Here is a 56,930-nt window from a genome sequence, read left to right as displayed (position 1 = left end):
CGTCGGGACACTTGGCGCCAGCTTCGTGTGGTCGATCGGCCACACGGACCAGACCTCGGCCGACATGGAAGTGCCGATGTGGCTGGTCTACCTGGCCGTGCCGCTCGGTTCCTATCTGATGTGCTTCCGCTTCCTGCAGGTGATGGTGCATTTCATCAAGACGGGCGCCTTGCCAAAACACGACCACTCGCACGTCGAGGGCCTGGAAGATGAACTGACGGCAGAAGAAAAAGGAGCCAAGGCATGAACGCGCTGATTATTTTTGTGCTGCTGCTGGCGCTGATGCTGACCGGCATGCCGATCTCCATCTCGCTGGGCCTGACGGTATTGACGTTCCTGTTCACCATGACCAGCGTGCCCATCGAATCGGTGGCCCTGAAGATCTTCACGGGTATCGAGAAGTTCGAAATCATGGCCATCCCGTTCTTCATTTTGGCGGGAAACTTCCTCACGCATGGCGGGGTGGCGCGGCGCATGATCAATTTCGCCAGCTCCATGGTCGGCCACTGGCATGGCGGCCTGGCGCTGGCCGGCGTGATGGCGTGCGCGCTGTTTGCGGCCGTCTCCGGCTCGAGCCCCGCCACCGTCGTGGCGATCGGCTCCATCATCCTGCCGGCCATGGTCAAGCAGGGCTATCCGCGCGGTTTCGGCGCCGGCGTCATCACGACTTCGGGCGCGCTGGGCATTCTGATCCCGCCCTCTATCGTGATGGTGATGTATTCCGTCAGCACGAACACGTCCGTGGGCAAGCTGTTCATGGCGGGCGTGATTCCCGGCATGATGCTGGCCATGCTGCTGGGCCTGACCACGTGGTTTTTGGCGCGCAAGCACAACTATCCGCGCATGCAGAAGGCCAGCTGGGGCGAGCGCTTCGTCACGTTCAAGAAGAGCGCCTGGGGCCTGCTGCTGATCGTCATCGTCATGGGCGGCATCTATTCGGGCGCCTTCACGCCCACGGAAGCGGCCGCCATGGCTGCCGTGTACGCCTTCATCATCGCCGTCTTCGTCTACAAGGACTTGAAGATCAAGCAAGTGGGCAAGGTCTTGCTCGATTCGGCCGCCATGTCGGCGATGCTGTTGTACATCATCACGAATGCCGTGCTGTTCTCGTTCCTGATGACCAGCGAGAACATCCCGCAAGCGATGGCCGAATGGATCACGGGCAAGGGCCTGGGCGTGATCAGCTTCTTGCTGGTGGTCAACGTACTGTTGTTGTTGGCTGGTAACGTCATGGAGCCGTCGTCCATCGTGCTAATCATGGCGCCGATCTTGTTCCCCGTCGCCATGAAGCTGGGCATCGATCCCGTGCACTTCGGCATCCTGATCGTGGTCAACATGGAAGTGGGCATGTGCCATCCGCCCGTGGGCTTGAACCTGTACGTGGCGTCCGGCATCACCAAGATGGGCATCTCGGAGCTGACCGTGGCCGTGATGCCATGGCTGCTGACGATGCTGGCCTTCCTGGGCTTGATTACCTACGTACCACAAATCTCGCTGTGGTTGCCAAATTTAATTTACAACTAAAACAGTTGTCCCCTTCATGGTGCAAAAAAAGTCGATCCTGCCGAACAAATGCGCTATGATGGGCAGCCTTAAGGGGAAACACGTATATGCATATGCGCCCCGGTAGCAAGGCTGAAATACAGAATTGGCAACAAGGTTAGTGGGGGAGTGGTCTATAAAAACGGTATTGATACCGGGGATATATTGAGGAGACACACGTTTCACAGAAGTTGTTGAGTCATAGCTGTCTGCGGCCACAAGCCGGCACCGGCGGACCCAAACGACCGGGAACGTGAAGCAATATTTGAAGCGCACCGACTGGTGCGCTTTTTTTTCGTGCGCAGGAAACGTCCGCCGGCACGCCCAAAGTCGGTGCATAATTCCCGTGGCGCGGTTTCCGGCGCCGGTAAGTTGCATATATGCCACACTTGAATAATGATCAGCAGATGAAAAAACAACAGGGCAGTGAACTGTTCAGCGCCATCGTGGCCGCGCCGTTCGGCGCCATGGGCGTGCGCGCGCAGGACGGCCAGGTATGCGAACTGGTCTACCTGCCGCCGCACTTTGCCGAGAAAGATCCGCAGGATGCCGTCTCCGAGCGGGCGTGCGAACAACTGGCGCGCTATTTCCGCGACCCCGATGCGCCGTTCGACCTGCCGCTGGCAGGTCTGGGCAGCGCTTACCAGCAACGGGTATGGGCGGCGATCGCCGGTATCCCGCGCGGCCAGGTGCGCACGTATGGCGACGTGGCGCGCCTGATCGGCTCGGCCCCGCGCGCCGTGGGCCAGGCCTGCGGCGCCAGCTGGTTTCCCGTGGTGATCCCCTGCCACCGCGTCACGGCCGCCGGCGGTCTGGGCGGCTTTGCCCACCACGACGACGCGACCGGCTTCCACCTGGGCGTGAAGCGCTGGCTGCTGGCGCATGAAGGCGTGGCGGGCATGGGGTGGTCAACACGATGATGAACAGCCTGCTGGCGCCGGACAACGCCACCCTGATCGACGAATTCTGCGACAGCCTGTGGCTGGAAGACGGCCTGTCGAAAAACTCGCTCGATGCCTACCGGCGCGACATGCGGCTGTTCGCCCGCTGGCTGGAAGTGGCGCGGCCCGGGCGCGAGGGCCTGTACGAGGTATCCACGGCCGACATCGAGGCGTATTTCGCCGCCCGCCACGACGAGAGCAAGGCGACGTCGTCGAACCGGCGCCTCTCCGTGCTCAAGCGGTTTTACCAACTGGCCTTGCGGCACAAGCATATCGCGGCCGACCCATGCCTGAAGATGGTGTCGGCCAAGCAGCCGGCGCGCTTCGTGCATACCTTGAGCGAAGCGCAGGTGGAAGCGTTGCTGGCGGCGCCCGACGTGAGCACGCCGCTGGGCTTGCGCGAGCGCACGATGCTCGAACTCATGTACGCGAGCGGCTTGCGCGTGTCGGAACTGGTGGACTTGCAATCGGTGGAACTGAGCCTGAATGATGGCGTGCTGCGCATCACGGGCAAGGGCAGCAAGACGCGCCTGGTGCCGTTCGGCGAACAGGCGCGGCTGTGGATCGAGCGCTACCTGAAGGAGGCGCGCGGCGTCATCCTCGACGGGCAGATGGACGACGCGCTGTTCGTCACGCGGCGCGGCGGCGCCATGACGCGGCAAATGTTCTGGGTCATCATCAAGAAACACGCGCTGAACGCGGGCATCACGGCGCCGCTGTCGCCGCATACCTTGCGCCACGCATTTGCCACGCATTTGCTCAACCATGGTGCGGACTTGCGTGTTGTGCAATTGTTACTGGGACACTCCGATATTTCCACCACGCAGATTTACACGCATGTGGCCCGTGAACGGCTGAAACTGCTGCACGCGCAGCATCATCCGCGAGGCTAAACATTTGGAGTTTGCTCCAACTACGTCATAATGTGCCTTATATGCTTATCTGTAACATCTAAAAACTAAAGAGGTAGTAAATGGCCAAGACAAATTTCCAATACGAAAAACGGCAAAAAGAGCTGGAAAAGAAGAAGAAAGCCGAGGAAAAAGCCAGGCGCAAGCTGGAAGCGAAAAACAATCCGAAGCCGGCCGATGGCAGCGAGGGCGATGAGCAGGAAGCGGACGACGCAGATGTCGACGCTGATCCAGCCGCCGCTGGCGACGCACCTGCCCAGCCGCAGTAATTCCCCTGTTTCTGACGACCGGTGCGGCATGGCCGCGCCGGTCTCCCCGCGTTTTCCCTTCCCCCGCTACAAGCGCGGCCGCTGGCCGATCGCCAATTGCAGCTGCGTGCTGGCGATGGCCGCATCGGCGCGCGCCTGCACATAACCCTGATACGCCTCATCGGCCGAACGCTGCGCCGCCAGCCATTCCAGCAGCGAGGCATTGCCACTGAAGTAGGACAGGCGCATGCCATCGACCACCTTTTGCGCATCGACCAGCACGCCGTCGCAGTAGCGCGCCAGCCTGTCCTGCGCCGCACGCAGCTGCCGCTGCGCCGTGCGCACCTGCGTTTCCGCCGTCAGTTCCGCCTGGCGCAGGGCCAGCATGGCCTGCGTGACGCCCGCTTCCGCCTGCACCACGTCGCCCTTGTCGCGCCGCGACAGGGGGATGGGGATGGCCAACGATACGCTCAAGGCGCGCGAGCGCGGTGACCCGTCGACGGGATTGCCGCTGGCGTCAAAGCCGTCATGATAGCCGCGCGCGGCGGCCAGGCCCACGGTGACGGTCGGGTCGACCGAGCGGTTGGCGCGCACGAGCGCCGCGCCGTCGCGCAGATTGTCCACGGTGGCGCGGGCGATGCGCACGTCGCTGCGCTCGCGCAGCGCCTGCGGCACCAGGGTGCTGGCATCCTGGTCGGCATACGCGGCGAAGTCGCAGGCCAGCTGCGCGTCCGGAAACAGGCTGTCGAACTGGCGGCCCAAGGGGGGCGACAAATTCAACATGGCGCTGTCCGCCTCGCTGCGCGCCTGCGCCAGCTCGGCCTGGAACTGGTCGCGTTCCACGCGCGACTGCAGCAGCTCGATGCCGCCCACGTCGCCCGCCTTGCGCCGCACGGCATTCGCGTCGACGACTTTCGACAGGGCCGCCATGGTCTGCTCCTTGCGCGCGAGGACCTCGCGCGTGCGGCACGCTTCCGTGAACGCGGCGGCGGCCGTGCCATACAGTTCGCTTTTGAAGCCGGCCACCGCTTCCTCGGCCAGCGCGACATGGCTGTGCGCCGCCTTCAAGCGCGCGGCGCGCTTGCCGCCCGTCTCGATGGCCATGCTGATGGCCGGATTCCATGTAATTGGGCGGTGTTCGATGCTGCGCACGGTCTCGCGCGTGGCGCCCAGGGTGAATTCGGGATCGGGACGCAGGCCGGCGATGCCGATGCCGGCCTTGGCCGAGACGATGTCTTCCTGCTGCGCCTGCAATTCCAGGCTGTGGCTCTCCACGGCGGACAAATAGGTCTCGAAGGTCAACGGGGCGGCGCTGGCGCAGGGGGCGATCAGACAGGCCGCCAGCAATACATTAAAACGTGTCATGGTTCACTCCTTCGGTATCGGTCCGGCGTTGTTGTACATACGCCTCGATCAGGTAATACAGGGCCGGCAACAGCAGCAGGGTCAGCGCCGTCGCCGTCACCAGGCCGCCCACCACGACGGTGGCCAGCGGGCGCTGCACGTCGCTGCCCAGGCCCGTGGCCAGCATGGCCGGCGTCAGGCCCAGGGCGGCCACGGTGGCCGTCATCAGCACGGGGCGCATGCGGTCGCGCGCGCCACCCAGCACGGCGTCGCGCAAGCTCATGCCTTCGTCCGCGCGCAAGCGGTTGATCTGCGCCAGCATCAGCACGGCATTGAGCACGGCCACGCCGAACAGGGCGATGAAGCCGACGGCGCTCGACACGTTCAGGGTCATGCCGCGCAGGTGCAGCGCGGCCAGGCCACCGAGCATGGCCAGCGGCACGGCCAGCAAGACCAGCGCGGGCTGGCGCAGGTTGCGGAACTGGCCAAACAGCAGCAGGAACATGGCGCCCAGGGTCATCGGCAGGATCAGGGCCAGGCGGCTTTGCGCGCGCTGCAGGTTTTCAAACTGGCCGCCCCACTCGACGCTGATGCGCTGGTGCTCGTTGGCCACGGCTTGCGCCACCAGCGGGCGCGCTTCGGCCAGGAAGCCGGCCAGGTCGCGTCCGCGGGCATTGAGGCGCACGATGATGTGGCGCCGCCCCATTTCGCGCACGATCACGCTTTCGCCCGAGGTGGTGCTGATGGTGGCCACCTGCGCCAGTGGCACCCTGGCACCGTTGGCGGCCGTGAGCTTCAGGCTGGCGATGGCGTCCGGGCTGGAACGCGTGGCGGGCGGGAAGCGCACGGCGATGTCATAGCTTTTCTCGCCCACGTAGACCTGGCCGATGGGCGCGCCGCCGATGCCGGTGGCAATCAGGTCGGCCACGTCGGCCGCATTGATGCCGTAGCGGGCCGCCTTCGCGCGGTCCAGTTCCACCTTCAGGTTGGGCAGCGGCGGCTCCACGTCCACGGCCACGTCGGAGGCGCCGTGGACAGTCTTCAGCACATTGGCCACTTTGCCGGCGATGGCGCGCACTTCATCGAGGTCGTTGCCGAAGATTTTCACCGTCAGGTCGCTGTGCGCGCCCGACAATTTATCCTGCACGCCATCGATCATCGGCTGCATGAAGGCGACTGTGACTCCGGGCAGGCGCGCGAAGCGCGCGTTCATTTTCGCGATCAGCTGCTGCTTGCTCATGCCCGACTTCCAGCTTTTGTAGGGATGCAGTCCCACGCTCGCTTCGATGTGCGACGGCGTCCAGTAATCGGTGCCATCGTCGTTGCGTCCCGTCTGCGTGACGATGGTCGACACTTCCGGGAATTCCAGCGCGGCGCGCCGCAGTTCGCTGGCCATCTCCGACGCCTTGTCCAGGGTGATCCCGGGCGGCATCTGCACCTGCAGCCACAGCGAACCCTCATCGAGGTAGGGTAAAAAATCGCGGCCGATGCTGCCGCCCAGGATGGCAAGCGCTGCGAGCGATCCTGCGCACACCATCGCCACCCAGCGCTTCTTGCCCACCATGCGTTCGAGGAAGCGCCCGTACGCGGACGCCAGCTTGTCCAGCGCGCGGTTATGGAAGGTGCGGCGCGGCTTGCGCAGGGCCAGCCAGGCCAGGCCAGGGATCAGCACCAGCGCCACCACCAGCGCGCCCGCCAGCGCCGCACCCACCGCATACGCCATCGGTGAGAACAGCTTGTACTCGATGCGCTGGAAGGCGAACAGGGGCAGGTAGGCGGCGATGATGACGGCCATGCCGAACATGATGGGCCGCGCCACCTGCAGGGTCGCCTCGATGGCGTCCTGCAGGGTCAGGGGACGGTCCTGCTCCCGTTCGCGGCGGCGCAGCATGTTTTCCAGCACCACCACAGAGCCGTCGACGAGGATGCCGAAGTCGATCGCTCCCAAGGACAGCAAATTGGCGGGAATCTTAAAGTGGTGCATGAAGATGAAAGCGATCAGCAGGGCCAGCGGGATCGTCAGCGCGACGATGGCGGCCGCGCGCGGGCTGCCCAGATACAGCAGCAGCACGAGGGCGACGAGCAGCATGCCTTCGCCCAAGGTAAATCCCACCGTGTGCAGGGTGGCGTCGATCAGCGAGCTGCGGTCCAGGTAGGGCACGACCTTGACGTCCTTCGGCAGCACGTTGGCGTTCAGGTCATCGACGGCCGCATGGATGCCGGCCAGCGCCTCGGACGGGTTGAAATCCTTCAGCAACAGGGTGATGCCTTCGATGGTGTCGGGGTTGTCGTCCTTGCCCAGGATGCCGCGCCGCTCCACGTTGCCGTAAGCGAGCTTGCCCAGGTCCTTCACCAGCACGGGCACGCCGTCCTTGCTGCTGACGACGACGTTGCCCATGTCATCGAGCGAATGCAGCAGGCCCACGCCGCGCACCACGTACGATTGCTGGCCGCGGTCGATCACGCTGCCGCCGCCGCTGACGTTGTTGGCATTGATGGCGTCCTTCACCTGCGCCAGCGAGAAGCCGTAGCTGTCCAGTTTTGCGGGATCGAGTTCCAGCATGAACTGCGTCGTCAGGCCGCCGAAATTGCTGACGTCGGCCACACCGCGCACCTGCTGCAGGCGCGGGATCACGGTCCAGAACTGCAGCTCGGACAGTTCGCGTAAAGACCGTGTTTTCGACTCCAGCGTGTAGCGGTAGATTTCGCCCGTGGGCGAGGTGTAGGGATCGAGTCCCGGCTTGGCGTCGTACGGCAGGTTCACGCTGGCCAGGCGCTCCTGCAGCCGTTCGCGCGTGAAGTAGCCGTCGCTGCCATCCTCGAACACCACGGTGATCAGCGACAGCGCGAACAGGCTGCGCGTGCGCAGCACGTGCATGCCGGGCGTGCCCAGCAGGGCGCGCTCGAGCGGTATGGTGATCTGCTGCTCGATCTCCTCGGCGCCCAGGCCCGGCACCTGCGTGACGATCTGCGAGGTCACGTCGGCGATGTCGGGATAGGCTTCGATGGGCAGCTGCTTCCAGCAGTAGACGCCGTAGGCGGCGACGAACAGCAGCACCAGCCAGACGATGCCGCGCCGCTGGCAGCAGGTGGCGATGAAACGGTCAATCATTGAGCAGCACTCCTTCCTTGACGACGATGCGTTCGCCCGCTTTCAGGCCGGCGAGGATTTCCACCTGATCTCCATGGCTGGCGCCCACTTCCACCGTGCGCGGCGTGAATGCCAGCGGGCTGCGCTCGACCATCACGCGCGTCGATGGCCCGCTTTGCAGCACGGCGGCCGCGGGCACGAGGAGGGCGCGGCGGCTGGCGCCGGCGAACCCCGCGTGGGCAAACATGCCGGGCTTGAAGGTGCCGGCGCGGTTGTCGATGGCCACGCGCACTTTCACCGTGCGTGTCTCGGGATCGAGCACGGCGCCCACATACGCGACCTTGCCCTCGAAAGCCTTGCCGGGCCAGGCGTCGACGGTGATGCGCGCCGTCTGGCCCACGGCCACTTGCGCCAGGTCCCTTTCGGCCACGTTGGCCGACAGCCACACGGTGGAGAGATCCGCCACCGTCATGACGGGCGCGTTGATATCGTTCCAGTAGCCGCCCTGGGCGCCTTCCATGGCGATCACGGTGCCGGCGATGGGTGAGCGCAGCACGTAGTCGCGGCGGGTGCCGCGTGTGCCGCGCGCGCCGGCGCCGTACTGGGCCAGCTTGTCGGCGCTGGCCTGCGCGTCGCTGCCGGCCTGCGCAAAGGCCGCCTGGGCCGCTTCATATTCCTTGCGCGCGGCGATTTCCGCCTCGAACAGCGTTTTCTGGCGCTCCAGTTCCTGGCGCGCCTGCAGCAGGGCGGACTTCGCCTTGCTGTCGTCCGCGTAGGCGGCGCTCAGTTCCGCCGAGTCGAGCGTGAACAGCGGGTCGCCCGCCTTCACGCTGTCGCCCAGGGCGCGCTGCAAGCGCGTGATGCGCCCGGCCAGGGGCGGCGTGATCTTCACCAGTTTTTCCGGCATCGCTTCGATGCTGCCCGGCGCCTCCGTCTGCGTGGCGATCTCCTGTTCCTGCACGGCGGCGATCTGCAGGCGCTGGCGCAGCGGCGACATCCTGTCGACGGCGATGCTGCCGTCGTCCAGATGCATCGATTGGACGGGCGGCGTGGCTGCCGCCGTCGGTTTGGCGCAGCCGGCCAGGGCCGAGCAGGCGAGAGCGAGGGCGCAGCTGGCGCCCAGGGCGTTGCGGGTGGTCGTGTTCATCCCGTGTTTCCTTGTTATTGATGGTGATGGGGCGTGCGTGGATGCCGTGCCCAGGCGGGCGGTCAGAGGGGAGCGCGGGCAGCGGTATGACAGCGCCGGAAAAGCATAGCAATGTGCTCCTGAAGAAGCGCCCAAGAACGCCTGAATCATTCTTCAGGTTGCGTGCGCGCGCGGTGTGGCGCGGTAAAATGCAAGGATGGAAAATGCGGGAAAACACAGCACAATGGGAAAGGCAGGCATGAGAATCCTCCTGGTGGAAGACGACCGCAAGGCGGCGCGCCTGCTGGCCCGTGGCTTGCAGGAAGAAGGCTTTGTCGTCGACGTGGCGCACAGCGCGGAAGAGGGCGAGGACGAAAGCTACGCCGTCGACTACGACGCGATCGTGCTGGACTGGATGTTGCCGGGCAAGCAGGGCATCGATTTTTGCCGCGATTTGCGCGCGCGTGGCATCCAGACGCCCGTGCTGATGCTCACGGCGCGCGATGCCACGGCCGACCGCGTGGCGGGCCTGAACACGGGCGCCGACGATTACCTGACCAAGCCGTTCGAATTCGAGGAGCTGCTGGCGCGCATCCGCGCCTTGCTGCGCCGCTCGGACATCAGCCGCCCGCTGGTGCTGGCGCTGGCCGACCTGACGCTCGATCCCGTCAGCCACCAGGCGACGCGGGCCGGCGCGCCGCTGGTGCTCACGCCCAAGGAATACGCGATTCTGCTGATCCTGCTGCGCCAGGCGGGCGAGGTGGTGAGCCGCGCGCGCCTGGCCGAGCAGATCTGGCAGGCGGACCTGATCGGCATCGACAACCTGATCGATGTCCACGTGCGCAACCTGCGGAGCAAGGTCGATGCGCCGGGCTTGCCGCCCTTGATCCACACGGTGCGCGGACGCGGTTTCCGCCTGGCGGAAAACCATGGTGGCTAGCTTTCGCAAGCGCCTGCTGCTGGTGCACCTGGCCGTCATCCTCGCCATCGTCGCCTGCACGGCGCTGGCCGGCTACTGGGGCCTGTCGCGCGCCGTGCATGGCCAGCTCGATGCGGCCCTGCTGGCGCTGGCCGAGACGGAAATGGCCATGCTGCCGGCCGCGCCGCGCCAGCCCGTGCAGGTGCATGAGGTGGCGCCGGGCCTGGCGCCACCGTCGTTGACGCGGCTGGACCGCCTGGTGCAGATCATCGATGGCGAAGGCCGCGTGCTGGCGCGCAGCCGCAACCTGGAGGCGGCGCAGTTGCCGGCGCCGCCCGCCCTGCTGGCGCGCCTGGCGGCCGGCGAGACCGTCTTCGAAACCCTGCCCAAGTTCGGCGAGGAACCGCTGCGCATGGTCTCGATTCCCGTGCCCTCGTCCGGCGCGCGCCTGGCGGTGCAGGTGGCCGGTTCGCTCGACGACACCAATCACGTACTGGCCGCGGCCACCGTGCTGTTTGGCGCCATGGCGCTGGCCTTGCTGGCGGCCGTGGGGCTGGCCGGCGAAATGCTCACGCGCCGCGTGCTGGGCGCCATCGACGACGTGGTGGATCAGGCGCATTCGATCGGCGAAGCCAGCCTGCACCAGCGCCTGCCCCATCCCGGCACGCAGGACGAGATCGGCCGCCTGGTCGATACCCTGAACGCCATGCTGGACCGCCTGGAACACGGCTACGATGCGCAGCGCCGCTTCACGGCCGACGCTTCGCACGAATTGCGCTCGCCCCTGTCGCGCCTGCGCACGGAAATCGAAATCACGCTGCGCCGTCCGCGCGAAACGCCCGAGTATGTCGATGCGCTGGCGTCCTGCCTCGATGAAGTGCAGCGCCTGACGACCCTGGTGGAAGAACTGCTGATGCTCACGCGCCTGGACGTGGGGCAGGAGCGCAATGCCGTGGAAACCATCGCGCTCAATCCGCTCGTGCGGGCGGCCGCGCAGCGGCTGGAAAAGCCGGCAGCGCAGCGCGGCATCCGCATCGTCTTCGATGACAGTGTGGCCGTGCACGCACGCGTGGCGGCCGGCCCCGTGGACCTGGTGCTGGCCAATCTGCTCGATAACGCCGTGAAGTTTTCGCCGCCAGGAAGCAGCATCACCGTGCACGTGGCGCGCGAGGGCGAACATGCACTCGTCGGCGTGGCGGACGCGGGCCCGGGCATCGGCGTGGAAGACTTGCCGCATCTGTTCGAGCGCTTTTACCGGGGCGCCCAGGCGCGCGCGGGCGAGGCGCCCGGCTTCGGCCTGGGCCTGGCCCTGTCGCAAGCCATCGTGCACGCGTACGGCGGCAGTATCGAGGCGCAGAACCGCCCGCAAGGCGGCGCCCTGTTCCTGCTGCGCCTGCCCGCCTCAAGCTGAAGGCGCCACGCCTTCCCAGCGCACTTGCCGCACTTGCGGCCAGGCGCCTGCGCGGTTGACGAAGCGCACCAGCACGGCGCGCTGCACGGCCTGGCACAGCACCGTGGCGATCAGGCGCACCACCTGCTTTCCTTCGTCCCAGCTGCGCAGCATCTGCGACGGCGCCAGGCCCGCGCCCTTGAGTTCGGCCAGCAGCAGGCGCGCGACGTGGTCCGCTTGCGCCGCAGGGCAGGTGACGGTCAGGCGGTAGGTGGCCACGACAGGGCCGCGCCGGGCAAACCAATGAAAGAATTTTTTCATCATCACACTCCCCGCTCGGCGACAAATTCCGCGTTGTTCACCAGCGCCCAGCGCACGGCCGAGACGCTGCCTTCCAGGCTGACCTGGCTGACGATCTGCTCCAGCAATCCCAGGCTGGACAGGGGCGTGAGCAGGTCGGCGCGCACTTCGATGCGCCCGGCCTGCGCCGCATCCTCGCTGTGCAAGGATTGCAGCATCAGCGCCGGCATGCCGCTGATCAAGCGCAGCATCAGCTTGCGCACCTGCACTTCCTGCTCCGCCTCGCACACGGCCGTCACGCGGTAGATGCTTTCCGTCTCGATGCCCGCTTCGCTGCCATGCGCGTTGATCCGTTGCGCCAGGTGGCGCAGCACCAGGTTGGCGATGAGCACGAAGCCCGTGCCGATGGCCGCTTCGAGGGCAAACCCGAGACCGCACAGGATGCCGATGGCGGCCGAGCACCACAGGGTGGCGGCCGTATTCAAGCCGCGCACCGTCATGCCTTCGCGCATGATAACGCCGGCGCCCAGAAAGCCGATGCCCGACACCACCTGCGCGGCGATGCGCATATGGCCGGAGGCATCGCCTTCGAGCACGGAAACCATCACGAACAGCGAGGCGCCGACGGACACCAGCGCATTCGTGCGCAGGCCCGCCATGCGCTGGCGCAGCTGGCGTTCGGCGCCGATCATGGCGCCCAGGGTCAATGCCGCGGCAACGCGCAGCGCAAAATCAAATACCACCATCAGTTTCTCCCGGCTGGGGAGGAACAGGCGAGTGCAAGGGCGAAGACAATCCGCCCGCAAGGGGGCAGCAGACGATCACGGTGGAACGATGAGGGGGAAGTGGCGGCGAGAGAGTACTGCCGCTGGTAAAACCGCACCTTGCCGAGGGCAGGGCGGGCGGAATGCGCGCGTCTTGCCTAAGGCCGATCGCCGATGGTCAATCGACTACTGTCACTGGAACAAGCACCCACGAGTCACTCCATATCATTGATAACGGGGACAGTCTAGCCAGTGGGGCTGCTTTGGTCAACTGAAGCTCTCTTCAGGAAGCCGCCGCGTCGTCCCCGCCAATGCGGGGACGGTGAAGGCGACCGGTCGATCAGTGGGCGTGCGCCTTGCCGCCGTCGGCGGATTCGGCGTGCGCATGCTCGCCGCCGCCGAAAAAGCGCGCGGCGCGCTTGCCCAGGCTATCCAGATAGGTGTAGGCGACGGGCACCACCACCAAGGTCAACAGGGTCGAGGTGATGACGCCGCCGATGACGGCGCGGCCCATCGGCGCCTGCGATTCGCCGCCGTCGCCCATGCCGATGGCCATCGGCAGCATGCCGAACACCATCGCCAGGGTCGTCATCAGGATGGGGCGCAGCCGCACTTGCCCCGCTTCCATCAGCGCCTCGAACTGCCCCAGGCCTTCGCGCTGGCGCTGGTTGGTGAAGTCGACCAGCAAGATCGCATTCTTGGTGACCAGGCCCATCAGCATGATGAAGCCGATCACGGAGAAGATGTTCAGGGTGCTGCCCGTGATCAGCAGCGCGGCCAGCACGCCGATCAGCGACAGCGGCAAGGACACCATGATGGCGATCGGCTGCAAAAAGCTGCCGAACTGCGAGGCGAGCACCAGGTAGATGAAGATCACGGCGATCCCCAGCGCCATCATCGCGCCGCCCATGGTCTCGGCCATCTGCTGCGCATTGCCGGCCACGTCGAAGCGCACTCCGGGCGGCAGGTCGATGGACTTGATGGCTTTCTGCACATCGGCGTCGACGTCGCCGGCGGGCCGGCCCTGCACGCCCGCATAGATGGCGACGCGGCGCTGCAAGGCCTGGCGTTTCAGCACTTGCGGGCTGGAAGACGGCACGAAGTCGACCACCTGGCGCAGCGGAATCATGATCGGCTTGCCATTCGCATCGAGCTTGCTCGACGCCAGCGACAGGTCGGCCAGGTCGGCCACCTTCTGGCGGCCCGATTTGGGCAGCTGCACGTTGACGTCGTAGTTCTGCCCGTCGGACGCCAGCCAGTGGCTGACCGTGTCGCCCGCCACGAACGGACGCAGGGCATTGCCGATCTGCTGCACCGACAAGCCCAGGTCGCTGGCCAGTTCGTTGTTGATCTTCACGGTGGTCGACGGATTGGCGCCTTCCTGGCTGTATTCCATGTCGGCCAGGCCCTTGATGTTGCGCATCTTGTCCATCAGGGTGTGCGCCACCGCATCGAGCTTGCCTTCGTCCGTGCCGAGGATGGCGATGAAGATGGGGCGCTGGCCGACGGACAGGGTGATGCCAGCAATCGGCGCCAGGCGTTCGCGGATCAGTTTTTCCAGTTCCTGCTGCGAGCGGCGCTTGTGTGTCTTGATGTCCGTCAGCTTGAGGTTCACCTCGGCCGTGTTGCGCCCATCGGGCGTGCCGATATTGGCCACCAGGCTGTCGATCTCGGGAAATTCCTTCAGCGCCGTTTCGATCTGGCGCACCTTGGAATCCGTGTATTCGAGGCTGGAGCCGACGGGCGTCTTGAAGCGCAGGTTGACCCAGCCCTGGTCCGTTTCCGGGAACATCTCGCCGCCGATCATGGGCACGAGCATCAGGCTGGCCGCGAACAGCGCCACGGCCGTGGCCAGCGTGGTCTTGCGCCAGCGCAGGGCCACAGCCAGCACCTTGCCGTACCAGACGTGCAGGCGGTCGATGCCCGTTTCGATCCAGGCCATGAAGCGGCCCAGCCACGGCGCGTACTTGAAGCGGTCCTTGACGGGGTCGCGCCAGACGGACGACAGCATGGGGTCGAGCGTGAAGCTGACGAACAGGGAAACGAGCACGGCGACGGCCACGGTGATGCCGAACTGCAGGAAAAAGCGGCCGATGATGCCGTCCATGAAGGCGACGGGCACGAACACGGCGACGATGGCGAACGTGGTGGCCATCACGGCCAGGCCGATTTCATTGGTGCCGTCGTTGGCCGCCTTGTAGTGGTTCTTGCCCATGCCAAGGTGGCGCACGATGTTTTCGCGCACCACGATGGCGTCGTCGATCAGCAGGCCGATGCACAGGGACAGCGCCATCAGGGTCAAAAAGTTCAGGGTGAAGCCGAAGGCCTTCATGGCGATGAAGCTGGCCAGCACGGAGATCGGCAGGGTCAAGCCCGTGATGATGGTCGAGCGCCACGAGTGCAGGAACAGGAAGACGATCACCATGGTCAGCACGGCGCCTTCGATGATGGTGCGCTTGACGTTATTGAGCTGGCTTTGCACGCGTTCCGATTCGTCATCGAGCACGCGCAGGGTGATATCGGGCGGCAGGGTCTTTTGCAGGTCGGCCGCCACTTTCAGGATGCCGGTGCCCACTTCGACCACGTTGGCGTCCTGCACCTTGGTGATTTCCATGGTCACGGCTTGCTGGCCGTTCATGCGCGAAATCGACAGTTCTTCCTGCTCGCCGTCGACGACGGTGGCCACCTGGTCCAGGTACACGGGACCGACGGCGCGGCGCGCGACGATGATCTTGCCGAATTCGCGCGCATCCTTGATCTTGCCTTCCACGCGCACCAGCTGCTCTGCCGCGCCATGGCTGATGGAGCCGGCCGGCAGGTTGGTATTCGTCGCCTGGATGGCGCGGATCACTTCATCGACGCCGATGCCCTGGGCATTGAGTTCGATCGGCTTCATGCTGATGAGGATCTGGCGCGCGCGCAGGCCGCGCAGCTTGACTTGTCCCACGCCGGCCACGCCCTGGAAGCGCTTGCTGATGATCTGCTCCGTCATGGTCGACAGCGCGCGCAGGTCATGCCCGCTGGAGGTCAGCACGATGGTGGCGATGGGGCGCTCGTTGTCGCCTTCGGCGCGGGCGATGAACGGGGCCTTGGCTTCTTTCGGGAAGCGCGGGCGCACCAGGGCCACCTTGTCGCGCAAGTCCTGCATGGCCTTGTCCATGTTCGTCGACAGCTCGAATTCCAGGTAGACGCCGGCGCGTCCTTCCCACGAGTTGGCGCGGATGGTCTTGATGCCGCTGACGGTGTTGACGGCGTCCTCGATGGGGCGCGTGATGTCGTTTTCCACGGCTTCGGGCGAGGCGCCCGGATAGTTCACTTCAATGGCGGCGAACGGGAACTGCACGCTGGGCATGCTCTCCACGCCCAGTCCACGGTAGGAGAAGATGCCCAGCACCACCAGCGCCACCATGACCATGGTGGCGAAGACAGGGTTTTGAATGCTGACTTTGGTCATCCACATGGCTTAATCCTTCCGTGCCAGCACGGCCGCCGGCGCAGCGGGGGCGGGGCCGGTGGCGGGCGCGGCGAAGGTCACGCCGTGGCCCGGTTTCACGCCATCGAGCTTGGCGACGATGACTTTCGCGCCCGGCACCAGGCCCGACTTGACCTCGGCATAGCCTTCATCCTCGTTGCGCAGTCCCAGTGTGACGGGCTGCGCGACCACCTTGTTATTCACCAGCGCATACACGACGGGGCCCTGCTTTTCGTTGCGCACGGCCGTCAAGGGCACCAGCGGCGCCACGGCCGAGCGTTCGGTGACGATGCTGCCCTTGGCGAACATGCCGCCGCGCAGCGCGCCATCGCCATTGTCGACGGCGATGTAGACGAGCATGGCGCGTGAGCCGCTCTCGGTGGTGGGGTTGATGCGCGTGACCTTGCCGGCGAAGTCGCGCGCGCCGAAGCCGTCGACCTTGAAGCGCACGTCCTGGCCCAGCTTGATGCGGGGAATCTCTGCGCTGGGCACGGGCGCTTCCAGGGTCAGCTGGGCCAGGTTGACGATGGTGTAGACGGGCATGTCGGGCGAGACTTTTTCGCCGGCCTGCAGATGGCGCTTGCTGACGATGCCGGCCATCGGCGCGCGGATCACCGTGTCGGCCAGCGCGATGCGGGCGATGTCGACCATGGCGGCGGCGGACTTGACGTTGGCGCGCGCCAGGTCGACGGAATTCTGCGTCGTGTCGTAGGCCGTCTGCGAAATGTATTTTTGCTTGAGCAGCGCCTGGCTGTTCGCCTCATTCTTGGCCGCCATGGACAGGCGCGCCTGCGCTTCGTCCAGCATGGCTTGCTGCTGCGTCAGGCGGGCGCGCAGGTCGGCCGCGTCCAGGCGCACGAGGACTTGCCCGTTGGCTACTTGCTGGCCTTCCTGCAAGGTCGTTTCCTGGATCACGCCGGAAACCTTGGCCTTGATGGTGGCCTGGGTCACGGGGGCCAGCGAACCGGACAGGGGCAGGCTGATACTGAGGGCGCGCGCATCGATGGCGGCCACGTCGCCCTGCGCCAGTTCATGCACGGGCGTCTTTTCCTGTTCCTTCTTCTTGCTCGCTTGCTGTTCGGCAACTTTGGCTGCCTGCTGCTTCGATTGCATCACCGTCCAGCCGCCGCCGGCCAGGCCCAGCACGACGAGGATCAAGAGGGGCGTGCGCCAGCGTCGGCGGCGCGTGGCGGCAAGGGGAGAGGCGGGGGGCAGGGTCTCGTTTTTCATAGGTTTTTTTTCAGGAGCGGCGCAGGGCTTCGGCGCCAGGTCTCGGTGCGGCCGGCCTGCGGCAGGCCGGGGGAATTCGGGTAGCGCATCACCGTGGCGGCCGCAGACGACACGCCTGCCGCTGCGGCCGTTCACGGCGATGCGCATGTTGCCACTTTAGGAAGATTCAAGTCCGGCCGCCATCGCCGTGCGACAGATTGCACAAAATCGGGGCTGGAATGCAAAAAACGGCGACCAAAGACCACGGCCAGCATGCGCGCCGTCCACGTCACGATGCTTGCGCCTTCTCAAGAAGCCGATTCGCCGGCGCGCAAGAATGGTCGGGATGGTTGCGCCACCGGACAGGCCATTTGCCCGCCGGTTGCCGCGCGGCCACGTCACGGGGGGCCTGATGTCTGATCGGATTGTCGGAGCCGCCCCGTCGCCGGGCCGTTTGCTGGCTGCGGCCGAACCGCAGGCGGGGCCGGCCGGCAAGGCGCTCGACTTGCTGTCCATCATCGTTGCCGCCGTCGAGCAGGCGCCCGGCCTGGCCGTGCGCGGCATCGACCGCGACGGCATCGTGCGCTACTGGAGCGCGGGTGCGGCGCGCCTGTATGGCGTGGCGGCCGAGCTGGCGCTGGGCCAGCCGTGGGCCAGGGTGGCCGCTTCGCTGCCCGGTGCCGCCACCCTGGCCGAGGAGGTTAGCGGCGAACTGGCGGCCGTGTGGGAGAGCGGCAAGGCGCGCGGCATGCGCCTGTGGAAACTGGACGCCGACGGGGCCGCGCCGCGCTGCATCTGTTCCACCGTGTTTCCGGTCATGCAGTCCGGAAGGGTGCGGCAAGTGGTCTGCATCGATGCCGACATCACGCCCAGCGGCCAGGATGGCGCGGCGCAGGGCACCCTGCTGCTGATGGGAGACAATTTCCGCCAGCTGTACGAGAAGTCGGCTGACGCCATCGTGCTGCTGCGCGACGAGCACATCGCCGAAGCGAATCCGGCCGCCATCGCCCTGTTTCAATGCGAAGACCGGACACGCCTGCTGGGGCGCCGCCTCAGCGACTTTTCGCCCTTGCGCCAGCCCGATGGCGCATTGTCCTCGTTGCGCGGCACGCAGCTGGCGGCGCAGGCCCATGCCGACGGCAACTGCCGCTACGACTGGCGTTACCAGACGTGCACGGGCCAGCTGTTCTGGGGCGAAGTGCTGCTTACGTCCGTCACGCTCGACCATAGCTATCTGTTTTACGCCGTGATCCGCGATATTTCCTCACGCAAACTGGCCGAGCGGGCCCTGTACCTGTCGGCGCAGGTGGTCGAGCATGCGCGCGAGGCCATCGTCGTGATGGACCCGCAGCAGCACGTCGTCAGCATGAATCCCGCGTACAGCGAGATCAGCGGCTACAGCCTCGACGACATGCTGGGCAAGCCCTTCGTCCCGCACGGCGTCGAGCCGGACGTGCCCGCATTTTTCGACCACGTGTGGGACGAAGTCGATGCCAACGGTTACTGGCAAGGCGACATCGTCGGCCAGCGCAAGGCGGGCGGGCGCTATCCGGCCTGGCTGTCGCTGACGGCCATCCGCGACCCGCAGGGGCAATTGAGCAATTATCTGGCCATCCTCAGCGATATCAGCGAGCGCAAGAAAAGCGAGGAGCACACGCGCCATCTGGCCGAGCACGATTTCCTCACCGACTTGCCGAACCGTGTGCTGCTGCTCGACCGGCTGTCGCTGGCCCTGGCGGCCGCGCGGCGCAAGCTGAGCATGCTGGCCATCCTGTACCTGGACCTCGACCATTTCAAGCACATCAACGACAGCATGGGCCACCACGTGGGCGACCTGCTGCTCAAGGAAGTGGCGCGGCGCCTCGTGCGCTGCGTGCGCGGCGTCGATACGGTCAGCCGGCATGGCGGCGACGAGTTCGTCATCATCCTGGCCGAGGTGGGCGGCATCGACCAGGTGGCCCACGTGGCGGCCAGCCTGCTGCATGCCGTCACGCAACCCTATCAGCTGGGCGAGTACGAATTGCATGTGTCGACCTCGATCGGCGTGGCCATCTTTCCCAGCGACGGCGACAGCATCGATAGCCTCGTGCACAACGCCGACATCGCCATGTACCACGCCAAGGAAAGCGGGCGTAACAATTTTCAGTTTTTCAATGCCGAGATGAATGCGCAAATCGTCGAGCGGGCCAGCCTGGAGCAGGGCTTGCGCGAAGCGCTGGGCCGCGACGAGTTCGTGCTCGAATTCCAGCCCGCGCTCGATGTCGCCAGCGGGCAAATCCTCGGTGCCGAAGCGCTGTTGCGCTGGCGCCACCCGCAACTGGGCCTGCTGCCGCCCGAGCGCTTCATTGCCGTGGCCGAGGAGTGCGGCTTGATGGTGTCGATCGGCAACTGGGTGCTGCAGCAAGCCTGCCGCCGCGCGCGCGCCTGGCACGATGCGGGCCATGCCTGGCGCGTGGCCGTGAATCTGTCGCCGGCGCAGTGCCTGCACAATGACTTATTGCTCAGCGTGCAAGAGGCGCTGGCCGTGTCGGGCTTGCCCGCCGCCTGCCTGGAGCTGGAAGTGACGGAATCCTTGCTGATGAAGGGCGGCGCGCGCCTGGCCGGCGTGCTGGCCCAGCTGCGCGCGCTGGGCGCCAGGCTGGCCATCGACGATTTCGGCACCGGCTATTCGCGCCTGGCCAATCTGCGCCATTACCCGGTGGATCAACTCAAGATCGACCCGTCGTTCCTGCCGGCCGCGGCGGACGGCGCGGCCAGCGAGTCCGACACGGCCATCGCCGCCACCATCATCGCCATGGCGCGCGAGCTGCAATTGACGGTGATCGCCGAAGGCGTGGAAACGGCGCAGCAGCTGGCGTATCTGCGGGGGCAGGGCTGCCAGCAATACCAGGGGCGCTTTGCCAGCGCGCAAGTCGCGGGCAGCACGCTGGCGAAGTTATTGAATTAGTCAATGTTGCCCAGCAGCTTGATGCGTGCCAGCACCTGGCCATGGTCGGAGGCATGCGGCAAGCCCAGCAGCAAATGGTCGTTGAGATACGTCACTTCCTGCAGCACGCCGATGGCGCGCGGCGAGGCGGGATGAAAATGTTCGGACACGAGGATATGGTCGATCGTCATGTAGGCGCTGTCGTGGATATTCGTGTAGCCCGCGTGGCGCAGGGCATCCTGGCGCAGGGCGATGGCGTTGGCGTCGTACAGGCGCGCGCGCATTTCGGCACCCGGTTCGCACGGCGCGCCGGCGCCCATGACGATGGCCGTCGTGACGGCATTGGCGATGTCGTTGAAGTCGCCCAGCACGATGCGGGGACGGCCAGTGTGGCCCAGTTCGCTTGCCAGCACGCGCAGCGCCACGGCTTCCGCGCCGCGCCGCTGCAGCGAGCGCAGGTTGGCCAGCGCGTAGGCGATGGCATCGTTGCCGTCGCCATGGCGGTAGTCGGGCCGGCGCGATTTCAAATGCACGACGACCACGTCCGTGAGTTGTCCGCCCGGCAAGATGACCTGGACATGCAGTGGAGCGCGGGCGAAGCGGCAGGCGTTGTCGTCGGCGGGCTGCCTGTCGGCGGACACGGTCACGCCGGCGGGAAAATTCGCCCAGGCAACACCGGCACCGGCCAGCGGCAGGCGCGATACGAGCGCCACCGTGGGCAGCATGCGTCCGGCAATATCCATCGCATCGTAGCCGGCCAGCGTGGCTTCGCGGTAATGGCGCGTGCGCGACAGCACGTCGCGCAGGGCTGCCTGCGAGAAAATTTCCTGGAATCCGATCACGTCGGCGTCGAGCAGGTCGATCTGCCGCGCCGTCCATTCCGCCTTGGCCTCGTATTGCGCCGGGCTCAACGGTTCCAGGTTGTCATACAATTTCGCCCCGGCGGGGGCGAGGTTGCAGACATTGAATGTGGCAAAGCGGATTTCTTCCTGCATAATTAGCACTCCTCACTGAACGATCAGCGTATCACGCATGGCTAAAAAAGAGCATATTTCCGAAACCCAGGCGACGCAGCTGCTGCGCAAGCATCAAGTTTCCTTCGAAGAACACCCGTATCCTTACGAGGAGCACGGCGGCACCAGCGTCTCGGCGCGCGAATTGGGCGTGCCGGAACACGCGGTGATCAAGACCCTGGTGATGCAGGACGAGGCGGCCAAGCCGATGATCGTGCTCATGCATGGCGACTGCAAGGTGTCGACCAAGAACCTGGCGCGCGGCATCGGCTGCAAGTCCGTCGAGCCGTGCAAACCCGAGGTGGCGCAGCGCCATTCCGGCTACATGATCGGCGGCACCTCGCCGTTCGGCACGAAGAAAGCCATGCCCGTCTACGTGGAAGCGTCGATCCTGGAATTGCCGCGCATCTACATCAATGGCGGGCGGCGTGGTTTCCTCGTCTCGCTGGCGCCGCAGGTCTTGCTCGACTTGCTCAAGGCCAAGCCGGTGCAGTGCGCGCTGCAAGATTAAGAAAACCAGACGCCACCCTGTCCCTGGACTGGACGCTGGTGTATATTCTGCTGCGCCAGCCTCGATGCTGGTGCAATAAACACAATAAAGGGAAGAAATGAATCCAGTAATCACAACCGTGGCAATGACAGTGGCCGCTTACTTGCTCGGCTCGATATCGTTTGCCGTGGTGATGAGCAAGGTCTACGGCATTGCCGATCCGCGCACCTATGGCTCGAAAAACCCGGGCGCCACCAACGTGCTGCGCAGCGGCAACAAGGGCGCGGCCATCATGACCCTGCTGGGCGATGGCGCCAAGGGCTGGCTGGCCGTGTTCCTGGCCGACCATTTTGCCAGCGCGCTGGGCGTGGGCGACACGGCTGTGGCCCTGGTAGCCATCGCCGTCTTCCTCGGCCATTTGTGGCCTGTGTTTTTCCGCTTCGTCGGCGGCAAGGGCGTGGCCACGGCCCTCGGCGTGTTGCTGGGCATTAATCCCTGGCTGGGCCTGGCGACCCTGGCCACCTGGCTGATCATCGCCTACGCCTTCCGCTATTCCTCGCTGGCGGCGCTGGTGGCGGCCCTGTTCGCGCCGTTTTACTATGGCTTGCTGTTCGGCGTCGATCCCATCTTGCTGGCCGTCATCGTCATGAGCGTGCTGCTGGCCTACCGCCACAGCCAGAACATCGCGAACTTGCTCTCTGGTAAAGAAAGCAAGATCGGCGGCAAGAAGGATGGGGCCAAGGCGCCCGTGCAGAAAAAGTAAGCGCTTGATTTCCCGCGGCCCGCACGCATATGCTGTGCTTGCGGCGCCGCGCGGTGCGGCCGCCACCGACTCGCGCAAAGGCTGCCCACCATGACCGTTTCCACCTCCTCCGCCACACCCACCCCGATCCGTATCGATTTCGTTTCCGACGTTTCCTGCCCCTGGTGCGTGGTGGGCCTGAAGTCGCTGGAGCAGGCGCTGGCCAAGCTGGACGGCACCGTCCAGGCCGACATCCACTTCCAGCCTTTCGAACTGAACGCCAACATGCCGCCCGAGGGCGAGGATATCGGCGAGCACATCGCCCGCAAATACGGCTCCACCCCGGAACAGATGGCGCAGTCGCGTGAAGCGATCCGCGCGCGCGGCGAGCAGCTGGGCTTTACCTTTGCCATGGACAAGCGCGGGCGCATCTACAACACCTTCGATGCGCACCGTCTGCTGCACTGGGCCGGACTGGAAGGGCGCCAGAAGGAACTCAAGATGGCGCTGTTCGATGCCTACTTCACGCAAGGCCAGGATCCGTCCTCGCACGAGGTGCTGCTGGCTGTGGCGGGCAAGGTGGGCCTCGATACCGCGAAAGCAGCCGAAGTGCTGGCGTCCGATGCCTATGCGGACGAGGTGCGCGCGCAGGAGCGCTTCTACCAGCAGAACGGCATCAATTCCGTGCCCGCCGTCATCATCAACGAGCGCCACCTGATTTCCGGCGGCCAGCCGCCCGAAGTGTTTGAGCAAGCCTTGCGCCAGATCATCAGCGGCGCCTGAACGGGGCGCCAATGGCGCGCGCCATGGCAGACTTTTTGCGCTACACTCGGCGCAGAAGGAGGATAGTCAAATGCCAACAGCCAGATGGAATGGCGCCGTCATCGCGCAAGCCACCGATGCGCAGGTGCAAGTCGTTGAAAACAATGTGTATTTTCCTTTGTCCAAGGTGACGCAGGAGTATCTGCGTCCCAGCAGCCACACGAGCGTCTGCCCGTGGAAGGGCACGGCCAGCTATTACGACCTCGTCGTCGATGGCCAGACGAACGCCAACGCCGCCTGGTACTATCCCCAGCCCAAGGATGCCGCCAAGCAAATTGCCGGCCACGTCGCCTTCTGGCACGGCGTGAGCGTCGAGCGCTGACCTGACGCCCCCTATTTCCTGACAAAGAAAGCAGACGATGGATTTACGCCTCGCCGTGTACCAACTCGCCTCGGCCCATGCGCTCGATGCCCAACAAACCCGGCAGTTGCAGGAAGCGGCCGGCTTCCAGCGCGAACCGGCGCGCCTGGCCTACTGGCTGCCGCGCGGCGTGGCCGTGCTGGGCGCCGCGCTGCTGGGCATGGGTCTGATCTGCTGGGTCGCCGCCAACTGGGAAGACCTGGGCCGCATGGGCCGCTTTGCCCTGCTGCAAGGCGTGCTGGCCGCCGCCTGCGTGGGCGCCTTCGCCGTGCCCAAGGCGCGCATACCGCTGCTGCTGATGGCCTTGCTGGCCATCGGCGGCCTGTTCGCGTATTTCGGCCAGACCTACCAGACGGGCGCTGATCCGTGGCAGCTGTTCGCCCTGTGGGCTGTGCTGGCCTTGCCCCTGTGTTTAGTCGCGCGCAGCGACGTGTTGTGGACGCCTTGGATGCTGGTGCTGGCCACGGCCGCCGCCCTGTGGATGCAGGCGCATGCGCGCCACAGCTGGCGCATCGATTCGGCCGATCTGAGCATTTTCGTCAGCGGCTGGCTGGCCGTGCTGCTGGCCTGTGCGTTTGTCTCGCCCCTGCTGGCGCGCTGGACGGGCGCCGGTGTCTGGGCCTTGCGCCTGGGTCTGGTACTCGCCACCATCCTTATCACGGGCACGGCCGTCAGTGCCCTGTTCGGCAATGAGATCGAATCGCCGTACTGGGCCGGTCTCGGCTTGCTGGCCGTCGCCGCTGTCCTGCTGGCCACGCGTCGCTACTTTGACGTGTTCGGCCTGAGCGCCGTCGCGCTCGGTATCAATACCTTGCTGGTGGGAGGGCTGACGCACGTGCTGTTCAACGGCCATGGCGATGGCGTCGGCGCGCTGGCCATGCTGGGCTTGCTGGCTGCCGTGCTGCTGGCGCTGACCGTGCAAGGCATTCTGTGGCGCACGCGCCAGGAGGCGGCATGAGCAAGATGAACACTCAGCGCGACGATGCGCTCGCCGTCCTGATTGACGACGCCACGCGCGCCGGCCTGTTGCCGCCCAACGCCAGCCGCCCCGTGCAGGATGTACGGCCGTGGCCGCTGGTGCTGATGACGGCTTTCGGTGCCTGGCTTGCCGCCATCCCGCTGATGATCGCGCTGGGCGTGGGCCTGGAAAGCGTCGTGCGCCACGGTCCCGGCGCGTATGTCGTGGCCGCCATCGTGCTGGTGGTGTCCGTGCTGCTGATCCGCACGCGCGGCGTGGCGCTGTTTGTCGAGCAGCTGGCCGTGCCCTGTCTGCTGGTGGGCGGCGGCTTGCTCGGCTACGCCTTGTACCGCGACTATTCCACGCAGACGGCGTCGCTGCTGTTGTGCCTGGCAACCCTGGTGGTGGCCGCCGCCTTGCCGCGCGACTGGCTGCGCGTGCTGCTGGGGCTGGTCGCCTGCGGCTTGCTGGGGCTGGGCATCGTCGACAGCACGCGCGACTGGATATTCGACAATGATCCGACGCAACTGTATCTGGCCTGGATGCTGGCCCTGGCACTCTGGCTGGCCGCCCACTGGCTGCAGAAGCAGGCCTTCAACGATGGCCGCGGCGCCCCCGTCGCCGCCTTCCTGGAATCGCTGTCGACGGGGTGGGTCCTGGCCATTTTGCTGGGGCTGGTCTTCTGGTCCGGCATGACCTTCATGCTGGGCAGTGCCTTGGGCGGCGGCTTCACGGGCGAAGTGGCGCGCGAAGTGAGCCGGCACCATGCCGGCGCATGGTATACGCAGGCCTTGAACGGCGTCTCGCTCGTGCTGGCCACGGCGGCGGCCGCCTGGACGGGCTGGCGCTGGCCGGCGCTGCGCCAGTTGCCCGCCATCGGCGTGGCGCTGGTGCTGATCGTGCTGGCGTGGTTCATGCCGGCGCTGGGACCCGTGCTGCTGATTCTCGCCTACTGCGTGACGAGCGGGCGTACACGCGTGGCCGTCGCGGCCGCGCTGGCGGCGGCGTGGATCATCGGCAGCTTTTATTACCAGCTGGCCTGGCCGCTGGCCAGCAAGGCGGCGCTGCTGGCCGTGGCCGGCGCCGTGCTGTGCGCGCTGTCGTGGCTGGCCACGCGCGGCGCCGTGCTGCACCTGGTGGAAAGCAAACCGGCGGACGTGGCGGTCGAGCGCCGCTTCTTGCGCCTGGGTGCGCTGGGCGGCTTGCTGCTGGTGCTGCTGGTGGCCAATATCGGCATCTGGCAGAAGGAGCAGCTGATCGCCAAGGGCGAGGCCATCTTCGTGGCGCTGGAACCCGTCGATCCCCGCTCGCTGATGCAGGGCGACTACATGCGCCTCAATTTCGTCAACCTGGGTGTCCTCTCCACGTTGGCCAGCGTGGACAGGGCGCCGGGCCGGCCCCTCGTGGTGGCCCGGCGCGATGCGCGCGGCGTGGCCGAACTGCTGCGCCCGTACACCAGGGAGGCGCTGGCGCCCGGGGAATTCCTGCTCGAGCTGACGCCGAAGGATGGCAACTGGGTACTGGTCAGCGATGCCTGGTTCTTCAAGGAAGGCGAGGCGGCGCGCTGGGAAAAGGCCCGTTACGGCGAGTTCCGCGTGCTGCCCGATGGCCGCGCCTTGCTGGTGGGCATGCGCGGGGAAGATTTACAGGCGCTGTAGCCGCTTGATTGAACAAACCCAATGGCAGAATCCGGGGTCGTACCCTCAGGGTACGACCCCAGTCTTTGCTCCTGGGGTAGCCGCATCCTGTAAAATTGCCCGATGGATAATATTACGCATTCGGTCATCGGCCTCGGGGTCGGCGAACTGGTACACCGCAGCCTGCCGCCCGAGCCGCAAGCCCCCGCACAGCGCACCCGGCGTGCGCTGTTTCTGTTTACGGCCTGGTTGGCCAGCAACGCCCCCGACCTGGACCTGGTCCTCACGAAACTGCTGCCGCGTCCGTTCGGCTACATGCTGCACCACCGTGGTCACACGCATACCTTGCTGCTGGCCTTGCCGCAGGCGCTGCTGTTGCTGGCCCTGCTGTGGCTGTTGTGGCCCGGCGCGCGGCGCTTGCTCAAGGAGAGCGTGCCCGCCCGCGTCGGCCTGGCGGCTTGTCTGCTGCTGGGATTTTGCTTGCACATGGGCATGGATTTCCTCAATTCCTATGGCTTGCACCCGTTTTATCCGTTCAACAGCCGCTGGCTGTATGGCGACATGGTCTTCATTGTCGAACCCATGTTCTGGGTGCTGCTAGGCGTGCCCGTGATCATGTCCTTGCGCTACGGTATCGTCAAAAGCGTGCTGCTGGCCGGATTGGCGGCGGCCCTGTGCTTCTTTACCTATAAAACCTACCTGGCGCCCGCCGCGCTGGCCGTGCTGCTGACGCTGGGCCTGGTCCTGGCCGTGCTGCAAGGGCGGGCCGGCGAGCGGGGGCGGGGACCGCTGCTGTTGGCTTTCACGCTGGCCGCCACGTTTATCGGCACGCAGGGCGTGGCGTCGGCCATCGGCCGTACGCGCATCGAGGCGGCCGTGCAGCGGCTCGATCCGGGCACGCGCGTGTGGGACGTGGCGATGACGGCGTTTCCCAGCAATCCGCTATGCTGGATTTACGTTTCGCTCGACAGCAAGACGGACGTGTACACCCTGCGGCGCGGCACCCTGAGCCTGCTGCCCGCATCGCTGGCGCCCGCCGCCTGCCCGGCCGGGCTGGCTGAAACCAGCAAGCAAGGCCGGCAACTGGCGCCCGGCATCGCCGTCTCCGCCCAGGCGGCGGGCAGCCTGGCCGCTCTGCGTGCGCTGCAGGAAGAAAATTGCTATGTCGACGCCTGGTTCCGCTTTGCCCGCATGCCCCGATTGAATGCCGACAAGCTGACGGACGTGCGTTTCAACCCCGGCATGTTGCCCAATTTCACGACCGTCGAGCTGCAGCAGTTCCGCGGCCGGCCATGTCCCGCCTATGTGCCGGGCTGGGACCGCCCCCGCGCCGACATGCTGGCGCCGCCGCAAGCGGCGCGCCCGTAGCGGATTTGTTGCCTTGTGGAAAAATATCATGTGTGCCCATACTTCTCTGTCGCCCAGCATGCGACAATTATCAATTCAGCATGCATGTCATTGAGTTAGGATTATCTTGGAAGAGCAACACGCCTTACCGTATCTGCGGGAAACCCTGCTGTTTCTCGCCCTGGCCGGGATTTTTATTCCGCTATTGCAACGCCTGAAAGTCAACCAGGTGCTCGGCTTCCTGGCCGTGGGCGCCCTGTTCGGCCCGTTCGGCTTCGGCCTGTGGGCCGGCGACTTCCCATGGCTGACGTATTTTTCCTTCGTGCGCGCCGAGCAGGTCAGCGGCCTGGCCGAGCTGGGCGTGATGTTTCTGATGTTCATGATCGGCCTGGAACTGTCGACGGAACGGCTGTGGGCGCTGCGGCGCTGGGTGTTCGGCGCGGGCGTGGGGCAGGTGGCCGTCAGCGCCTGCCTGATCGGCGGCGTCGCGTATTACTTCGGCCTGTCGCTGGAAGCGTCCATCGTGCTGGGCCTGGTGCTGTCGCTGTCGTCCACGGCCGTGGTGATGCAGCTGCTGACGGACCAGCGCTCCCTGCAGACCCCGGCCGGCCAGGCGGGCTTTTCCATTCTGATGTTCCAGGATTTGATGGTGGTGCCGCTGTTCATCCTGATCGACGTGTTCGCCAGCGGGCGCAGCGACGACCTGGCGTATCTGCTCAGCTTTGCGGCCGTGAAATCGGCCGGCGCCATCCTGCTGATCTATCTGCTGGGACGTCGCGTGATCCGTCCCCTGTTCCAGTTTTTCGTCAAGAAACGCCAGCCTGACGTGTTCATGGCATTGACCCTGCTCAGCACCCTCGGCATCGCGGGCCTGACGTACCTGGCGGGCTTGTCGATGGCGCTGGGCGCCTTGCTGGCCGGTCTACTGCTGGCGGAAACGGAATTTCGCCACGAAGTGGAAGTGACGATCGAGCCCTTCAAGGGTTTGCTGATGGGCCTGTTCTTCATGTCGGTGGGCATGCAGATCGACGTGCGCGAAATCCTCAAGTCGCCGATTCTGATCCCCCTGGCCGTGCTGAGCCTGTTTGCCTTGAAAACCCTCGTCATCAGCGTGATTTTCCGCATCGGCGGCTTTCACTGGGGGCGCGCCGTGGAAACGGGCGTGCTGCTGGGACAGGGCGGCGAATTCGCCTTCATCGTCGTCGCGTATGCGCTCGGTACCAAGCTGATCGGCCCGCAGGTGGCGCAGTTCGTCATGCTGGTGGTGGGCCTGAGCCTGTTCGCCACGCCGGCGCTGGCCAAGGCGGCGCGCGCCTTCGGCAACTGGTGGGAACAGCGCCACCACCACCAGCTGGCCGACCTGGCGCACGGCGCGCTGCCGCCGCAGGGCAGCACCGTCATCATCGCCGGTTTCGGCCGGGTGGGGCAGTTGCTGGCCAAGGTGCTGACGGAGCAGGATATCGCCTATGTGGCGATTGAAAACGATGCGCGGCTGGTGACGACCCTGCATCCGCGCGGCTTTCCCGTGTATTTCGGCGATGCGTCGCGCGCGGAACTGCTGCAAAAGGTCAATGCCGACCGCGCCGCCGCCGTCGTGCTGACGATGGACCATGCGGCCTCCGTGCTGCATGCCGTCAAATCGATCCGCCGCGAATATCCGCAGTTGCCCGTGTATGCGCGCGCGCGCGACGAGGCGCATGCCGTGGCCCTGATACAGGCGGGCGCCACCCTGGTCGTGCCCGAGGCGCTGGAGTCGGCGCTGCAGCTGACGGCCACCGTGCTGCACACGGTGGGCCTGTCGGAAGCGCGCACGACGGACATCGTGCAGGCGGAGCGCGACCGGCGCAATGCCGTGCTGCTGGCGAAAAAATTGTCGTAGGGCAAGCCTTAGTGCAAACGTGCGTATCGCCGTGCTTTGTCAATTATCTATACAATAATAGTATATGAGCACACTACCCACATGAAAGCCGCGACGAAGAGCGGCGCGGCACCCCTGACGCCGCAGCAACTGGCGGCGCAGGAAACGCAACAGAAATACGGCAAGCCCGAGCGGGGCTGGCGCGAGCGGGTGTACACCGTCATTTTCGAGGCGGAAACGCGCACGGGCCGCGCTTTCGACCTGCTGCTGATCGCCGCCATCCTGATCAGCGTGACGGTGGTCGTGCTCAGCAGTGTCGCCTCCGTGGCCGAGCGCTACGGCACCTGGCTGACGGCGCTCGAATGGTTTTTTACCATTTTATTTACCATCGAATATTTCGCCCGCCTGTCGTGCCTGCAGCATCCGGTGCGCTACGCCAAGAGTTTTTTCGGCATTATCGACTTGCTGGCCATCGTGCCGACCTATATCGGCTTGCTGCTGCCGGGTGCGCACGTGCTGATCGACGTGCGCATTTTGCGGCTGCTGCGCATGTTCCGTATCCTCAAGCTCACCTCGTATGTGCATGAATACACGGTGCTGGGGCGGGCCTTGCTGGCCAGCCGGCGCAAGATCCTCATTTTCTTGTCTTTTGTCATGATGGTGGTCTTTCTGCTGGGTACTGTGATGTATGTCGTGGAAGGGCCGGATAACGGCTTCAGCAGTATTCCCACGTCGATTTATTGGGCCATCAGCACCATGACCACGGTCGGTTTCGGCGATATCACGCCGCGCACCGACATCGGGCGCACCATCGCTTCGCTGATGATGCTGCTCGGCTGGGGCATCCTGGCCGTGCCTACCGGCATTATCAGTGCCGAAATGACGGTGCAGCGCAGCTCCAAGCTGGTCACCACGCGTACCTGCCCCACGTGTCTGAAAGAAGGGCTCGATGACGATGCCAATTTCTGCAAGAACTGCGGGGTCGATTTGCCGCCGCTGGCGCGCGATTAGCGTATAGACCATACATAGACCATATTTACTTTACTTTGTTAAGGCCAACATGATTCCAGTTCGCCTGATCGCGACGGGCAAAGCCTTGCCGTCGCATAGTGTGACTTCCGCCAGCCTGGACCTGAAATTGGGGCATCCGGATGGCTATACCCTGCGCAAGAGCGGCGTGCTGTCGCGCTTTGTCGCCGCGCCCGATGAATCGCAAAGCCAGCTGGGCGCCGCCGCCCTGCTCGACGCGCTGAAGAATGCCAGCCTGCGTCCGGCCGACATCGACTTGCTGATCTGCGCCTGCGGCGTGCCCGAGCAAGCCTTGCCGAATACGGCCTGCTTCGTGGCCGAACATGCCGGTTTGCCGCCAGGCACGCAAAGCTTCGACGTCAACGCCAGCTGCCTCAGTTTCATGGCCGCCTTCCGCGTGGCCGCGTCCATGCTGGCCGGCGGCGCCTACCGCCGCATCGCCATCGTCTCGTCCGACCTCGCCTCGCGCGGCGTCGACTGGAGCGAACCGGAAGCGTCGATGATCTTTGGCGACGGCGCCGCCGCCGTCATCGTCGAGCGCGGTGACGGCAGCGCCGGCATCCGCGCCTACAAGATGGGCACGTATCCGGAAGGGCGGCGCTACTGCGAAATCCGCGGCGGCGGCACCGAGCGCAACCCCCGCAACGGCTGCGAACCGGGCGACTACCTGTTCCGCATGGATGGCAAAGCCGTGTTCCGCCTGGCCGTCAAGGTGATGCCGGATTTCCTGGCGGAACTGATGGCCGAATCGGGCGCGGGACTGGAAAAAATCGACGTGGTCGTGCCGCACCAGGCCAGCCCGCTGGGCCTCGCGCATGCGGCGCGCATCCTCGACGTTCCCGATGCTAAAATCATCAAGATCTTTGAAACGCATGGCAACCAGGTGGCCGCGTCCCTGCCCACCGCCCTGCACGAGGCGGTGATGACGGGGCGGGCCGTGGCAGGCCAGCGTTTGCTGATGATGGGTACGGCCGCGGGCCTGACCATCGGCGGCATGATTCTTGACCTGTGAAGGTGGTGCGATGAGGCGGATACTGGTCACGGGAGCGACGGGCGGCTTGGGGCGCAATGCCGTGCGCACCCTGCTGGCGCAGGGCGTGGAAGTGCGCGCCACGGGCCGCAACGCGGCCGTGGGCCGCGAGCTCGAACGCATGGGCGCGCAATTCGTGGCGCTCGACCTGGCGCAAGCGACCCCGCGCCAGGTCGACGAGCTGGTACGCGGCATGGACGCCGTCTGGCACTGCGCCGCGCTGTCCTCGCCGTGGGGCGCGGAGCGCGACTTCATCGCCGCCAACGTCACGGCCACGGCCCAGCTGCTGCGCGCGGCTGCCGGCCTGCACGTGGCGCGCTTCGTGCACATCTCGACCCCGGCCATCTATTTCGACTACCGCAACCGCTACGAGGTGCCGGAAACCTTCCGCCCCGACGCTTTCGTCAACGCGTACGCGCGTTCGAAAGCGATGGCGGAAAAACTGGTGCAGGAGTGCGTCGACCGCCACCGCGGCATGACGTGCGTGATCCTGCGCCCGCGCGCCATCTTCGGCCCGCACGACCAGGTGCTGATCCCGCGCCTGGCGAGGGTGCTGCAGGAGCGCGGCGGCAAGCTGCCGCTGCCCAATGGCGGCGCGGCCACCATCGACGTCACCTATGTGGATAACGTCGTGCATGCGATGTGGCTGGCCACCGTGCACAAGACCATCGCTTCGGGCGCCGCCTTCAACATCACGAATGGCGAGCCGGCGCGCCTGTGCGACATCTTGCGCAGCCTGTTCTGCGACCATCTGCAGCAGCCGTTCGAAATCGTCAGCGTGCCTTATCGCGTGCTGGCGCTGGTGGCGCGCCTGATGCAGTTCGCCTCGCGCTTCACGCGCCGCGAGCCCTCATTGACGCCCTACAGCATCGGCGCGCTCAGTTTTGACATGACGCTCGATAACGCCAAGGCGCGCAAGGTGCTCGGCTACCGTCCCGTCATCAGCCTGCAGGACGGCATCGCCCGCACGGCGCAGTGGATGCGCCAGGAAGCGGCGGCGCACAAGGTGGGCAAGGAGCGCAATGGCTAGCATCACCGCATTTCGCGTCGGCCACTGCACCCATCCGTCGTGCATGGTCTTGAAAGGCAGCGGGCTGGCCAGCCGCTGCTTCCCTTCGCGCGCCTACCTGATCGAAACCCGCGCGGGCCTGTACCTGTGGGACACGGGGTATGCCGAGCACTTCCGCGCCGCCACGTCGAAAGGCGTCTACCGCATGTACGCGTGGGTAACGCCCATCTCGTTCGACGAGAATGAGTCGCTGCACGGCCAGCTGCGCGCGCATGGCGTATCGCCCTGCGACATCCACACCTTGCTGCTGTCGCACTTCCACGCCGATCATATCGCCGGCCTGCGCGACTTTCCCGGCGCGCGGCTGATGGCCTCCAAAACGGGCTGGGACGCCGTGCGCGGTTTGTCCGGCGTGGCCGCCGTGCGCCAGGCCTTCGTGCCCGAGCTGCTGCCAAACGATATCTCTGACCGCCTGGCGTTTGTCGAAAGCGTGCCCGAGACGGCCTTGCCGGCCGCCTTGCTGCCGTTCACGCACGGGCGCGACGTCAGCGGCACGGGCGAGATCTACATCGTCGACTTGCCCGGCCACGCCATCGGGCATATCGGCGCCTTCGTGCTGCACGACGGCGGCTGGACCCTGCTGGCGTCGGACGCGGCCTGGGTGCCGGAAAGCTTCCAGCAGCTGCGCGGACCGTCCGAACTGTCGTTCCTCATCCAGCACAAGCGCGCGCCGTACTACGCCACACTGAACCGCTTGCACCAGCTGCACCAGTCGGGCCAGGCGCAGATCCGCATCACGCATGAAGATACCAACGATTATTTGCCAGTGGCGGGCCGCCCGTGAAGCGTATTGTCTGGCTGTTGCTGTCGTACTGGCGCACGCGCCGCCTGCGTTTCGCAAGCCGCGCGCAGCTCGACGCCTACCAGCACAAGCAGCTGGCCCGTTTCGTCGATGTGCTGTGCGCGCGCAGCCGCTATTTCGCCCCGTACCGCAAGCTGCCGCTGGCGCAGTGGCCGACGATGAACAAGGCCCTGATGCTCGAGCATTTCGACGCCATGAACACCGAGGGAATCACGTTGGCGCAGGCGATGGATGCGGCCATGGCGGCCGAGCATAGCCGCGACTTCACGCCGGCCGTGGGCGACATCACGGTGGGCCTGTCGTCGGGCACCTCGTCGCGGCGCGCCGTGTTTACCGTCAGCCCCCGCGAAAAGGCCCAATGGGCGGGCGTGATGCTGGCCAAGGCGCTGCCTGACGGCCTGTTTTCCGGCGAACGGGTCGCCCTGTTCCTGCGCGCGAACAGCAATCTGTACACGGCCGTGCGTTCGCCGTGGCTCACGTTTGCCTTCTACGACCTGTTCGCACCGTTCGACAGCCTGTGCGCGCAGCTGGCGCGCTATCAGCCTTCCGTGATCGTCGCGCCGGCCCAGGTGCTGCGCCAGCTGGCGCTCCGCGTCATCGATGGCAGCCTGGCGCTGGCGCCTAAAAAAGTCATCTCGGTGGCCGAAGTGCTGGAAGCGCAGGACCGCGCGCTGATCGTGCAGGCGTTCGGCGCCGTGCATGAAATCTACCAGGCCACCGAGGGTTTCCTCGCCAGCAGCTGCGAGCACGGCGTGCTGCACCTGAACGAGGAATACGTGCACATCGAACCGCAGTGGCTCGATGCGGAACAGCGTCGTTTCGTGCCCGTGATTACGGACTTCACGCGCATCACGCAGCCCATCGTGCGCTACCGGCTGGACGATATTTTGATCGCGCGCGCCACGCCATGCCCGTGCGGCCGCGCCACGCGCGCCATCGATGGCATCGAAGGGCGCTGCGACGACATGCTGCTGCTTCCCTCTGCACGCGGCGGCGCCCCCATCGCCGTGTTTGCCGACGTGCTGACGCGCGCGTTCGCGCAAGCCTTGCCGCCGGACGCCGACTACCGCCTGCTGCAATCGGGCGACAGCGCCTTGCAGCTGCACGCGGCCCTCGACGACGCTGGCCTGGCTGCCTTGCGCGAACACCTGGCGGCGGTGCTGCGCGGCCTGGGCGTGGCCGTCGACAGCCTGGTCTGGACGACGAGCGGCGAATTGCCTCCCTTTGACCCCACCATGAAACGGCGCCGCATCCGGCGCCTTGCCACTGCATGAATCCTTCTTCCATGACTTTAGCTTGCCGCCTGCTGCACCTGCTGGCCGGCTGGGGCAGCGTCGGCCTCGTGTATTTTTCCAGCGATGTGCTGCAAGGGCAGGGGGTACTCTTGCCGGAAACGGCGCTGGACCGCGCCATTCCCTACACGGATGCCGCCATCTGGCTGTACCTGTCCTTCTTCGTCCTGATCCCGTACGCCTACCTGGCGGCCGACGCGGCCCGCGTGCGCTGGCTGGCGCGCGCCATGGCGCTTTCTGCGCTGGCTTGCGGCGTGGTCTTCCTGCTGTACCCGACGACGCTCGCGTATCCGCCCGTGGGCGAGGGCGGCGCCTGGAGCACGCAGGCGCTGCGCCTGCTGCAGGCGGCGGATTCCGCGCAAAACTGCCTGCCGTCGCTGCATGGCGCCCTGACCTTGCTGTGCGTGTGGGCCCTGTGCGACAAGCGCTATTTGCTGCGCTCCGCGCTGGCCGTGGTGCTGGGCGTGGCCATCTGCTACGCCATCATCGCGCTGCGCCGGCACGTGAGCATCGACCTGGCCGCCGGCCTGGCTGTCGGCATCGCTGGCGGCATGCTGGCGAAAATGCAGGTATTCTGGACCGCTCACCGCGTCATTTCTACTGAAACCGCATCATGATGAACCCCTTTGCTCTCTCTTTCCTTGTCATGCTGGCCTTCGTGCTGGCCGAACTGCTGATTCTCAAATGGGTACGCAAGACCCCGGTGCCGTGGAAGGACGTGATCTTCAACCTCAATTCAGGCCACATCCTGATGTGGGTGTTCCGCGGCGTGGAAGTGGCGGCGTTCGCCCTGCTGCTGCGCCATGTGAACCTGCACATCGTCGACCAGTGGCCCGTGGCCGCGCAGTGGGTGTTCGCTTTTTTTGCCTGGGACCTGTGCTTTTACTGGATGCACCGGCTGCACCATAAGATTCCCTTGCTGTGGGCCGTGCACGTGGTGCACCACCAGGGCGAGCATTTCAACCTGTCGCTGGGCGTGCGCAATTCCTGGTATTCGTCGCTGACGAATTTCCCGTTCATCGCCATCCTGGCCGTGCTGGGCGTGCCGCTGGAAATCTTCCTTGTAGTCTCGTCCCTGCATTACACGGTGCAGTTCTATAACCACAATGCACTAGTGAACAAGTCCGGCATTCTCGATAAATTCATGGTCACGCCCTCGCACCACCGCGTGCACCACGGCACCGATAAACGCTATATCAACCGCAATTTCGGCGGTACCCTGCTGCTGTGGGACAGGCTGTTCGGCAGCTTCCAGCCCGAACTCGAGGGCGTGGAAATGCGCTATGGCGTGAAGGGCATGACACCCACGCATAATCCGCTCCTGGCCAGCAACGGCAAGCTGTTCAAATGGCTGCGCGCGCGCTTTCCCCACTGGCAGTCGCGCGGCACTTTCGAGGTGCCTGAACTGTTCATCGGCATCGGCGGCGTGATCCTGTTTGGCCTCGTGATCTATTACGTCAACCACGAAGCGGCGCTGGCCGGCGCGCAGCAAGCCATCCTGTTCGCGCTGATTTTTGGCGGCACCTTGGCGCTGGGCGGCCTGTCGGACGCGCGCCGCTGGGGCGCCATTGCCTGGGTCGCCATCGCCGTGGCCATGCCGGCCCTGTATCTGGGCTGGTATGGCGCGCGCGACGTGTGGGGCATGGTGTTCCTGGCCGCGCTGCTGGCGCATGGCCTCGACGGCGCTCGCCGCCTGTGGTGGCCGGCCGCGGCGGGGACGCGCGCGTGACGCCTGTGCCTTCCCTGCCGCCGCTGCGCTTCCAGCCCGCCCGTGATTCCGCCTTCCGCCGCGAACTGCGCGCGCGCGCCGACGCCTACCTGGCGGCCGAAGGAAAACACCGCTTCGGCGACTGGCGCCTGCATGCTAAAACCGTCTTCCTGGCCGCGCTGGCGGCAGGGCTGTATGCGCTGGCCTTGAGTGCCGGCGACACCTGGCCGTTTGTCGCCAGCTATGTCGCCTGCCTGGTCGCGGCCATGGCGCTGGCCATGAATACCCTGCACGACGCGGCCCACAGCGCCGTCTTCCGCCAGGGACGCCTGAATCGCATCCTGATCCGGCTGGTGGGCTTGCCCGTGGGCGTGGACACGGATTTCTGGACCATCCGCCACGTGCATTTCCACCACACCTACGCGAACGTGGAAGGCTATGACCTCGACACGGAGCCGAACCCCTTCCTGCGCCAGACGCCGTTCCAACGCTGGTCGCCCCAGTACCGCTATCAATACCTGTATTGGCCCGTGGTGGCGGCCCTGTCGCTGCCGTATTTGAACTGGTATGGCGACTGGCTGGACCGCTTCGGCAAGACGCCCGTCGCCGCGCACAGCCGCTTGCAGGGCTGGCGCGGCTGGCTGTCGTTCCTGGGCTGGAAGCTCGGCCACGTGGCGCTGGTGCTGGCGCTGCCCATGTGGGTGCTGCAGCAGCATGGCATAGCCTGGGGCGTGGTGCTGGGCGCGTATTTCGTGGGCCAGATGCTCGCCTCGTGCGCGCTGGTGGCGCTGATCCTCGGCACGCACTGGGCTGAAGTGGAATTCTTCCAGCCGGGGCAGGACGGCACCCTGCCGCATGACTGGTACCAGCACACGTTTTACACGGCCTGCGACTGGACGCCGAAGCCGCGCGCGCTGCGCTGGCTCGGCTACTGGCTCGGCGGATTGAATTTGCACCTGACGCACCATTTGTTCCCCACCTGGAGCCACCGCCACTACCCGGCGCTGGCGCGCATCCTGGCCGAACTGGCGCCGCGCCACGGCCTTGTGTACCGCGAACTCGGTTATGGCCAGCTGCACGCCTCGCAGCAGCAATTTCTGCGCGCCATGGGCCAGCCGCCCACCCGCACCTGACGAATCGCGCTTGACTGGGATTCTGTTTCGTCTTACATTTCTGTAACGACAGAAATAAGAGAAAATCATGGAATTGAGTCCGACCACGCAGAAGTACATTCTCCATTGGGGCGAAATGGGCACCCGCTGGGGCGTCAACCGCACGGTGGCGCAGATCCACGCGCTGCTGTTCCTGGCGAATGAACCGCTGACGGCGGAAGACATCGCGGCCAGCCTGAACGTGGCCCGCTCGAACGTCAGCAACAGCCTGAAGGAATTGCAAAGCTGGGGCCTGGCGCGCATCACGCACGTGATGGGGGACCGGCGCGACCACTTCGTCGCCCTGCAGGATGTGTGGGAAATCTTCCGCGTCATCATGGAAGAGCGCAAGCGGCGCGAGATCGATCCCACCCTGACGGTGCTGCGCGAATGCGCGATCGAGGGCGAACAGGATGCGGCGATACCGCCGGCCACGCTGGCGCGCATGGGCGAAGTGCTGGCCTTCCTGGAAATGCTCAGTTCCACCTACAGCGACTATAAAAACCTGCCGCCGGCGACCCTGCAGCGCATGCTGTCGATGGGCGGCAAGGTGGCCAAGTTCCTCAGCCCGGACGACAAGCCTGGCAAGCCGGGAAAAGCATGAACGGCCCCTCGGAAGGAGAATTGTTCAAGAAGGTCATGGGCGAGCGATGGCTCACCCTGCACCCGGACATCCGGCGCCGTTTCGAGAAAAATCCCGCGCCGGGCCAGCCCCTGTATTACCGGGGCGAACTCAGTGAACTCACCAGCTCGCGCCTGGGCAAGGTGCTGGGCTGGCTCACGCGTCCCTTCATCGACGGCGCCCTGATCCCGCATGACGATCACGACTTCCCCGTCGATATCGAAGTCTATTCGCGCCCCGGCTGCCCCTTCATCTTCAAGCAGCGCACCTACCGCCTGCATGGCCGCGCGCCGATCCGCTTCACGTCCTACATGGCCGAAAGCGCGAAGGGCGAAGTGCTCGAATACGTGGGCATGGGCCTGGGCATGAAGCTGGTGCTGCACGTGGAAGATGGCAACCTGCATTTCACCAGCGATGGCTATTTTTGGGATCTTTTCGGCTGGCGCCTGCCGCTGCCCGGCGTGCTCACGCCCGGCAAGACCTATCTGTGCCACCGCAACGATACGCCGCAGCAGTTCAACATCCGCATCGAGATCCGCCACGCCCTGTTTGGCACCACATTCACCCAGGTCGGCGTGTTCCGCGAATCCGCCGCACCGGAAATGAAGGAGACACCATGAATACGCATCTGCTGGCCCTGCAACTGATGGCGGCGCAAGGCTGCCTGGGCGCCTTCGACACCATCTATCACCATGAAATCACGGAAGCGCTGCCGCAAAAGGCCTCGGCGCGCCTGGAACTGACCATCCATGCCACACGCGCGCTGATCTACAGCCTGCTGTTCGTGGGCCTGGCGGCCTGGGAATGGCATGGCGCCTGGGCCTGGGTGCTGGTGATCGTGTTTGGCGTGGAAATCGTGCTGACCCTGTGGGATTTCGTCGTCGAAGACCAGACCCGCCTCTTGCCCGCCACGGAGCGGGTCACGCACACGGTGCTGGCGATCAACGCGGGCGCCTTCATCGCCCTGCTGGCCCTCAACAGCAGCGGATGGGCGACCTTGCCGACGGCCCTCGTATGGCAGCCGTACGGCTGGCTCAGCGTCTTCCTCGCCCTGTGCGGCGTGGGCGTGGGCCTGTCCGGCCTGCGCGACGCGTACGCCGTATGGCAGCTGGGCCGGCGCAAGGTGCAGGAGCAGGAAGAGCAGGAGGAACATCTGCGCTTTGCCGCCGCGCCGCAGTCCGTGCTGGTGACGGGCGCCACGGGTTTCATCGGCCAGCAACTGGTCAGCGCCTTGCTGGCCGACGGCCATGCGGTGACGGTGCTGACGCGCCAGCCCAAGCAGGCCGCGTGGACCTTCGACGGCCAGGTGCGCTGCATCCGGTCGCTGGACGCATTGTCGGATGCGCAGCGCATCGACATGGTGGTCAACCTGGCCGGCGCGCGCATCGTCGGCAAGCGCTGGACGGAGGCGCGCAAGGCGGCCCTGCGCCGCAGCCGCGTGGCGCTGACGCAGGACCTGGTGGCGTGGATCGCCCGCGCCCAGCACAAGCCGAGGGTGCTGCTGTCCGCGTCGGCCATCGGCTACTACGGTGTGCAGCCGCAGGGCGACGCCACGGAATTGACGGAGGAGAGCGCGCCGCAAGCCATCTTCATGTCGCAGCTGTGCCAGGAATGGGAAGCGGCCGCGCGCCAGGCGGAGCAACATGGCGTGCAGGTGGGCTGCATGCGCTTCGGCCTCGTCTTCGGCCACCAGGGTTCGCTGCCGCAGATGCTGCTGCCGATACGCTTCGGTGCAGGCGGCCCGCTGGGCAGCGGCAAGCAGTGGGTCACGTGGGTGCATGTGCGCGACGTCATCCGCGGCATCGCCCATGTGGCGCGCCGCAGCGAACAGGGTGCCGTGAGCGGCGCGTATAACTTCTGCGCGCCGGAAGCGATCGAGCAGCGCCGCTTCGCCCAGGTGGCGGGCACCGTGCTGCACCGCCCCAGCGTCGTGCCCACGCCGGCCTTCGTCATGCGCGCCTTGCTGGGCGAGCAGGCCGACTTGCTGGTGGAAGGTCAGCGGGTCGCCCCGCGCCGCCTGTTGGCCGACGGATTCAGCTTCCGCTATCCGCAGCTGGAAGGGGCGCTGCGCAGTTTGTGACGTGGGGTGGTATCGCGTTGCTCCGGGCGTAGAATAGGCATGCTCCGGGGTCAGACCCGGCGGGTCTGACCCCACAGGAGAAGTCCATGCCCCGCTTCAGCCATACGATAGACAGTCATGTTTACCAGTTTGCCAGCCTGAAGGAGCTGCTGGCCAAGGCCACGCCGCCGCGTTCGGGCGACGTGCTGGCCGGCGTGGCGGCCGCCAGCGCGCGCGAGCGGGTGGCGGCGCAACTGGCGCTGGCCGAGGTGCCATTATTGACATTTCTCAATGAGGCGCTGGTGCCGTATGAAGGCGATGAAGTCACGCGCCTGATCATCGATACCCACGCGCGCGCCGCGTTCGCGCCCATTTCCCATCTGTGCGTAGGCGACTTTCGCGACTGGCTGCTCGACGACGCGACGGACACGCCCACGCTGTCGCAGGTGGCCGCCGGCATCACGCCGGAAATGGCGGCCGCCGTCTCGAAAATCATGCGCCTGCAGGACCTGGTGCTGGTGGCCCGCAAGTGCCGTGTCGTCACGGCTTTCCGCAATACCCTGGGCCTGGAAGGGCGCCTGTCCGCGCGGCTGCAGCCGAACCACCCGACGGATGACGCCACGGGCATCGCGGCGTCGGTGCTCGATGGCTTGATGCTGGGCAGCGGCGACGCCGTGATCGGCATCAATCCCGCCACCGACAATGTGGCGCAGGTGGTCTCGCTGCTGCAGCTGCTCGACGCCGTCATAGCTCAATATCAGATTCCCACGCAGTCCTGCGTGCTCACGCACATCACCAATACGCTCGAGGCGATCCGCCGCGGCGCACCCGTCGACCTGGTGTTCCAGTCGGTGGCGGGCACGCAGGCGGCCAACCGCAGCTTCGGCATCGACCTGGCGCTGCTGGCCGAGGGACAGGCGGCGGCCCTGTCGCTGGGGCGCGGCACGGTGGGCAGCAACGTCATGTATTTCGAGACGGGGCAGGGCAGTGCCCTGTCGGCCGGCGCCCACCACGGCATGGACCAGCAGACGTGCGAGGCGCGCGCGTATGCGGTGGCGCGCGCGTATCAGCCGCTGCTGGTCAATTCCGTGGTGGGCTTTATCGGCCCCGAATACCTGTACGACGGCAAGCAGATCATGCGCGCGGGGCTGGAAGACCATTTTTGCGCCAAGCTATTGGGCCTGCCCATGGGCTGCGACGTGTGCTACACCAACCACGCGGAAGCGGACCAGGACGACATGGATGCCTTGCTGACCATGCTGGGTGTGGCCGGCTGCAATTTCATCATGGGCGTGCCGGGTGCGGACGACATCATGCTCGGCTACCAGAGCACCTCGTTCCACGACGCCCTGTATGCGCGTCGCGTGCTGGGCCTGCGTCCCGCGCCCGAATTCGCGGCCTGGCTGGCGCGCATGCAGATCACGGATGCGCAGGGAAATCTGAACGTGGCGCTGGCGCCGGCCTTCCAGGCAGCCCTGCTGCGCCTGGATGCCTAGGGGATATGCATGGACGAAAACCATCTGTGGCAGGCGCTGCGCGCGCATACGGCGGCGCGCATCGCGCTGGGGCGCCGCGGCGTGAGCGTGCCGACCCGCGCGCAACTGGCGTTTCAGCTGGCCCACGCGCAGGCGCGCGACGCCGTGCACCTGGCCCTCGATGGCGAAGCCCTGGCAAGCACCCTGGCCGCGCAGGGGCAAGCCAGCGTGCATCTGCACAGCGCCGCCGCCACGCGTGCCGACTATCTGCAACGCCCCGACCTGGGGCGCCGGCTCGATGATGCTTCACGCGCGCGCCTGGCCGCTGGTACGACGGGAGTGGACCTGGCGCTGGTGGCGGCCGATGGCCTGTCGGCGCTGGCCGTGCAGCGCCACGCGGCGCCGTTCCTGGCCGGTTTGCGCGAACGGCTGGCGCTGGAAGCGTGGACGCTGTCGCCCGTGCACATTGTGGCGCAGGGGCGGGTGGCTATCGGCGACGAGGTAGGGGAATTGATAAAAGCGCGGGCCGTGCTGGTGCTGATCGGCGAGCGGCCTGGCTTGAGTTCCCCGGACAGCCTGGGCCTGTACCTGACGTGGGCGCCCAAGGCAGGTTTGCTGGACGAGCGCCGCAACTGCATCTCGAACGTGCGCCCCGAGGGGCTGGCGTATGCGCCAGCCGCGTACCGGCTGCACTACCTGCTGTCGCAGGCGTTCAGCCGGCAGTTGTCGGGCGTGGACTTGAAGGATGAAACGGTGGAAGAGGGCGCGGCCCTGGCGGGCGCGCGCAATTTCCTGCTGGCGTGATCAGACTTCGCGGATTTCGTCGAGCGGCCAGCGCGGGCGCACGTTGAACGAGTAATCGTGCTTGGCGGCGTCGGGGTTGATCTGCAGGCGCATGGCGCCGGCAAAGGCGATCATGGCGCCGTTGTCCGTACAGAATTCCAGCTCCGGGTAATACACTTTAAAACGCTTCTTGGCGGCGGCCGCATTGAGCGAGGCGCGCAGCTGCGCGTTGGCGCCCACGCCGCCGGCGATCACCAGGCGCTTCAAGCCCGTGTGCTTGAGGGCCGATACGCACTTGGCCGTCAGCACGTCGACGATGGCGTCGACGAAGCCCCGTGCGATGTTCGCCTTGTCCTGCTCGCAGATATTGGCGATGACTTTTTCTTCATGGTTTTTCACCACCGTCAGCACGGCCGTCTTCAGGCCGGAAAAGCTGAAGTTGAAATCCTTCGAATGCAGCATGGGGCGCGGCAGTTTATACGCCAGCGGGTCGCCGAATTCGGCCAGGCGCGAAATGGCGGGACCGCCCGGGTAACCGAGTCCCAGCAGCTTGGCCGACTTGTCGAATGCCTCGCCGGCCGCATCGTCGAGGGTTTCGCCCAGCATCGTGTACTGGCCCACGCCATCGACGCGCATCAGCTGGGTGTGGCCGCCCGACACCAGCAGGGCGATGAAGGGGAATTCCGGCGGCTCGGACGCCAGCAGCGGCGACAGCAAATGGCCTTCCAGGTGGTGGATGCCCAGCACCGGCTTGTTGATGGCCAGGCCCAGGCTGCAGGCGACGGACGATCCCACCAGCAGCGCGCCGGCCAGCCCCGGGCCTTGCGTGTAGGCGATGGCGTCGATTTCGGACAGGCCGATGCCGGCCTTCGTCAGGGTCTCTTCGAGCAGCGGGATGGCGCGGCGGATATGGTCGCGCGACGCCAGTTCCGGCACCACGCCGCCGTACTGCTCGTGCATGGCGACTTGCGAATAGAGGGCGTGCGACAGCAGGCCGCGTTGCGTGTCGTACAAGGCCAGGCCGGTTTCGTCACAGGAGGATTCGACGCCAAGAACAATCATGAAGGTACTGAATAGGGAGGAGTAATCCGCCATTGTAAAGGAAAGCCGGGCAGTCCACCGTGCGGCCGGCGCACCATTTCGGCGGCAGTGTGCACTTGCGCAGTGCGGCGCGTGCCGGTTTTGCCCGCGATTCCGGCTGCTTTGCGCCTGGAACGGCACTGGCACCGCTCTTGCTTAGGCAAGCGTGTGCCTTTTTCAAGGAGCTTGCGATGCCGGAACAATGGAAAATGATTTGCCGCCTGAAGGACATGCCGCTGGCGGGCGCGCGCATGGTGCAGCGGGGGCTGGCGTGGCAGGATTTGCCCGGCGTGGCGCTGTTTCGCGCGGTGGACGATACGGTCTACGCGCTGCTCGACACAGTGCCGTGCCTGGGCGGCCCGCTGGCGCATGGGGTGCTGATGGAGAAAAACCTGATGGGTCCGAAGAACAGCTGGATCATCGAGCTCGATTCGGGCCGCCTTGTGGCGCCCGTGCAGGGCATGGCGCGCATGTACGCAGTGCGCATCCTCGACGGGCGCGTCTACCTGGACATCAATGAACTGAATGTCCCGGCCAGCAAGGCGGAGCAGGCGCTGGCGGGATCGTTCGCCGTGCTGCCGCATGTGCAGATGGCGTGATGAAGGGAAAAGCAAGAACGGCGCACGGGGCGCCGTTCTTTGTCTTCAGTGATGTGTCGGCTTACGCGCTACGCGCTAAGCCGACCTACGTATTGACGCGGCCGGCCGGGTAGGTCGGATTAGGCCCACAGGGCCGTAATCCGACAACATCGTTGGCCGTAATGTTTTACGCAGGGCGATTGAGCAGGTGCGCATGCGCATCGCGCAGCATGGTGGCCGTCGTGTCCCAGTCGATGCAGCCGTCCGTGACGGAGCAGCCGTAGGTCAGTTGCGACAGGTCTTGCGGGATCTTCTGGTTGCCGCCGACGATGTTCGATTCGATCATCACGCCCACCAGCGAGCGGTTGCCCTGGCGGATCTGGTTGACCACGTCGCCCATCACCAGCGGCTGCAGTTCCGGCTTTTTATAGCTGTTCGCGTGCGAGCAGTCGACCACCAGGTTGGCCGGCAGCTTGGCCTTGGCCAGCGCTTGTTCGGCGATGGCGATCGAGACCGAATCGTAGTTCGGGCGGCCGTCGCCACCGCGCAGCACCACGTGGCCGTACGCGTTGCCGCGCGTGCGCACGATGGCGACGTTGCCTTCGGCGTTGATGCCCAGGAAGGAGTGCGGGTGCGCCGACGACAAAATCGCGTTGACGGCGATGCTGATGTCGCCATCGGTGCCGTTCTTGAAGCCGACCGGTGTCGACAGGCCCGACGACATTTCGCGGTGCGTCTGCGATTCGGTCGTGCGCGCGCCGATGGCGGTCCAGGCGATCAGGTCGCCCAGGTATTGCGGCGAGATGGGGTCCAGCGCTTCGGTAGCGGTGGGCAGGCCCAGTTCGCACACGTCGAGCAGGAACTGGCGCGCCTTTTCCATGCCTTCGTTGACCTTGAACGAATCGTCCATGTACGGGTCGTTGATGTAACCCTTCCAGCCCGTGGTGGTACGCGGTTTTTCGAAATACACGCGCATCACCAGCAGCATCGTATCCTTGACTTCCTCTTGCAGCGCTTTCAGGCGGCGCGCGTAATCGAGGCCGGCCACGGGGTCGTGGATCGAGCACGGGCCGACGACGACGAACAGGCGCTGGTCCTTGCGGTCGATGATGTTGCGCAGCGCTTCGCGGCCGCGGCTGACGGTGTCGAAGGCGCTTTCCGACAGGGGCAGCTTGGCGTGCAGTTCGGCCGGTGTCGGCATGGGCGCGAAAGAGGTGACGTTGATATTTTCGATGTCTGGCGTATTCATGATTCTGGCTCGGCTTTCGCTATTGCGTTCTTTAAGAGGCAATAGTGTAGCGGAAATGCGGCCTGGCGGCGGGGATGGGGCCAAAACGGGAATGCATGAGTTGTTTTTATGGCAGGGTCGGCACGCCGCCGGCCCCATGCTCCTGGATGCTCAATGGCCGCCGGTCACGCTGGCGCCAACGCTGTAGCGGGCGATGCGCTGGTAGTTGCCGGCCAGCTCGGGCGGCCGGGGCAGGCCGGGATGGCGCCGCACGTGCGCGAGGATGGCGGTTTCGTGCTGGCGTATCTGCGCGTCCAGGCAGGCGATCTGCTGGCGCAGCAATTGATGCAGAGCAATCTGGCCCGCGTGGAAATGGCCTTCCAGGCATGCCATCTCCTGCTTGCGCAGCTGCCGCACGGCTTGCAGGCGGCGCAGCCACAGGCGCAGTTTCACGTAGGCGGGCGAGGGCGGCGTCCAGCCAGCGGGGCGTTTGTCTTCGCAGTAATTGGCCAGCACCACGGCGCCGTGCGCCGCGTCCTCGGGCAAGCCTTGGCCGCGCAGATAGTCTGCCAGCTGCGCGGGCTGGGCGTCGCAGACCAGCATGCCCATGTCCGCCAGCGCGCGGGCCGGCGCCTCGCTGTACGGGGCGTCGAGGCGCATGCAGGCGCGCAAGCCCATGACGGGCACGTCGTTCCTTTGCAGCCAGCTGCGCAGCCAGCGGTAGCCGGCCACGTCGTTTTCCAGCACCTTGCACAGCACGTCGCCGCCCGAGCGCAGCACGGCTTTCAGCAGCAGTTTGCCAGTTTCGATGCCGACGAAGGCAGTTTCCTGTTTGATCGCGTGTTCCATGATGAGTTCCCCCTGTGCAGTCTTATACACAGCGGCGGCGCGTTTGGATGCAGGCGCGAAGCAAATTCGTAAAAATAGCCTGGAAGACTGTTGCATCTGCGCCTATCGCATCCGCCAGCCCGTCTGCACGGGGAAAAATCCGTGTAAGCTGGCGTCATGACGACTGTTTCCATCCCCCATACCGATGTGGCCGGCGAGCCATTCCCTGCAGCACGTTTCATCAAAGAAATAGGACGCGGCAAGAACGGCGCGCGCAGCATGACGCGCATTGATGCCGGCGCCCTGTACCGCGCCATGCTCGAGGGCCGCGTGTCGGACCTGGAACTGGGCGGTATTTTGTTGTCGATGCGCATCAAGGGCGAGTCCGTGGACGAGATCGCCGGCTTCCTTGACGCTGCCGAAGCCTCGTTCGTCCCGCTGGCCGCGCCGGCAGGCGAATTCGCGCCCATCATCATTCCCAGCTACAACGGCGCGCGCAAGATGGCGAACCTGACGGCCTTGCTGGCGCTGCTGCTGGCGCGCGCGGGCGCACCCGTGCTCGTGCATGGCGTCACCAGCGACCCGGGCCGCATCACGACGGCCGAAGTGCTGGCCGTGCTGGGCGTGCCCGCCTCGCTCGACCATGCGCAAGCCGAGGCCGCCATGGCGCGCAGCGAAGCGGCCTTCCTGCCCATCGAGGCGCTGGCGCCGCGCCTGGCGCACATGCTGTCGCTGCGGCGCGTGCTGGGCGTGCGCAATTCCACGCACACCCTCGTGAAAATCATGCAGCCGTTCGCCGGGCCCGCCCTGCGCCTGGTGTCGTACACGCATCCCGAATACCTGGAAATGCTCGGTGAATATTTCCTGACTGCCTGCGATCCCGCGCGGGGCGACGCTTTCCTGATGCGCGGCACGGAGGGAGAAACGGTGGCCAACGCCAACAAGGCGCAGCAGATCGACTGGTTCCACGACGGCGAGCGCACGGTGCTGGTGGAAAAGCAATTGCTGGTGGAGGAACTGCCGCATTTGCCGGCTGAGCGCGATGCGGCCACCACGGCCGCCTGGATCGCCGCCGTGCTGCGCGGCGAGGTGCCCGTGCCGCCGTCGATCGCCGAACAGGTGGAGCAATGCCTGATGGCATCGCGGCAGATTGCGGCACGGCCGCGCTAGCCGCGCCGCCGCAGTTTACAATGGCGTCTTTGTAATCAGCGGTGACCGGAATTCTTATGGCAAAACAATTTGATGTGGCAGTGATCGGCGCCGGCGCGGCCGGCATGATGTGTGCGGCTGTTGCCGCCCAGCAAGGCAAGCGCGTGGTGTTGATCGATCACGCGGCCAAGCTTGCCGAAAAGATCCGCATCTCGGGTGGCGGACGTTGCAATTTCACCAATATTAACGCCACCCCGCAAAATTTCCTTTCGGAAAACCCGCACTTTTGCAAGAGCGCGCTGTCGCGCTACACGCCGCAGGATTTCCTCACGCTGGTGAAAAAATACCGGATCGGCTACCACGAAAAGCACAAGGGCCAGCAATTCTGCAATGAATCGGCCGAGCAGATCATCGACATGCTCAAGGACGAGTGCGCCACCGGCGGCGTGCACTGGCGCATGCCGTGCAAGATCGATAATATTATCCAGCAAGATGACGGCGGCTTCGTGCTGCAGACGGACAGCGGCGACATCGAGACGGCCAGCATCGTCATCGCCACGGGCGGCCTGTCGATCCCGAAGATCGGCGCCACCGACTTTGCCTACCGCATCGCCAAGCAATTCGACCTGGCGATGGTCGAGCCGCGTCCGGCCCTGGTGCCGCTGACGTTCGATCCGGCCAGCTGGGCGCCATTTGCCGAGCTGTCCGGCATCGCGCTGGAAGTGGATGTAGAAACGGGCAGCCTGAAAGGCCGCAAGGCAACGGGCGCGCGTTTTCGCGAAGATTTGCTGTTCACACATCGCGGCCTGTCCGGTCCGGCAATTTTGCAGATTTCCAGCTACTGGCTGCCGGGCGAGCCCATCGTCATCAACCTGCTGCCGGAAGTGGACGTGGCGCAGACCTTGATCGAAGGCAAGGGCACCCTGAAGAAGCAGCTGGGCAATATCGTTGCCCAATGGCTGCCGCAGCGCCTGGCGGACTGCCTGCTGGCTGTCAACGGCCTGGCGCCGGACGCGCGCATCGCCGACATGCCCGACGCGCAGCTGCGCAAGCTGGGGCAGGCCATCAATGCCTGGTCCATCGTGCCCAACGGTTCCGAAGGCTACCGCAAGGCGGAAGTGACGCGCGGCGGCATCGACACGCGCGAACTGTCGCAGCAGACCATGATGGCCAATAAAGTGCCGGGCCTGTATTTCATCGGCGAATCGGTCGACGTGACGGGCTGGCTGGGCGGCTACAACTTCCAGTGGGCCTGGGCTTCCGGCGTGGCGGCAGGTATTGCCTTGCAGTAAGCAAGTCTGTAGGATGGGCGCACCGGTGCGTGGTTTACGCCACATTCCGGCAGCGACCTCAGGCTGCATGCCGCACGCAAGTGGGGAGGGGCTTCCCTTTCCGAATAAAAGCTGCTACTATCTATCTCTTCCTATACACCACCTCAACGGTTTGAATTTTACATGACCACTATTCGCCTTAAAGAAAACGAGCCGTTCGAAGTCGCAATGCGTCGCTTCAAACGCACCATCGAAAAAACGGGTCTGCTGACCGAATTGCGCGCTCGCGAATTCTACGAAAAGCCAACAGCTGAGCGCAAGCGCAAGCTGGCAGCTGCTGTCAAGCGTCATTACAAACGCATCCGCAGCCAACAACTGCCGAAAAAATTATTCTAAGACTGTTCAGTCAGAACCAACCCGGGTAGTTCGGCGCATTGTTCGCCACGGGTTTTGTTTTGATTCGCCTGGAGTGATACTTCAGATGAGTCGCATACCCGCTCCGGTTCGCCGCAGCGGGTTTTCGCTTTTGTGGCCGCCTGCTTGGAGTGCCTGCACGAGCATCGAACCCTACTTACCAACACGAGGATTGCCATGAGCTTGAAAGAACAAATTACCGAAGACATGAAAAACGCCATGCGCGCCAAGGAAGCGGGCAAGCTGGGCACGATTCGCCTGTTGCTGGCGGAAATCAAGCGCAAGGAAGTCGACGAGCGCATCGAGTTGACGGATGCCCACGTGACGGCCATCGTGGAAAAGATGATCAAGCAGCGCAAGGATTCGATCACCCAGTTCGAAGCCGGTGGCCGCGCCGACCTGGCCGACATCGAAAAAGCCGAGCTGGTGCACCTGATCGGCTACATGCCTGCGGGCCTGTCGGATGAAGAAGTGGCGGCCGAAGTGGCTGCCGCCGTGGCCGCCTCGGGCGCCGCCGGTCCGCAAGACATGGGCAAGGTCATGGCCATCGTCAAGCCGAAGCTGGCCGGCCGCGCTGACATGACGGTGGTCTCCGCCCTGGTCAAGAAAGCCTTGACGCCGGCCGCGTAAGCAACAATAGTAGCAAGGGCTGCCAGTCGTCGCGCTGGCAGCCTGTTAACAGCCCACACGTTGACCTGGCTCAACCTCCGGCCACGTGCGGTAGTATAGTCTGACCTATAACAAGACCCGCCCTCGCCAGTGATACCTCAATCCTTCATTTCCGATTTGCTCAACCGCGTCGATATCGTCGATGTCGTGGGCCGCTATGTGCAGCTGAAAAAAGGCGGCGCCAATTTCATGGGCTTGTGCCCGTTCCACAGTGAAAAATCGCCCAGCTTTACCGTCAGCCCCACCAAGCAGTTCTACCACTGCTTCGGCTGCGGCGCGCATGGCACCTCGATCGGTTTCCTGATCGAGTATTCGGGCATGGGCTTTGTCGACGCCGTCAAGGACCTGGCGCAAAACGTGGGCATGGTCGTGCCGGAAGCGGACGACAAGATCCCGCCGGCCCAGCGCGCACAGATCCAGGCGCAAAGCCTGGCCCTGTCCGACGCCATGACGCAGGCCTGCGATTATTACCGCGGGCAATTGCGCCACGCGCCGGAAGCCATCGCCTACCTCAAAAATCGGGGCTTGACGGGCGAAGTGGCCGCTCGCTTCGGCATGGGCTTCGCGCCCGGCGGCTGGGATAACCTGCGTTCCGTCTTCCCCGATTACGACGTGGTGGCCCTGGCCGAGGCCGGTCTCGTGATCGACAAGGTCGATGAAGAGGGCAACAACCGCAAGCGCTACGACCGTTTCCGCGAACGCATCATGTTTCCGATCCGTAATACCAAGGGCCAGGTCATCGCCTTTGGTGGCCGCGTGCTCGACCATGGCGAACCGAAATACCTGAATTCCCCGGAAACCCCCTTGTTTTCCAAGGGTTTCGAACTATATGGGTTGTTCGAGGCGCGCCAGGCCATCCGCGACGCCGGCTACGTGCTGGTGACGGAAGGGTATATGGACGTGGTGGCGCTGGCGCAGATGGGTTTCCCGCAAGCAGTGGCCACCCTGGGCACGGCGTGCACGCCCACCCACGTGCAGAAACTGCTGCGCCAGACCGACAACGTGATTTTCAGCTTCGACGGCGACAAGGCCGGCCGTCGCGCGGCGCGCCGCGCGCTGGAAGCGAGCCTGGCCCACGTGTCGGATAACAAGACGATCAAATTCCTGTTCTTGCCGTCGGAACACGATCCGGACAGCTATATCCGCGAATTCGGCGCCGAAGGTTTTGAGCAGCAAGTGCATGAAGCGATGCCGCTGTCGCAATTCTTGCTGAAAGAAGTGTCGGGCGAGCATGATTTGTCGGAACCGGAAGGGCGCGCCCGCGTGCAGTTCGACGCCAAGCCCCTGCTGCAGCTGATGGCGCCGTCGTCCCTGCGCCTGCAGATCGTGCGCGGCCTGGCGCAGTTGACGCAGTCCACGCCGGCCGAGATCGAAGCCCTGTTCGAGCTGGCGAAACCCGTTGCCGTGGCGCACCGCGCGCCGCCGAAATCGGGCCGTCCCGTGCCTGTCGGCTTGGAATTGAAGATCATGCGCATGCTGGTGGCGCATCCGCCGTTGACCTTGCGCATCGATGAAGCGGCCCTGACCGCCTTCCAGCACCTGGGGCCCGATGCGGCGCACAGCCTGGGGCAACTGGTGGCCGTGGGCCAGGCGCTGGGCGAGCACGGCAGTTTTGCCGCGCTGGCGCAGCAGTTGAAGGAGCTGGGCAGCGAATACGACGAGATCATCGGCGAGATCGCGGCCGGCACGGAATCCGATTACGACAGTGAATTGTCGTGGCTGGTGAGCACCATTCGCGAGATCAAATTGAATGCCTTGAAGGCGGAATTGCAGCAATTGTTTGCGTCGGGTTTGCCATCGGAGAAAATTGGTGTACGCTACCGCGAAATCATGCAGGAGCAAGGCGAGCTGGAACGCGAACGCGATGCCGAGTTGGTGAATCGCTAACCTTGCCATGAGGGTATGTCGCGCACTGGAAAAACATTTTTCGCGTGCTATAATTAAATGCTAAGTATTGTGTGCTTTGGCAAGCTAGTTCTGTTTCGTAAATAGTATTTGTTTTCAGTAAGTTAGGCTCTTGATCGGCGCGGTGGATCGTGTCGGCAGCCAGGGCCAACTGGCGCTTTCGGCGTTGCGGGCAAGGCTCGCAGACGCTGGCAAGCCGCGCCAGGCTCTCGCTCCCAACGCGGTCGATGCAGGAATTTTTGCCGAGGCGGCTGGCAACAGCCGGTGGACAGGAATTGCTGCGCTTCCCGCGGATCGTGGCCGATGAGGTGTAAGTAACGTAACAGTGTCGAATTTGCGTAGTCGGCAGGTTCGAAGATGGTGGTTCCCGCAGGTAGACAGGGAACTGGCAGCAAACTTTATCCTAATCCACCGTAAAGCAAGTCGTTGTGTAATCGAAAGCGCCTGTGCCAATCAAGAAACCCGAATCCAAAGCGGCTGCAAAGCCCACTAAAGTTACCACGAAAGCTGAAAAGGCGCTCGACCGGCCAGAAGCGCGCGTGACCAGCGCGCCCGTGGTCAGCCAGACCACCGACGCCGCTACCCTGGCGGCCATCGATACGTCCGGTTATGTCTTGCCGTCGGTAAAAGTGCCAGGCCGCCGCGGCCGCAAGCCAAAAGAATTCCAGCCAGAAAATGATGAAGTCGCCGCCCTGAACGCCGTCGAGCGGGCCGAACTGAAGGCCGTCGACAAGGCCAAGGCCAAGGACCGCAAGGCGAAAGAGCGCGCGCTGCTGAAGGACGCGTTCTCGTCCGACACGGAAGCGAGCGAAGAAGAACTCGAGCGCCGGCGCCAGAAACTCAAGACCCTGATCAAGTTCGGCAAGGAACGCGGTTTCCTCACGTATGCTGAAATCAACGATCACTTGCCCGAAAACATCGTCGATCCGGAAGCCATCGAAGGCATCATCGGTACCTTCAATGACATGGGCATCGCCGTCTACGAACACGCGCCCGATGCGGAAACGTTGTTGCTGTCTGATAACGTTGCCGTCGTCACCAGCGATGACGAGGCGGAAGCGGCGGCCGAGGCCGCATTGTCGACCGTCGACTCCGATTTCGGCCGCACCACCGACCCCGTGCGCATGTACATGCGCGAAATGGGCTCGGTCGAGCTGCTGACGCGCGAAGGCGAGATCGAGATCGCCAAGCGCATCGAAGATGGCTTGAAAGACATGATCCAGGCCATTTCCGCCTGTCCCGTGACGATCGCCGAGATCATCGCCGCCGCCGACCGCATCGCCAACGAAGAGATCAAGATCGACGAAATCGTCGACGGCCTCGTCGATGAGAACGAACCGGTCGCCGCCGCTCCTGTCGTGTCCGCTCCCGTCGAAGAAGACGAGGAAGAAGGCGAAGCGGAAGAAGAGGAAGAGGAAGAAGAGGAAGAAGCGAGCGCTTCGGGCGCCGCCGGCTTCTCGGCCGAACAGCTGGAAACCCTGAAACGCACGGCGCTGGAAAAATTTGCAGTCATTTCGCAGCAGTTCGACAAGATGCGCCGCGCCTTCGAAAAGGAAGGCTACAACTCCAAGCCCTACGCCAAGGCGCAGGAAGCCATTTCGCAAGAGTTGCTGGGCATCCGCTTCACGGCCAAGGTCGTGGAAAAGCTGTGCGACACCCTGCGCGGCCAGGTCGACGAAGTGCGCCATATCGAGAAGCAGATCCTCGACGTGGCCGTGAACCGCTGCGGCATGCCGCGCGCCCACTTCATCAAGGTCTTCCCGGGCAATGAAACCAACCTCGACTGGGTCGATGGCGAAGTCAACGCAGGACACGCGTACAGCGCCATCCTGGGCCGCAACATTCCGACCGTCAAGGAGCTGCAGCAGCGCCTGATCGACCTGCAGGCGCGCGTCGTGCTGCCGCTGCCGGACTTGCGCAATATCAACCGCCAGATGGCGGCCGGTGAAATGAAGGCGCGCAAGGCCAAGCGCGAAATGACGGAGGCCAACTTGCGCCTGGTCATTTCGATCGCCAAGAAATACACGAACCGGGGCCTGCAATTCCTCGACCTGATCCAGGAAGGCAATATCGGCCTGATGAAGGCGGTCGACAAGTTCGAATATCGCCGCGGCTACAAGTTCTCCACGTATGCGACCTGGTGGATCCGCCAGGCCATCACGCGCTCGATCGCCGACCAGGCGCGCACGATCCGCATTCCCGTGCACATGATCGAAACGATCAACAAGATGAACCGTATCTCGCGTCAAATCCTGCAGGAAACAGGCGCGGAGCCTGATCCGGCCACCCTGGCGATCAAGATGGAGATGCCCGAGGACAAGATCCGCAAGATCATGAAAATCGCCAAGGAACCGATCTCGATGGAAACGCCGATCGGCGACGACGACGATTCCCACCTGGGCGACTTCATCGAGGACAACAACACCCTGGCGCCGGCTGACGCAGCGCTGCACGCCTCCATGCGCGGTGTGGTCAAGGACGTGCTCGATTCCCTGACGCCACGCGAAGCCAAAGTGCTGCGCATGCGTTTCGGCATCGAGATGTCCACCGACCACACCCTGGAAGAAGTGGGCAAGCAATTTGACGTGACGCGCGAGCGCATCCGCCAGATCGAAGCCAAGGCGCTGCGCAAGCTGCGCCACCCATCGCGCTCCGACAAGCTGAAAAGCTTCTTGGAAGGCAACTAGAAGCCAATAGGGCTTGACGTGCGCCCCTGATACCCCTATCCTCGCGTGTCCGTTTCCAAAACGGCCGCGCGAGGCGGGCATCAACAGCGCCGCCAAGCCGCAGTCCCCGGGCCTCTAGCTCATGCTTGGTTAGAGCAGCGGACTCATAATCCGTTGGTGCCGTGTTCGACTCACGGGAGGCCCACCATTTATTTCCGCTTGCAGATCTGCAAGCGTCGTCTCTTCAGGACTGATCCACAGATAGCTAAGTAGTTCAGCACGCTTCTGTGGGTCAGCTTCTCCTTCAGCTCCCGCCAGTGCAATTGCTCTGTCCGTATCGGCCCCGATGATTGCAGCCATTTTCGCCGCATAGTACGCCGAGAGGTGTTTACGCTTCTTCCATGTGCTAATCGCCGCTTCATTGATCCCTAATCCCTGAGCGATAGTCTTAGCCTTATGGATTTTCAAAACTTCATTTAATAATTCAATCGTGCTATTCATTGTTTTTGCTCGCAGGAAAACTTCTCATGATGTAATATATTCTCATCGTGATAAGTAACTTCTCACGATGTAAGTAAACGATAGCACATCTACGTTGAATGTAAACCGCTCAGTCTCCGGCCCACGGGCCGCCTGTTTGCCCACTGGTACGCCTTGGGAGGTTTTCTGGTTGTGTCAAAAAGTGTGCATATTCAGTAGTAGGTATTCGATATCGCGTCTTACTTTTTCTGTTGTAGGAATGCTTGGATAGCGAATCGTGTGGTATCCGGCTTGTTTGAGCATGGCGTCTCTCTCTCGGTCGTTGTCTTCGCGGCCTATGTGGCTGCGGTCGTCTAGCTCGATCACTGCGACGACGTTCATGTGGTTGCTGCATAAAACGAAGTCAACAACCTTTCGGTTGAATCGATTTCGGGTTTGCCAGCCATCGGCAGTGATGAGTGCGGAAAACGCTACTTGTGTTAGCACGATGCATTCAGGTAGTGCAGCTGTTAAGAGCGCGAACATTTGTTGCTCGCGATTTGTAAGGATTTGCTTTCGCTTTATCTGTAGTGGCCCAGGTGTTTGGGGGAAAAGATGCCTAAACATTTCTGGTGTGAACAGCTTTTGAGCTACTAGTGCTGCCAGTGCTAGTGATACAAAAAATATAAAGATGTTCATAAAAAGGCCATGAGTTCTAATTGGCAATAAACATAGCACAGCCGTGCTCCATTGCTCTAGCGGGCAAATTTACGAAAGAGGGAAAAAATGAAAAACACCATCCAAATTTTGCATGTCACCCAAGTGGCAGGCCGTTCGAAAAAAACCGGCAATGACTACGATATGCGCATGGCGCAATGCATCGTCCACAAACCGAACCGCGATACCGGCGTCATTGAGCCGTTAATCGGTGAGCTGGTCTTGCCGGAGCGTTTCAAAGACACCCAGCCGGGCATGTATGAGGTCGAATTTGAAGTTTCGATCTCGCAAGACAAGCGTGTCGGCGCGCAGGTCTTTTCCATCACTCCTACTTCCGCCGCTTCGCAAGCAAAATCTGCTGCCGTGGCTCCCGCCGTCAAGGCGAACCCAGGTCAACAAACCGCTTCGTAATTTTCCATGCCTTCCTGCGTCGATTCCACACAATTGACGGGGCTAGATGCTCCGTCTGGTGCCGTGCTGTACACGGTGTCTAGCGCTCCCACTGAATTGTCTGCATGTGCCTACGTGGTCGAGTCAGGCACTGAATACGTGGCGGCAGTGGCGGCGCAGGATAAGGCTTTGGATGCGTTTTTCGCGGCTGCTGTAGTGGTGCTGTTCGCGTTGGGCTGGATCGCAGGGGCGCAACGATGATCCTGCTTAAAAATCTCTGGCCCATTCTGTTTTTGGCTGGCCTGTTTGTCTGCGGCGTACATCTGCTCAAGTACATTATTGCCCGCTTTTTGGAGCACAAATAATGACTATCGCCGCCGCCGTCGGCTATGCCTTGAGTGCGTTTGGGATCGGGTATGCCGCTGGTTCGATACAGCGAATTATCCGCCGCTCTATCGAAATATTGGATTAGCTCTCTTTTGGCGTTTGGCCGTCGTCAATCGTACTTGTAGGCCAATTTTTAAGGAATTGAACATGAACAAAAATATTCAGCGTGGTTTGGCTCTGGTTGGTGCTGTTGTTGTCTCGGCTGGTGCGTCGGCTGCTGATGATCAAGGCGTCGCTGCGATCACTGCTTTGTCCGGTACTGCCAGCACGTACATTTCGGCAGCGTTCGCTGTCGCGGTACTGGTCGCCGGTGGTTTCTGGGGTATCAAGATGATGAAAAAAGCATTCTCGAAGGCTGGCTAAGTCCGGCTCTGTGGTATGGGCGACTTCGGTCGCCTTTTTTTTTGGGGGAGGTGACGACGTGCGCTTATTGCTGTTTTTTCTGATGTTGTTTTGTTCTTATTCTGCTGCTGCTGGCGGTAAAGTGTATTTTGAAGCGGCGGGTGGCGCTCGTCCACTTGTTCCCAGTAATGACTGCGCAGGTATTGTTTCTGTCATGCAATCTTATTCTCCGAAAGCCACGATTAAATGCGCAAATGTTCGTGCTGATATTTATAAGCTTACTACTGTGTACATGGGTAAGGAGGAGGATTGGCTTTATGGCGAGCTTGTTGAGGTTTGTCCAGGTGGTGGTCGTTTTGAGCAAGATTCATCAAAGCCGATTGGTTCTAGATGCGTTCGTGCTCAGTGTGTTGAGG

Annotated in this window: 51 protein-coding genes and 1 tRNA gene (2 of these 52 only partly in view); 40 read left to right on the top strand and 12 right to left on the bottom strand. The window is 64.3% G+C overall.

The annotated features are described in order from the left end of the window. The 5 genes from CSQ95_RS12095 to CSQ95_RS12075 all read left to right on the top strand — a co-directional run. A protein-coding gene (locus tag CSQ95_RS12095) for a TRAP transporter small permease (RefSeq protein ID WP_099409695.1) crosses the window boundary here: on the top strand, positions 1–247 show its 3' portion. Its footprint begins 326 nt before the window's first position; only the last 247 of its 573 coding nucleotides appear in the window; the start codon falls outside the window, past its left edge; it ends in the stop codon at positions 245–247. Next, entirely contained in the window at positions 244–1,524 is a 1,281-nt protein-coding gene (locus tag CSQ95_RS12090; RefSeq protein WP_070223052.1) for a TRAP transporter large permease, read from the top strand. Before CSQ95_RS12095 ends, CSQ95_RS12090 begins: the two co-directional genes overlap by 4 nt. A gap of 425 nt (positions 1,525–1,949) precedes the next feature. Further along, positions 1,950–2,462: a methylated-DNA--[protein]-cysteine S-methyltransferase gene (locus tag CSQ95_RS12085; protein WP_099409694.1), complete on the top strand. Its 513-nt coding sequence runs from the start codon at positions 1,950–1,952 to the stop codon at positions 2,460–2,462. Beyond that, positions 2,459–3,376, top strand: coding sequence for a site-specific tyrosine recombinase XerD (gene xerD / locus CSQ95_RS12080; protein WP_257218035.1), 918 nt, complete (start codon positions 2,459–2,461; stop codon positions 3,374–3,376). Before CSQ95_RS12085 ends, xerD begins: the two co-directional genes overlap by 4 nt. 80 nt (positions 3,377–3,456) lie before the next feature. Next, a complete protein-coding gene (locus tag CSQ95_RS12075; protein ID WP_099409693.1) occupies positions 3,457–3,663 on the top strand; it encodes a hypothetical protein in 207 nt (68 codons plus the stop codon). A 66-nt stretch (positions 3,664–3,729) separates the two neighbouring features. On the opposite strand, the gene CSQ95_RS12070 is transcribed toward CSQ95_RS12075, so the two are convergent. From CSQ95_RS12070 to CSQ95_RS12060, 3 genes are read right to left on the bottom strand one after another with little or no spacing between them, the layout of a single operon-like run. After that, on the bottom strand, positions 3,730–5,007 hold the full coding sequence (locus CSQ95_RS12070) for a TolC family protein (RefSeq protein WP_099409692.1): 1,278 nt from the start codon (positions 5,005–5,007) through the stop codon (positions 3,730–3,732). After that, a complete protein-coding gene (locus tag CSQ95_RS12065) occupies positions 4,994–8,098 on the bottom strand; it encodes an efflux RND transporter permease subunit (RefSeq protein WP_099409691.1) in 3,105 nt (1,034 codons plus the stop codon). The genes CSQ95_RS12070 and CSQ95_RS12065 overlap by 14 nt, the downstream gene beginning before the upstream one ends. Beyond that, complete coding sequence (locus CSQ95_RS12060) at positions 8,091–9,224, bottom strand: efflux RND transporter periplasmic adaptor subunit (protein ID WP_099409690.1); 1,134 nt, start codon at positions 9,222–9,224, stop codon at positions 8,091–8,093. Before CSQ95_RS12060 ends, CSQ95_RS12065 begins: the two co-directional genes overlap by 8 nt. A gap of 238 nt (positions 9,225–9,462) precedes the next feature. On the opposite strand from CSQ95_RS12060, the gene CSQ95_RS12055 reads away from it, so the two are divergent. Next, positions 9,463–10,143 carry a response regulator transcription factor gene (locus CSQ95_RS12055; RefSeq protein WP_070312291.1) on the top strand — a complete coding sequence of 227 codons (681 nt, stop codon included), beginning with the start codon at positions 9,463–9,465 and terminating at the stop codon, positions 10,141–10,143. Next, entirely contained in the window at positions 10,136–11,533 is a 1,398-nt protein-coding gene (locus tag CSQ95_RS12050; RefSeq protein WP_180279044.1) for a cell wall metabolism sensor histidine kinase WalK, read from the top strand. Before CSQ95_RS12055 ends, CSQ95_RS12050 begins: the two co-directional genes overlap by 8 nt. Here the strand turns inward: CSQ95_RS12050 and CSQ95_RS12045 are convergent. The 4 genes from CSQ95_RS12045 to CSQ95_RS12030 all read right to left on the bottom strand — a co-directional run bounded on the left by CSQ95_RS12045 (position 11,525) and on the right by CSQ95_RS12030 (position 17,278). Next, positions 11,525–11,836: a hypothetical protein gene (locus CSQ95_RS12045; RefSeq protein WP_143449955.1), complete on the bottom strand. Its 312-nt coding sequence runs from the start codon at positions 11,834–11,836 to the stop codon at positions 11,525–11,527. The genes CSQ95_RS12050 and CSQ95_RS12045 overlap by 9 nt on opposite strands. Beyond that, positions 11,836–12,558 carry an MgtC/SapB family protein gene (locus CSQ95_RS12040; RefSeq protein ID WP_070223069.1) on the bottom strand — a complete coding sequence of 241 codons (723 nt, stop codon included), beginning with the start codon at positions 12,556–12,558 and terminating at the stop codon, positions 11,836–11,838. Before CSQ95_RS12040 ends, CSQ95_RS12045 begins: the two co-directional genes overlap by 1 nt. 358 nt (positions 12,559–12,916) lie before the next feature. Then, entirely contained in the window at positions 12,917–16,036 is a 3,120-nt protein-coding gene (locus CSQ95_RS12035; protein WP_099409687.1) for an efflux RND transporter permease subunit, read from the bottom strand. A 3-nt stretch (positions 16,037–16,039) separates the two neighbouring features. Then, complete coding sequence (locus CSQ95_RS12030; protein WP_099409686.1) at positions 16,040–17,278, bottom strand: efflux RND transporter periplasmic adaptor subunit; 1,239 nt, start codon at positions 17,276–17,278, stop codon at positions 16,040–16,042. A gap of 391 nt (positions 17,279–17,669) precedes the next feature. Here CSQ95_RS12030 and CSQ95_RS12025 point away from each other — a divergent pair, with 391 nt between their 5' ends. Further along, entirely contained in the window at positions 17,670–20,204 is a 2,535-nt protein-coding gene (locus CSQ95_RS12025) for a bifunctional diguanylate cyclase/phosphodiesterase (protein WP_099409722.1), read from the top strand. Here CSQ95_RS12025 and CSQ95_RS12020 read toward each other — a convergent pair. Beyond that, positions 20,201–21,178, bottom strand: coding sequence for an endonuclease/exonuclease/phosphatase family protein (locus CSQ95_RS12020; protein ID WP_099409685.1), 978 nt, complete (start codon positions 21,176–21,178; stop codon positions 20,201–20,203). The genes CSQ95_RS12025 and CSQ95_RS12020 overlap by 4 nt on opposite strands. A gap of 37 nt (positions 21,179–21,215) precedes the next feature. On the opposite strand from CSQ95_RS12020, the gene ybaK reads away from it, so the two are divergent. From ybaK to eutC, 21 genes are all read left to right on the top strand, one after another. Beyond that, a complete protein-coding gene (gene ybaK, locus CSQ95_RS12015) occupies positions 21,216–21,707 on the top strand; it encodes a Cys-tRNA(Pro) deacylase (protein ID WP_099409684.1) in 492 nt (163 codons plus the stop codon). 97 nt (positions 21,708–21,804) lie between these two features. Next, the gene (plsY, locus tag CSQ95_RS12010; protein ID WP_230502228.1) at positions 21,805–22,449 is read left to right on the top strand and encodes a glycerol-3-phosphate 1-O-acyltransferase PlsY; all 645 of its coding nucleotides are present in this window, start codon (positions 21,805–21,807) and stop codon (positions 22,447–22,449) included. Between the two features lie 90 nt (positions 22,450–22,539). Further along, entirely contained in the window at positions 22,540–23,211 is a 672-nt protein-coding gene (locus tag CSQ95_RS12005) for a DsbA family oxidoreductase (protein ID WP_099409682.1), read from the top strand. A gap of 70 nt (positions 23,212–23,281) precedes the next feature. Then, positions 23,282–23,572: a DUF427 domain-containing protein gene (locus CSQ95_RS12000; protein WP_099409681.1), complete on the top strand. Its 291-nt coding sequence runs from the start codon at positions 23,282–23,284 to the stop codon at positions 23,570–23,572. A gap of 37 nt (positions 23,573–23,609) precedes the next feature. After that, positions 23,610–24,569 carry a DUF2157 domain-containing protein gene (locus tag CSQ95_RS11995; protein ID WP_099409680.1) on the top strand — a complete coding sequence of 320 codons (960 nt, stop codon included), beginning with the start codon at positions 23,610–23,612 and terminating at the stop codon, positions 24,567–24,569. Beyond that, positions 24,566–26,227 (top strand): GDYXXLXY domain-containing protein, encoded by a 1,662-nt coding sequence (locus tag CSQ95_RS11990; protein WP_257218034.1) that lies wholly within the window; start codon positions 24,566–24,568, stop codon positions 26,225–26,227. Before CSQ95_RS11995 ends, CSQ95_RS11990 begins: the two co-directional genes overlap by 4 nt. Before the next feature lie 102 nt (positions 26,228–26,329). Beyond that, complete coding sequence (locus CSQ95_RS11985; RefSeq protein ID WP_099409679.1) at positions 26,330–27,574, top strand: metal-dependent hydrolase; 1,245 nt, start codon at positions 26,330–26,332, stop codon at positions 27,572–27,574. Between the two features lie 106 nt (positions 27,575–27,680). After that, complete coding sequence (locus CSQ95_RS11980; RefSeq protein ID WP_070287752.1) at positions 27,681–29,432, top strand: cation:proton antiporter; 1,752 nt, start codon at positions 27,681–27,683, stop codon at positions 29,430–29,432. 81 nt (positions 29,433–29,513) lie between these two features. Beyond that, positions 29,514–30,422 (top strand): ion transporter, encoded by a 909-nt coding sequence (locus CSQ95_RS11975; RefSeq protein WP_099409678.1) that lies wholly within the window; start codon positions 29,514–29,516, stop codon positions 30,420–30,422. Positions 30,423–30,471: 49 nt separating this feature from the next. After that, positions 30,472–31,452: a 3-oxoacyl-[acyl-carrier-protein] synthase III C-terminal domain-containing protein gene (locus CSQ95_RS11970; RefSeq protein ID WP_099409677.1), complete on the top strand. Its 981-nt coding sequence runs from the start codon at positions 30,472–30,474 to the stop codon at positions 31,450–31,452. Positions 31,453–31,462: 10 nt separating this feature from the next. Beyond that, entirely contained in the window at positions 31,463–32,500 is a 1,038-nt protein-coding gene (locus tag CSQ95_RS11965; protein ID WP_099409676.1) for an NAD(P)-dependent oxidoreductase, read from the top strand. Next, entirely contained in the window at positions 32,493–33,323 is an 831-nt protein-coding gene (locus tag CSQ95_RS11960) for an MBL fold metallo-hydrolase (RefSeq protein WP_099409675.1), read from the top strand. The genes CSQ95_RS11965 and CSQ95_RS11960 overlap by 8 nt, the downstream gene beginning before the upstream one ends. Next, complete coding sequence (locus CSQ95_RS11955; protein WP_099409674.1) at positions 33,320–34,615, top strand: F390 synthetase-related protein; 1,296 nt, start codon at positions 33,320–33,322, stop codon at positions 34,613–34,615. Before CSQ95_RS11960 ends, CSQ95_RS11955 begins: the two co-directional genes overlap by 4 nt. Positions 34,616–34,626: 11 nt before the next feature. Then, complete coding sequence (locus CSQ95_RS11950; RefSeq protein WP_257218033.1) at positions 34,627–35,250, top strand: phosphatase PAP2 family protein; 624 nt, start codon at positions 34,627–34,629, stop codon at positions 35,248–35,250. Further along, positions 35,247–36,362: a sterol desaturase family protein gene (locus CSQ95_RS11945; protein WP_099409672.1), complete on the top strand. Its 1,116-nt coding sequence runs from the start codon at positions 35,247–35,249 to the stop codon at positions 36,360–36,362. The genes CSQ95_RS11950 and CSQ95_RS11945 overlap by 4 nt, the downstream gene beginning before the upstream one ends. Further along, positions 36,359–37,474 (top strand): acyl-CoA desaturase, encoded by a 1,116-nt coding sequence (locus tag CSQ95_RS11940; RefSeq protein WP_257218032.1) that lies wholly within the window; start codon positions 36,359–36,361, stop codon positions 37,472–37,474. Before CSQ95_RS11945 ends, CSQ95_RS11940 begins: the two co-directional genes overlap by 4 nt. A gap of 67 nt (positions 37,475–37,541) precedes the next feature. Beyond that, positions 37,542–38,096, top strand: a complete 555-nt coding sequence (locus CSQ95_RS11935; RefSeq protein ID WP_099409670.1) for a GbsR/MarR family transcriptional regulator — start codon at positions 37,542–37,544, stop codon at positions 38,094–38,096. Next, positions 38,093–38,734 carry a DUF4166 domain-containing protein gene (locus tag CSQ95_RS11930; protein ID WP_099409669.1) on the top strand — a complete coding sequence of 214 codons (642 nt, stop codon included), beginning with the start codon at positions 38,093–38,095 and terminating at the stop codon, positions 38,732–38,734. Before CSQ95_RS11935 ends, CSQ95_RS11930 begins: the two co-directional genes overlap by 4 nt. Further along, positions 38,731–40,194 carry a TIGR01777 family oxidoreductase gene (locus tag CSQ95_RS11925; protein ID WP_099409668.1) on the top strand — a complete coding sequence of 488 codons (1,464 nt, stop codon included), beginning with the start codon at positions 38,731–38,733 and terminating at the stop codon, positions 40,192–40,194. Before CSQ95_RS11930 ends, CSQ95_RS11925 begins: the two co-directional genes overlap by 4 nt. An 86-nt stretch (positions 40,195–40,280) precedes the next feature. After that, positions 40,281–41,669, top strand: a complete 1,389-nt coding sequence (locus CSQ95_RS11920; RefSeq protein ID WP_099409667.1) for an ethanolamine ammonia-lyase subunit EutB — start codon at positions 40,281–40,283, stop codon at positions 41,667–41,669. 9 nt (positions 41,670–41,678) lie between these two features. Further along, on the top strand, positions 41,679–42,452 hold the full coding sequence (gene eutC, locus CSQ95_RS11915) for an ethanolamine ammonia-lyase subunit EutC (RefSeq protein ID WP_099409666.1): 774 nt from the start codon (positions 41,679–41,681) through the stop codon (positions 42,450–42,452). Here eutC and tsaD read toward each other — a convergent pair whose 3' ends face one another. Continuing rightward, on the bottom strand, positions 42,453–43,493 hold the full coding sequence (gene tsaD / locus CSQ95_RS11910; protein WP_099409665.1) for a tRNA (adenosine(37)-N6)-threonylcarbamoyltransferase complex transferase subunit TsaD: 1,041 nt from the start codon (positions 43,491–43,493) through the stop codon (positions 42,453–42,455). A gap of 209 nt (positions 43,494–43,702) precedes the next feature. Here tsaD and CSQ95_RS11905 point away from each other — a divergent pair, with 209 nt between their 5' ends. Then, entirely contained in the window at positions 43,703–44,110 is a 408-nt protein-coding gene (locus CSQ95_RS11905) for a nitrite reductase (NAD(P)H) small subunit (RefSeq protein WP_099409664.1), read from the top strand. 166 nt (positions 44,111–44,276) lie between these two features. On the opposite strand, the gene CSQ95_RS11900 is transcribed toward CSQ95_RS11905, so the two are convergent. Together CSQ95_RS11900 and CSQ95_RS11895 are read right to left on the bottom strand one after the other, a co-directional pair. Then, a complete protein-coding gene (locus tag CSQ95_RS11900) occupies positions 44,277–45,338 on the bottom strand; it encodes a 3-deoxy-7-phosphoheptulonate synthase (protein WP_070223112.1) in 1,062 nt (353 codons plus the stop codon). A 150-nt stretch (positions 45,339–45,488) separates the two neighbouring features. Then, a complete protein-coding gene (locus tag CSQ95_RS11895) occupies positions 45,489–46,166 on the bottom strand; it encodes a hypothetical protein (RefSeq protein WP_099409663.1) in 678 nt (225 codons plus the stop codon). Positions 46,167–46,322: 156 nt separating this feature from the next. On the opposite strand from CSQ95_RS11895, the gene ybiB reads away from it, so the two are divergent. The 7 genes from ybiB (at position 46,323) to CSQ95_RS11860 (ending at position 54,427) form a co-directional block, all read left to right on the top strand. Then, positions 46,323–47,315, top strand: a complete 993-nt coding sequence (gene ybiB, locus CSQ95_RS11890) for a DNA-binding protein YbiB (protein ID WP_099409662.1) — start codon at positions 46,323–46,325, stop codon at positions 47,313–47,315. 56 nt (positions 47,316–47,371) lie between these two features. Next, positions 47,372–48,586, top strand: coding sequence for an NAD(P)/FAD-dependent oxidoreductase (locus tag CSQ95_RS11885; RefSeq protein ID WP_099409661.1), 1,215 nt, complete (start codon positions 47,372–47,374; stop codon positions 48,584–48,586). 162 nt (positions 48,587–48,748) lie between these two features. Further along, on the top strand, positions 48,749–48,961 hold the full coding sequence (rpsU, locus tag CSQ95_RS11880) for a 30S ribosomal protein S21 (RefSeq protein ID WP_008451879.1): 213 nt from the start codon (positions 48,749–48,751) through the stop codon (positions 48,959–48,961). A gap of 195 nt (positions 48,962–49,156) precedes the next feature. After that, positions 49,157–49,609 carry a GatB/YqeY domain-containing protein gene (locus tag CSQ95_RS11875; protein WP_070287781.1) on the top strand — a complete coding sequence of 151 codons (453 nt, stop codon included), beginning with the start codon at positions 49,157–49,159 and terminating at the stop codon, positions 49,607–49,609. A 129-nt stretch (positions 49,610–49,738) separates the two neighbouring features. After that, a complete protein-coding gene (dnaG, locus tag CSQ95_RS11870) occupies positions 49,739–51,535 on the top strand; it encodes a DNA primase (protein WP_070287782.1) in 1,797 nt (598 codons plus the stop codon). 464 nt (positions 51,536–51,999) lie between these two features. After that, a complete protein-coding gene (gene rpoD, locus CSQ95_RS11865) occupies positions 52,000–54,240 on the top strand; it encodes an RNA polymerase sigma factor RpoD (RefSeq protein ID WP_070287785.1) in 2,241 nt (746 codons plus the stop codon). Positions 54,241–54,348: 108 nt separating this feature from the next. Next, positions 54,349–54,427 (top strand) — tRNA-Ile (locus tag CSQ95_RS11860). Positions 54,428–54,894: 467 nt separating this feature from the next. On the opposite strand, the gene CSQ95_RS11855 is transcribed toward CSQ95_RS11860, so the two are convergent. Then, positions 54,895–55,377 carry a DUF2726 domain-containing protein gene (locus CSQ95_RS11855; protein WP_099409660.1) on the bottom strand — a complete coding sequence of 161 codons (483 nt, stop codon included), beginning with the start codon at positions 55,375–55,377 and terminating at the stop codon, positions 54,895–54,897. Positions 55,378–55,464: 87 nt separating this feature from the next. Here CSQ95_RS11855 and CSQ95_RS11850 point away from each other — a divergent pair, with 87 nt between their 5' ends. The 3 genes from CSQ95_RS11850 to CSQ95_RS29675 form a co-directional block, all read left to right on the top strand. After that, positions 55,465–55,806 carry a hypothetical protein gene (locus CSQ95_RS11850; protein ID WP_257218031.1) on the top strand — a complete coding sequence of 114 codons (342 nt, stop codon included), beginning with the start codon at positions 55,465–55,467 and terminating at the stop codon, positions 55,804–55,806. 513 nt (positions 55,807–56,319) lie between these two features. Then, positions 56,320–56,535 carry a major coat protein gene (locus CSQ95_RS11840; RefSeq protein ID WP_099409658.1) on the top strand — a complete coding sequence of 72 codons (216 nt, stop codon included), beginning with the start codon at positions 56,320–56,322 and terminating at the stop codon, positions 56,533–56,535. Between the two features lie 58 nt (positions 56,536–56,593). After that, on the top strand, positions 56,594–56,930 hold the 5' end (the start) of the coding sequence (locus tag CSQ95_RS29675; RefSeq protein WP_180279039.1) for a hypothetical protein. Its footprint extends 914 nt past the window's final position; 337 of the gene's 1,251 nt are visible here — the first part of the coding sequence; it begins with the start codon at positions 56,594–56,596; the stop codon falls past the right edge of the window.

The organism is Janthinobacterium sp. BJB304 (assembly GCF_002735765.1).
Taxonomy (GTDB): Bacteria; Pseudomonadota; Gammaproteobacteria; order Burkholderiales; family Burkholderiaceae_D; genus Janthinobacterium.
Note: the sequence above shows the minus strand (reverse complement) of the source record. Positions and strands in the feature narration are given on the sequence as shown.

Bases quoted from the DNA above. Each gene is read 5' to 3' on its own strand.
- CSQ95_RS11960 (WP_099409675.1), top strand. From the start codon at position 32,493: ATGGCTAGCATCACCGCATTTCGCGTCGGCCACTGCACCCATCCGTCG.
- ybaK (WP_099409684.1), top strand. From the start codon at position 21,216: ATGGCTAAAAAAGAGCATATTTCCGAAACCCAGGCGACGCAGCTGCTG.
- CSQ95_RS12000 (WP_099409681.1), top strand. From the start codon at position 23,282: ATGCCAACAGCCAGATGGAATGGCGCCGTCATCGCGCAAGCCACCGAT.
- CSQ95_RS11945 (WP_099409672.1), top strand. From the start codon at position 35,247: ATGATGAACCCCTTTGCTCTCTCTTTCCTTGTCATGCTGGCCTTCGTG.
- CSQ95_RS11895 (WP_099409663.1), bottom strand. From the start codon at position 46,166: ATGGAACACGCGATCAAACAGGAAACTGCCTTCGTCGGCATCGAAACT.
- CSQ95_RS11995 (WP_099409680.1), top strand. From the start codon at position 23,610: ATGGATTTACGCCTCGCCGTGTACCAACTCGCCTCGGCCCATGCGCTC.
- CSQ95_RS11900 (WP_070223112.1), bottom strand. From the start codon at position 45,338: ATGAATACGCCAGACATCGAAAATATCAACGTCACCTCTTTCGCGCCC.
- CSQ95_RS11850 (WP_257218031.1), top strand. From the start codon at position 55,465: ATGAAAAACACCATCCAAATTTTGCATGTCACCCAAGTGGCAGGCCGT.
- CSQ95_RS12055 (WP_070312291.1), top strand. From the start codon at position 9,463: ATGAGAATCCTCCTGGTGGAAGACGACCGCAAGGCGGCGCGCCTGCTG.
- CSQ95_RS12075 (WP_099409693.1), top strand. From the start codon at position 3,457: ATGGCCAAGACAAATTTCCAATACGAAAAACGGCAAAAAGAGCTGGAA.
- CSQ95_RS11970 (WP_099409677.1), top strand. From the start codon at position 30,472: ATGATTCCAGTTCGCCTGATCGCGACGGGCAAAGCCTTGCCGTCGCAT.
- CSQ95_RS12085 (WP_099409694.1), top strand. From the start codon at position 1,950: ATGAAAAAACAACAGGGCAGTGAACTGTTCAGCGCCATCGTGGCCGCG.
- CSQ95_RS12040 (WP_070223069.1), bottom strand. From the start codon at position 12,558: ATGGTGGTATTTGATTTTGCGCTGCGCGTTGCCGCGGCATTGACCCTG.
- CSQ95_RS11875 (WP_070287781.1), top strand. From the start codon at position 49,157: ATGAGCTTGAAAGAACAAATTACCGAAGACATGAAAAACGCCATGCGC.
- CSQ95_RS12020 (WP_099409685.1), bottom strand. From the start codon at position 21,178: ATGCAGGAAGAAATCCGCTTTGCCACATTCAATGTCTGCAACCTCGCC.
- ybiB (WP_099409662.1), top strand. From the start codon at position 46,323: ATGACGACTGTTTCCATCCCCCATACCGATGTGGCCGGCGAGCCATTC.
- eutC (WP_099409666.1), top strand. From the start codon at position 41,679: ATGGACGAAAACCATCTGTGGCAGGCGCTGCGCGCGCATACGGCGGCG.
- xerD (WP_257218035.1), top strand. From the start codon at position 2,459: ATGATGAACAGCCTGCTGGCGCCGGACAACGCCACCCTGATCGACGAA.
- CSQ95_RS11950 (WP_257218033.1), top strand. From the start codon at position 34,627: ATGACTTTAGCTTGCCGCCTGCTGCACCTGCTGGCCGGCTGGGGCAGC.
- CSQ95_RS11885 (WP_099409661.1), top strand. From the start codon at position 47,372: ATGGCAAAACAATTTGATGTGGCAGTGATCGGCGCCGGCGCGGCCGGC.
- CSQ95_RS12070 (WP_099409692.1), bottom strand. From the start codon at position 5,007: ATGACACGTTTTAATGTATTGCTGGCGGCCTGTCTGATCGCCCCCTGC.
- plsY (WP_230502228.1), top strand. From the start codon at position 21,805: ATGAATCCAGTAATCACAACCGTGGCAATGACAGTGGCCGCTTACTTG.
- CSQ95_RS11855 (WP_099409660.1), bottom strand. From the start codon at position 55,377: ATGAACATCTTTATATTTTTTGTATCACTAGCACTGGCAGCACTAGTA.
- CSQ95_RS12025 (WP_099409722.1), top strand. From the start codon at position 17,670: ATGTCTGATCGGATTGTCGGAGCCGCCCCGTCGCCGGGCCGTTTGCTG.
- CSQ95_RS11985 (WP_099409679.1), top strand. From the start codon at position 26,330: ATGGATAATATTACGCATTCGGTCATCGGCCTCGGGGTCGGCGAACTG.
- CSQ95_RS12060 (WP_099409690.1), bottom strand. From the start codon at position 9,224: ATGAACACGACCACCCGCAACGCCCTGGGCGCCAGCTGCGCCCTCGCT.
- CSQ95_RS12090 (WP_070223052.1), top strand. From the start codon at position 244: ATGAACGCGCTGATTATTTTTGTGCTGCTGCTGGCGCTGATGCTGACC.
- CSQ95_RS11930 (WP_099409669.1), top strand. From the start codon at position 38,093: ATGAACGGCCCCTCGGAAGGAGAATTGTTCAAGAAGGTCATGGGCGAG.
- CSQ95_RS12065 (WP_099409691.1), bottom strand. From the start codon at position 8,098: ATGATTGACCGTTTCATCGCCACCTGCTGCCAGCGGCGCGGCATCGTC.
- CSQ95_RS11920 (WP_099409667.1), top strand. From the start codon at position 40,281: ATGCCCCGCTTCAGCCATACGATAGACAGTCATGTTTACCAGTTTGCC.
- CSQ95_RS12030 (WP_099409686.1), bottom strand. From the start codon at position 17,278: ATGAAAAACGAGACCCTGCCCCCCGCCTCTCCCCTTGCCGCCACGCGC.
- CSQ95_RS12045 (WP_143449955.1), bottom strand. From the start codon at position 11,836: ATGATGAAAAAATTCTTTCATTGGTTTGCCCGGCGCGGCCCTGTCGTG.
- CSQ95_RS11905 (WP_099409664.1), top strand. From the start codon at position 43,703: ATGCCGGAACAATGGAAAATGATTTGCCGCCTGAAGGACATGCCGCTG.
- CSQ95_RS11925 (WP_099409668.1), top strand. From the start codon at position 38,731: ATGAATACGCATCTGCTGGCCCTGCAACTGATGGCGGCGCAAGGCTGC.
- tsaD (WP_099409665.1), bottom strand. From the start codon at position 43,493: ATGATTGTTCTTGGCGTCGAATCCTCCTGTGACGAAACCGGCCTGGCC.
- CSQ95_RS11965 (WP_099409676.1), top strand. From the start codon at position 31,463: ATGAGGCGGATACTGGTCACGGGAGCGACGGGCGGCTTGGGGCGCAAT.
- CSQ95_RS12035 (WP_099409687.1), bottom strand. From the start codon at position 16,036: ATGTGGATGACCAAAGTCAGCATTCAAAACCCTGTCTTCGCCACCATG.
- CSQ95_RS11990 (WP_257218034.1), top strand. From the start codon at position 24,566: ATGAGCAAGATGAACACTCAGCGCGACGATGCGCTCGCCGTCCTGATT.
- CSQ95_RS11840 (WP_099409658.1), top strand. From the start codon at position 56,320: ATGAACAAAAATATTCAGCGTGGTTTGGCTCTGGTTGGTGCTGTTGTT.
- CSQ95_RS11975 (WP_099409678.1), top strand. From the start codon at position 29,514: ATGAAAGCCGCGACGAAGAGCGGCGCGGCACCCCTGACGCCGCAGCAA.
- CSQ95_RS11935 (WP_099409670.1), top strand. From the start codon at position 37,542: ATGGAATTGAGTCCGACCACGCAGAAGTACATTCTCCATTGGGGCGAA.
- rpsU (WP_008451879.1), top strand. From the start codon at position 48,749: ATGACCACTATTCGCCTTAAAGAAAACGAGCCGTTCGAAGTCGCAATG.
- CSQ95_RS12005 (WP_099409682.1), top strand. From the start codon at position 22,540: ATGACCGTTTCCACCTCCTCCGCCACACCCACCCCGATCCGTATCGAT.